The organism is Mycobacterium sp. E1747 (assembly GCF_001667775.1).
In the GTDB taxonomy this organism is placed as follows: domain Bacteria; phylum Actinomycetota; class Actinomycetes; order Mycobacteriales; family Mycobacteriaceae; genus Mycobacterium.
This window is the reverse complement of the sequence record NZ_LZJI01000247.1, coordinates 1-43,883: the sequence shown is the minus strand read 5'-3', so window position 1 is coordinate 43,883 and position 43,883 is coordinate 1. Positions and strand designations below refer to the sequence as shown.

At 69.6% G+C, this 43,883-nt stretch carries 42 protein-coding genes and 1 pseudogene; 24 read left to right on the top strand and 19 right to left on the bottom strand.

Annotation, left to right across the window (positions count from 1 at the left end):
• The coding region (locus A5695_RS26015) for a hypothetical protein (RefSeq protein WP_068089436.1) at positions 1-873 on the top strand (873 nt) is incomplete at its 5' end.
• Positions 874-959: 86 nt separating this feature from the next.
• On the opposite strand, the gene A5695_RS26010 is transcribed toward A5695_RS26015, so the two are convergent.
• Positions 960-2,318, bottom strand: coding sequence for an LLM class flavin-dependent oxidoreductase (locus A5695_RS26010; protein ID WP_068089434.1), 1,359 nt, complete (start codon positions 2,316-2,318; stop codon positions 960-962).
• Entirely contained in the window at positions 2,315-3,556 is a 1,242-nt protein-coding gene (locus A5695_RS26005; protein ID WP_082946313.1) for an MFS transporter, read from the bottom strand. Before A5695_RS26005 ends, A5695_RS26010 begins: the two co-directional genes overlap by 4 nt.
• Positions 3,557-3,742: 186 nt before the next feature.
• Between A5695_RS26005 and A5695_RS26000 the strand changes: the two genes are divergently transcribed.
• On the top strand, positions 3,743-5,089 hold the full coding sequence (locus A5695_RS26000; protein WP_068089428.1) for a flavin monoamine oxidase family protein: 1,347 nt from the start codon (positions 3,743-3,745) through the stop codon (positions 5,087-5,089).
• Here the strand turns inward: A5695_RS26000 and A5695_RS25995 are convergent.
• Positions 5,084-6,040, bottom strand: coding sequence for an alpha/beta fold hydrolase (locus tag A5695_RS25995; RefSeq protein WP_068089425.1), 957 nt, complete (start codon positions 6,038-6,040; stop codon positions 5,084-5,086). The genes A5695_RS26000 and A5695_RS25995 overlap by 6 nt on opposite strands.
• A 134-nt stretch (positions 6,041-6,174) precedes the next feature.
• Between A5695_RS25995 and A5695_RS25990 the strand changes: the two genes are divergently transcribed.
• Positions 6,175-7,533: an NAD(P)/FAD-dependent oxidoreductase gene (locus A5695_RS25990; protein WP_068089453.1), complete on the top strand. Its 1,359-nt coding sequence runs from the start codon at positions 6,175-6,177 to the stop codon at positions 7,531-7,533.
• Here A5695_RS25990 and A5695_RS25985 read toward each other — a convergent pair.
• The 3 genes from A5695_RS25985 to A5695_RS25975 form a co-directional block, all read right to left on the bottom strand.
• A complete protein-coding gene (locus tag A5695_RS25985; RefSeq protein ID WP_197515625.1) occupies positions 7,530-8,045 on the bottom strand; it encodes an STAS domain-containing protein in 516 nt (171 codons plus the stop codon). The genes A5695_RS25990 and A5695_RS25985 overlap by 4 nt on opposite strands.
• Positions 8,046-8,344: 299 nt before the next feature.
• On the bottom strand, positions 8,345-9,421 hold the full coding sequence (locus A5695_RS25980; protein WP_082946312.1) for an AraC family transcriptional regulator: 1,077 nt from the start codon (positions 9,419-9,421) through the stop codon (positions 8,345-8,347).
• Positions 9,422-9,463: 42 nt separating this feature from the next.
• The gene (locus A5695_RS25975) at positions 9,464-10,639 is read right to left on the bottom strand and encodes a glycosyltransferase (RefSeq protein ID WP_068089418.1); all 1,176 of its coding nucleotides are present in this window, start codon (positions 10,637-10,639) and stop codon (positions 9,464-9,466) included.
• 173 nt (positions 10,640-10,812) lie between these two features.
• Here A5695_RS25975 and A5695_RS25970 point away from each other — a divergent pair, with 173 nt between their 5' ends.
• Complete coding sequence (locus A5695_RS25970; protein WP_068089415.1) at positions 10,813-11,682, top strand: chemotaxis protein CheB; 870 nt, start codon at positions 10,813-10,815, stop codon at positions 11,680-11,682.
• A 5-nt stretch (positions 11,683-11,687) separates the two neighbouring features.
• Here A5695_RS25970 and A5695_RS25965 read toward each other — a convergent pair whose 3' ends face one another.
• Genes A5695_RS25965 through A5695_RS25955 form a run of 3 tightly spaced genes read right to left on the bottom strand, consistent with a single transcriptional unit; the run spans position 11,688 to position 15,340 of the window.
• Complete coding sequence (locus A5695_RS25965; protein ID WP_068089412.1) at positions 11,688-13,529, bottom strand: CheR family methyltransferase; 1,842 nt, start codon at positions 13,527-13,529, stop codon at positions 11,688-11,690.
• A gap of 55 nt (positions 13,530-13,584) precedes the next feature.
• A complete protein-coding gene (locus tag A5695_RS25960) occupies positions 13,585-14,349 on the bottom strand; it encodes an STAS domain-containing protein (protein WP_369830239.1) in 765 nt (254 codons plus the stop codon).
• Positions 14,336-15,340, bottom strand: a complete 1,005-nt coding sequence (locus tag A5695_RS25955; protein ID WP_369830238.1) for a chemotaxis protein CheB — start codon at positions 15,338-15,340, stop codon at positions 14,336-14,338. Before A5695_RS25955 ends, A5695_RS25960 begins: the two co-directional genes overlap by 14 nt.
• 134 nt (positions 15,341-15,474) lie before the next feature.
• On the opposite strand from A5695_RS25955, the gene A5695_RS25950 reads away from it, so the two are divergent.
• Positions 15,475-15,732 (top strand): Rho termination factor N-terminal domain-containing protein, encoded by a 258-nt coding sequence (locus A5695_RS25950; protein WP_068089406.1) that lies wholly within the window; start codon positions 15,475-15,477, stop codon positions 15,730-15,732.
• Here the strand turns inward: A5695_RS25950 and A5695_RS25945 are convergent.
• Entirely contained in the window at positions 15,726-16,304 is a 579-nt protein-coding gene (locus A5695_RS25945; protein WP_068089403.1) for a nucleotidyltransferase family protein, read from the bottom strand. The genes A5695_RS25950 and A5695_RS25945 overlap by 7 nt on opposite strands.
• A 298-nt stretch (positions 16,305-16,602) precedes the next feature.
• Between A5695_RS25945 and A5695_RS25940 the strand changes: the two genes are divergently transcribed.
• From A5695_RS25940 to A5695_RS25930, 3 genes are read left to right on the top strand one after another with little or no spacing between them, the layout of a single operon-like run.
• Complete coding sequence (locus A5695_RS25940) at positions 16,603-17,544, top strand: acyl-CoA dehydrogenase (RefSeq protein ID WP_068089400.1); 942 nt, start codon at positions 16,603-16,605, stop codon at positions 17,542-17,544.
• Between the two features lie 7 nt (positions 17,545-17,551).
• Positions 17,552-18,325: a PIG-L deacetylase family protein gene (locus tag A5695_RS25935; RefSeq protein WP_068089397.1), complete on the top strand. Its 774-nt coding sequence runs from the start codon at positions 17,552-17,554 to the stop codon at positions 18,323-18,325.
• 60 nt (positions 18,326-18,385) lie between these two features.
• Complete coding sequence (locus A5695_RS25930) at positions 18,386-19,150, top strand: endonuclease/exonuclease/phosphatase family protein (RefSeq protein WP_068089394.1); 765 nt, start codon at positions 18,386-18,388, stop codon at positions 19,148-19,150.
• 13 nt (positions 19,151-19,163) lie between these two features.
• Here A5695_RS25930 and A5695_RS25925 read toward each other — a convergent pair whose 3' ends face one another.
• Positions 19,164-19,430 carry a DUF3349 domain-containing protein gene (locus A5695_RS25925; protein ID WP_369830237.1) on the bottom strand — a complete coding sequence of 89 codons (267 nt, stop codon included), beginning with the start codon at positions 19,428-19,430 and terminating at the stop codon, positions 19,164-19,166.
• A gap of 143 nt (positions 19,431-19,573) precedes the next feature.
• Positions 19,574-19,810, bottom strand: a complete 237-nt coding sequence (locus A5695_RS25920) for a general stress protein CsbD (RefSeq protein ID WP_068089388.1) — start codon at positions 19,808-19,810, stop codon at positions 19,574-19,576.
• Between the two features lie 173 nt (positions 19,811-19,983).
• Between A5695_RS25920 and A5695_RS25915 the strand changes: the two genes are divergently transcribed.
• From A5695_RS25915 to A5695_RS25895, 5 genes are all read left to right on the top strand, one after another.
• Positions 19,984-20,823: an SDR family oxidoreductase gene (locus tag A5695_RS25915; RefSeq protein WP_068089386.1), complete on the top strand. Its 840-nt coding sequence runs from the start codon at positions 19,984-19,986 to the stop codon at positions 20,821-20,823.
• 313 nt (positions 20,824-21,136) lie between these two features.
• Entirely contained in the window at positions 21,137-21,535 is a 399-nt protein-coding gene (locus A5695_RS25910; protein ID WP_068089382.1) for a heme-binding protein, read from the top strand.
• A 107-nt stretch (positions 21,536-21,642) separates the two neighbouring features.
• Positions 21,643-22,698, top strand: a complete 1,056-nt coding sequence (locus A5695_RS25905; protein ID WP_068089379.1) for a DNA topoisomerase IB — start codon at positions 21,643-21,645, stop codon at positions 22,696-22,698.
• A 225-nt stretch (positions 22,699-22,923) separates the two neighbouring features.
• Positions 22,924-23,892, top strand: a complete 969-nt coding sequence (locus tag A5695_RS25900) for a glycosyltransferase (protein ID WP_068089376.1) — start codon at positions 22,924-22,926, stop codon at positions 23,890-23,892.
• 16 nt (positions 23,893-23,908) lie between these two features.
• Positions 23,909-25,129: a glycosyltransferase gene (locus A5695_RS25895; RefSeq protein ID WP_068089373.1), complete on the top strand. Its 1,221-nt coding sequence runs from the start codon at positions 23,909-23,911 to the stop codon at positions 25,127-25,129.
• A gap of 9 nt (positions 25,130-25,138) precedes the next feature.
• Here A5695_RS25895 and A5695_RS25890 read toward each other — a convergent pair whose 3' ends face one another.
• A complete protein-coding gene (locus A5695_RS25890; protein ID WP_068089368.1) occupies positions 25,139-26,017 on the bottom strand; it encodes a glycosyltransferase family 2 protein in 879 nt (292 codons plus the stop codon).
• On the opposite strand from A5695_RS25890, the gene A5695_RS25885 reads away from it, so the two are divergent.
• The 9 genes from A5695_RS25885 to A5695_RS25845 all read left to right on the top strand — a co-directional run bounded on the left by A5695_RS25885 (position 26,016) and on the right by A5695_RS25845 (position 36,891).
• A complete protein-coding gene (locus A5695_RS25885; RefSeq protein WP_082946311.1) occupies positions 26,016-27,089 on the top strand; it encodes a UDP-glucuronic acid decarboxylase family protein in 1,074 nt (357 codons plus the stop codon). The two genes, A5695_RS25890 and A5695_RS25885, sit on opposite strands and share 2 nt — an antisense overlap.
• 8 nt (positions 27,090-27,097) lie before the next feature.
• Positions 27,098-28,738 (top strand): carbamoyltransferase C-terminal domain-containing protein, encoded by a 1,641-nt coding sequence (locus A5695_RS25880; protein WP_068089362.1) that lies wholly within the window; start codon positions 27,098-27,100, stop codon positions 28,736-28,738.
• Positions 28,735-30,228, top strand: coding sequence for an HAD-IIIA family hydrolase (locus tag A5695_RS25875; protein WP_068089359.1), 1,494 nt, complete (start codon positions 28,735-28,737; stop codon positions 30,226-30,228). The genes A5695_RS25880 and A5695_RS25875 overlap by 4 nt, the downstream gene beginning before the upstream one ends.
• Positions 30,225-31,241 (top strand): glycosyltransferase family 9 protein, encoded by a 1,017-nt coding sequence (locus A5695_RS29280; protein ID WP_197515624.1) that lies wholly within the window; start codon positions 30,225-30,227, stop codon positions 31,239-31,241. Before A5695_RS25875 ends, A5695_RS29280 begins: the two co-directional genes overlap by 4 nt.
• Complete coding sequence (locus tag A5695_RS29275; protein ID WP_068089356.1) at positions 31,238-31,807, top strand: SIS domain-containing protein; 570 nt, start codon at positions 31,238-31,240, stop codon at positions 31,805-31,807. The genes A5695_RS29280 and A5695_RS29275 overlap by 4 nt, the downstream gene beginning before the upstream one ends.
• A complete protein-coding gene (locus tag A5695_RS29270) occupies positions 31,804-33,210 on the top strand; it encodes a PfkB family carbohydrate kinase (protein ID WP_231974982.1) in 1,407 nt (468 codons plus the stop codon). Before A5695_RS29275 ends, A5695_RS29270 begins: the two co-directional genes overlap by 4 nt.
• 1 nt (position 33,211) lies before the next feature.
• Positions 33,212-33,907 carry an SDR family oxidoreductase gene (locus A5695_RS25855; RefSeq protein ID WP_068089353.1) on the top strand — a complete coding sequence of 232 codons (696 nt, stop codon included), beginning with the start codon at positions 33,212-33,214 and terminating at the stop codon, positions 33,905-33,907.
• Positions 33,898-34,857: a glycosyltransferase family 9 protein gene (locus A5695_RS25850; protein ID WP_231974981.1), complete on the top strand. Its 960-nt coding sequence runs from the start codon at positions 33,898-33,900 to the stop codon at positions 34,855-34,857. Before A5695_RS25855 ends, A5695_RS25850 begins: the two co-directional genes overlap by 10 nt.
• A gap of 240 nt (positions 34,858-35,097) precedes the next feature.
• On the top strand, positions 35,098-36,891 hold the full coding sequence (locus tag A5695_RS25845) for a thiamine pyrophosphate-requiring protein (protein WP_068089348.1): 1,794 nt from the start codon (positions 35,098-35,100) through the stop codon (positions 36,889-36,891).
• Positions 36,892-36,949: 58 nt separating this feature from the next.
• Here the strand turns inward: A5695_RS25845 and A5695_RS25840 are convergent, their stop codons facing one another.
• From A5695_RS25840 to A5695_RS25830, 3 genes are all read right to left on the bottom strand, one after another.
• Positions 36,950-37,615 (bottom strand): UdgX family uracil-DNA binding protein, encoded by a 666-nt coding sequence (locus A5695_RS25840; protein WP_068089345.1) that lies wholly within the window; start codon positions 37,613-37,615, stop codon positions 36,950-36,952.
• A 75-nt stretch (positions 37,616-37,690) separates the two neighbouring features.
• The gene (locus A5695_RS25835) at positions 37,691-38,251 is read right to left on the bottom strand and encodes a hemerythrin domain-containing protein (RefSeq protein WP_068089342.1); all 561 of its coding nucleotides are present in this window, start codon (positions 38,249-38,251) and stop codon (positions 37,691-37,693) included.
• 250 nt (positions 38,252-38,501) lie between these two features.
• On the bottom strand, positions 38,502-39,110 hold the full coding sequence (locus tag A5695_RS25830; protein ID WP_231974984.1) for a sensor domain-containing protein: 609 nt from the start codon (positions 39,108-39,110) through the stop codon (positions 38,502-38,504).
• Here A5695_RS25830 and A5695_RS28115 point away from each other — a divergent pair.
• Together A5695_RS28115 and A5695_RS25820 are read left to right on the top strand one after the other, a co-directional pair.
• Complete coding sequence (locus tag A5695_RS28115) at positions 39,070-39,654, top strand: sensor domain-containing protein (protein WP_082946309.1); 585 nt, start codon at positions 39,070-39,072, stop codon at positions 39,652-39,654. The two genes, A5695_RS25830 and A5695_RS28115, sit on opposite strands and share 41 nt — an antisense overlap.
• A 9-nt stretch (positions 39,655-39,663) precedes the next feature.
• Positions 39,664-40,632: an aldo/keto reductase gene (locus tag A5695_RS25820; protein WP_068089334.1), complete on the top strand. Its 969-nt coding sequence runs from the start codon at positions 39,664-39,666 to the stop codon at positions 40,630-40,632.
• A gap of 53 nt (positions 40,633-40,685) precedes the next feature.
• On the opposite strand, the gene A5695_RS25815 is transcribed toward A5695_RS25820, so the two are convergent.
• The 3 genes and pseudogenes from A5695_RS25815 to A5695_RS25805 form a co-directional block, all read right to left on the bottom strand.
• A complete protein-coding gene (locus A5695_RS25815) occupies positions 40,686-41,465 on the bottom strand; it encodes an SDR family oxidoreductase (RefSeq protein ID WP_068089331.1) in 780 nt (259 codons plus the stop codon).
• Between the two features lie 79 nt (positions 41,466-41,544).
• Positions 41,545-43,299 carry a diguanylate cyclase domain-containing protein gene (locus A5695_RS25810; RefSeq protein WP_068089327.1) on the bottom strand — a complete coding sequence of 585 codons (1,755 nt, stop codon included), beginning with the start codon at positions 43,297-43,299 and terminating at the stop codon, positions 41,545-41,547.
• Positions 43,300-43,417: 118 nt separating this feature from the next.
• A pseudogene (locus A5695_RS25805) lies at positions 43,418-43,883 on the bottom strand (glycogen debranching enzyme); the annotation flags it as partial.

Below are 43,883 nucleotides of genomic sequence, written 5' to 3'. Positions count from 1 at the left end.
CGCCTGAACCCGAACGTCAACGGCTACCAAATCGAAGTGATCGAGCCACTGCACAAACTGCGGCTGGTCCTGCACGAAACCGAAGGTGTGGCAGCCGATCTCACCTGGGAAGGCCTGTTCGACGTCGTGCAGGAACAGCCGCACGTGCTGCGGTCCGGCAACCGGGTGACGCTGGACGCCCAGCGGTTCGCCCAGCTGGGCAGCTGGAGCGGTCGCATCGCCATCGACGGCGAGGAGATCGCCGTCGACCCGGCGACCTGGCTCGGCAGCCGCGACCGGTCCTGGGGCATCAGGCCGATCGGCGAACCGGAACCCGCGGGCCGGCCCGCCGACCCGCCGTTCGAGGGAATGTGGTGGCTGTACGTGCCCATGGCGTTCGACGACTTCGCCATCGTGCTGATCATCCAGGAGGAGCCCAACGGCTTCCGCTCGCTCAACGACTGCACCCGGATCTGGCGCGACGGCCGCGTCGAGCAGCTGGGCTGGCCGAGGGTCAAAATCCACTACCGCTCCGGCACCCGCATCCCCACCGGCGCGACGATCGAGGCCACCGCCCCCGACGGCACGCCGGTCCACTTCGACGTGGAGTCCAAGCTGCCAGTGCCCATCCACGTCGGCGGCGGCTACGGCGGCGACTCGGACTGGCTGCACGGCATGTGGAAGGGCGAGAAGTTCGTCGAACGCCTGACCTACGACATGACCGACCCGGGGATCCTCGCGCGGTCGGGTTTCGGTGTCATCGACCACGTCGGCCGGGCGGTGTGCCGCGACGGCGATCGAGAGCCGGTGGAGGGCTGGGGACTTTACGAGCATGGCGCGCTGGGCCGCCACGACCCGTCCGGGTTCGCCGACTGGCTGACGGTCGCCCCATAGGCAGCCCGCGAACGTCGACTTGTTGGAGATTTTCGGGCCATCTCGCGCAACAAGTCGACGTTCGTGGGTGGGGACGGACCGACCGGTCAACGCCGATACGCCGCGCCGGGATGGTCGACGGGCAGCAGCGGTCCGGCCCCGCCAAGCCGCTCGCGCAGGGTGGAGCGGGGCACGGCCTCCGGCACCCGCCCGCGGCGACGCAGTTCGGGCACAACGTATTTCGCGAAGTCGACGAAGGTGCCCGGGGTCGTGACGTAGGCCACGTTGAACCCGTCGACGTCGGCCTCCCGCACCCAGCGTTCGAGCTCGTCGGCCACCTCCCCCGGCGAACCGACGAGCACCGGCCCGCGGCCCCCGAGCCCGATCTCGTCGGCCAGTTGCCGGGGGGTCCAGGTGCGGTCGGGGTCAGCGGTGGTGAGGGACGCCAGCGCGGAGCGATTCGCTTCCATCTCGACGTAGCGCAGCGGGCCGTCGGGATCCGCCTCGGCCAGGTCGACCCCCGTCCAGCCGCCGAACAGCGCCAGCGCGCCGGCCGGGCTGACGAAGCGCCGGTAGTCGGCCAGCTTGGCCTCGGCGGCCGCGCGGGTCTCGGCGACGACCGGGGTGACCATGGTGAACACCTTGATGGACCGCGGATCGCGGCCCAACTCCGCGGCTGCGCCGCGCAGGGCGGCGACCGGGCGCCGCACGATCTGCGGCGTCGGCCCGGACACGAACACCGCCTCGGCGTGGGCCGCGGCGAACCGGACGCCGCGCGGCGACGCGCCGGCCTGGAACAGCACCGGGGTACGTTGCGGCGACGGCTCGCACAGGAAGGGGCCGGGCACCGAGAAGTAGCGGCCCTTGTGCTCGATGTCGTGCACCTTCGCCGGGTCGGTGAACACCCCGCGCCGCGGGTCGCGCACCACGGCGTCGGTCTCCCACGAGGCTTCCCACAGCTGGTAGCAGACCTCGACGTACTCCTCGGCGATCTCGTAGCGCCGGTCGTGCGGGATCTGCGCGTCCAGGCCCAGGTTGCGCGCGGCACTGTCCAGGTAGGAGGTGACGATGTTCCAGGCCACCCGCCCGCCGGTGAGGTGATCGAGGGTGGTCAGCCGGCGGGCCAACGCGTAGGGCTGCTCGTAGGTCAGCGACAGCGTGATGCCGAAGCCGAGGGTGTCGGTGACCGCCGCCATCGCCGACACGGCGGCGGTCGGGTCGTTGACCGGGAACTGCGCGGCGTCGCGCACCGCCGCGTCCCGGGAGCCGCCGTACACGTCGTAGACGCCGAGCACGTCGGCGAGGAACAGCGCGTCGAAGCCGCCGGCCTCCAGGATGCGCGCCAGGCCCGTCCAATACCCGAGCTCCCGATAGCGGTGACCTTGATCGTCGGGATGGCGCCACAGTCCCGCCGACTGATGCCCCACGCAGGCCATGTCGAAGGCGTTGAGGTAGATCCTGTTCACAGGGTCGCCCGGTCCGCGCCGGTTTCGCGCGCCGCGCAGGCCGACGCGAAGGTGAGGGCGGCCAGCACCGCGAAGTAGCCGACGATCAGCCAGGGGCTGCCGCCGCCCGCGGCCAGCAGCGCCGCGGCGATCAGCGGCGCGAAGCCCCCGGACAGCACCGCGCCGATCTGGTAGCCCAGCGACGAGCCGCTGTAGCGCACCCGGGTGTCGAAGAGCTCGGCGAACCACGCGGCCTGTGGCCCGTACATGGCGTCGTGAACGATGTTGACGCCGAAGACAATTGCGGCCACCACGGCGACCGACGAGCCGCTTCGGGCCGCGACGAAGAACAACACGAGCGCCAAGACGCCGGCGAGCGTGCCGAACAGGTAGGGCGGGCGCCGACCCACCCGGTCCGACAGCAGCGCCCAGCCGGGCGTGCTGAGGAACCCCAGCGCCGACGAGATCGACACCGCGATCAGACCGATCGAGCTGCCCTTGCCGAACGAATCCTGAAGGTAGGTAAGCGAATACGTGGTCAGCAGCACGAACAGTGCGATCTGCGACAGGCGCAGGCCCGTCGTGATCAGCACGTTGCGCGGTTGGGTGCGCAGCACCTCGAGCACCGGCAACCGCGCCAGGTCGTCGTCCTCCCTGAGCCGTTCGAAGATCTTGGCGTCGGTGAGCTTCAAGCGCAGAACCAGCCCGAGTGCCACCAGAATCACGCTGAGCAGGAAGGGAATTCGCCACCCGTAGGCCAAGAAGTCGGCTGCGCTGGTCGCACTGCGCGTCACGTAGAACATTGACGTCGCGAGCAGCATGCCGGCCGGGGAGCCGAGCTGGGTGAAGCTGCCGAACAACCCGCGCCGGCCCGGCGGCGCATGTTCCACCGACAACACGGCGGCGCCGCCCCACTCGGCTCCCACGGCAACCCCTTGCAGCGCCCGCAGCGCCGCCAGTAGCACCGGGGCCAGCAGACCCGCCTCGGCATACGTCGGTAGCAGGCCGATCGCCGTCGTGACCAGACCCATCACCAGCAACGCGGCCACCAACACGGCCTTGCGGCCCAGCCGGTCCCCGAAGTGCCCGGAGAAGATCGCGCCGATCGGCCGGGCGCCGAATCCGGCCGCGTAGGTCGCGAAGGTCGCCAAGGTCCCCGCCGTCGCGGACACGTGGGGGAAGAACAGCGGCTTGAAGACGAGAGCGGAGGCGGTGGCGTAGAGATAGAAGTCGTACCACTCGATGGTGGTGCCGACCATGCTGCCTAGGGCTACCGTTCGCAGGCTCTGCGGGGTTTCAAGTGCCGGGGCGGTGGCAATCACGTGGACGCAGCGTAGCCAATGTGCCGACGTCAGCGTATGTTTGCCCTCGCGGTGATGCGAAGGCCGGAATCGGCGGCGGCATTCGTCCTACGAAATCGCAAGAATTGGGGTTGACTGTTCCCCGTGCCAAATCCGCCGTGGATCGTCGACGTTGTCGTGGTCGGCGCGGGGTTTGCCGGGCTTGCCGCGGCGCGCGAGCTGGCCCGCCAGGGTCATGACGTTGTGGTTTTCGAGGGCCGCGACCGCGTCGGCGGTCGGTCCTTCACCGGCAGCGTGGCGGGGCTGCCCGCCGACCTGGGGGGCACGTTCGTCGGACCCACCCAGGACGCGGTCCTGGCGTTGGCGGCCGAGCTCGACGTCCCGACCATTCCGACCCATCACGACGGCAAGAACGTGATCCACTGGCGCGGCTGGACCCATTCCTACCGCGGCACCATTCCCAAGCTTTCGCTGACCGGGCTCCTCGACATCGGCCGGTTGCGTTGGCAATTCGACCGGATCGCCCGCAGCATCCCGGTGGACGCCCCGTGGCACGCGCGCCGGGCGCGCGAGCTCGACAACATCTCGCTCGGCGACTGGTTGCGCTCGGTGCATGCCACCGCGTCGTCGCGTGACCTGCTCGCGATCGTGTCCCGGGTGACCTGGGGTTGCGAACCCGACGACGTGTCGATGCTGCACGCGGCCCGCTACACCCACGCCGCCGGCGGTCTGGACCGGCTGCTCGACGTCGAAAACGGCGCCCAACAGGACCGTTTTCCGGGCGGCACCCAGCAGATCGCCGAGGCTGCCGCGGCCGAGCTGGGCACCCGCGTCGTGCTGGGTGCGCCGGTCCGCCGCATCGACCGGCACGGCGCGGGGGTCACGGTCACCACCGATCTCGGCCAGGCCGAGGCCGGGTTCGTGGTGGTCGCGGTCCCGCCCGCCCACCGCGCATCGATCGAATTCGCTCCCCCGCTGCCCGCCGAGTATCACCAACTCGCGCGGAATTGGCCGCAGGGCCAGCTCAGCAAGGCCTATGCGGCGTACTCCACACCGTTTTGGCGGGCCAACGGCTTCTCCGGGCAGGCGCTGTCGGACACCGGACCGGTGTTCATCACCTTCGACGTCAGTCCGCACGCCGACGGGCCGGGCATCTTGATGGGGTTCGTCGACGCGCGCGAGTTCGACGAGCTCGCCCCCGGGCAACGTCGGCACGCGGCGTTGAACTGCTTTGCCAGGCTGTTCGGCGACGACGCTCTCAAACCGCTCGACTACATCGATCACCGTTGGGGCGCAGAGCGATTCGCGCCCGGCGGGCCCACCGCCGCGGTGCCCCCGGGATCGTGGACGAAGTTCGGGCCGTTCCTGCGCGAGCCCGTCGGCCCGATTCACTGGGCCGGCACCGAGACGGCGGACGAATGGACGGGATTCCTCGACGGCGCCGTGCGGTCCGGCCAGCGGGCGGCCGCCGAGATCACCGCCTTGCTATGAACTGATCCGCAGGTCCTGGGTCACCGATTCGGCGAGCGCCCGCAGGTGCCGATTCACCTCGCGCGGGTGTTCCAGCATCGAACAGTGGCCGCCGGGCAACTCGACCAGGCCGACGACGTTGGGCGCCGTGCCCGCGATCCTGCGGGCCTGGCTGATCGGGGTCAGCCGGTCGCGTTCGCTGCCGATGACCAGCGTCGGAACCGTCAATCCGTCGAGCTCGAGGTACCGCGATCCCAAGGCGGCGACCAACATCCTGGCGCAGCCGGCGCGCCCCGCGGGTGACGTCTGTTCGAAGAATTGGTGGACGATCCTGGCCACGCCCGGGTCGGCTTCCTTGCCCACCGCCAGCATCGCGACCAAATAGCGGCTCGGAATCCGTGCGGCGGCCGGGATCGGAAACCCGCCGAACACGTTGATCAGCGCGCGGCCAGCGGCGACCCGGGCGCGCGAGAGCCCGTGCGGCACCGAGAGCAACTGCACCTTGCGAACCAGATCCCCGGTCGTGGTGTTGATCAGCGCGACGGCGTCGGCGCGACGACGAACCATGTGCCGGTACCGCGCCGACCACGCGGCGATGGTGATGCCCCCCATCGAATGCCCGGCCAGCACGGCACGTTCGTGCGGGGCCAACGTCGCATCAAGCACCGAATTCAGGTCGGAGGCAAGGTGTTTCAGGCTGTACCCGTCACGGCGGGGCATACCGCTGCGCCCATGGCCGCGATGATCGAAGGCGATCACCCGGTAGTCCGTGGACAGGTCCGCGATCTGGTACGCCCACGCTCGGATGGCGCAGGTGATGCCGTGCGTCAGGACGATGGGGTAGCCGTCAGCGGGCCCGAAGACCTCGGCGTGCAGGCGCGTGCCGTCGGCGGCCCGGACGCTCACGATCTGGCTGGGGGGCAACACGTCGGGATAGGGGTCGACCGCGCGAGCAGATCGCCGAGCACTCATCGCCGCTCCCCCATTCAACTCGGCCGCGTCGCCGACAGTTAAGGACTGCCGCAAGTTTATCCCCAACGCCCGTGGGGATTCTGCTAAATCCGGCAAACTGTTTCTCATATGAGACGCTAGCACTCGTGTACCCGATGTCCCGTCGGGAATTCATCGCTGCGACTACCGGCGTGGTGGGCGGCGGGCTGATGGCCGCCTGCGCCCCACGCCGTCCGCCGCCGGTGCGGCCGCCCCCACCGGACACCCGGTCGATCCTCGTCATCGGCGCCGGAATGGCCGGCCTGTCCGCCGCCCGCGTCCTCGCCGACGCGGGATGGCCGGCACGGGTGATCGAGGCCCGAGACCGCATCGGCGGCCGGGTCCTCACCGACCGCGACTGGGGAGCACCGATCGAGATGGGAGCGTCGTGGATCCACGGCACCGCGGACAACCCGTTGCTGGAGCTGGCGCAGCGGGCGCAGGCTCAGCTGGTCACGACCGACTACTACGGCTGGGCCAAACTGGTCGTTGATCCGACACTCCCACCCCTGGACTACGACCCGACGCCGTGGCGCGCGTTCGTTGAGCGGGCGCGATACCAAGTCGACGGCGGCAGTCTGGGCGCCGCCGTCAAGGCCACGGCCGCCGACGAAGGACTCACCGCCGCCGAGCGCGCCCAGTTGGCCTTCTACCTCACCACCGAGATCGAGGACGAATTTGCCGCCAGCGCGGATCAACTGTCCGCCATCACTTTTGACGAGGGCGACTACACCGGCGGCGATCAGGACGTCATCACCAATGGCTATGACGCCCTGCCGAAGCTCCTCGCCGGCGGGCTTCAGATCGACTTGAACACACCGGTGACCGCGATCGCGCTGCGCGACGACTCCGTCACCGTGCGCACAAAGGATCGATCATTCCAGGGCCCCGCCGTGATCGTCACCGTCCCGCTCGGCGTGCTGAAAGCCGGTGCCATTACGTTCGATCCGCCCCTGCCGAACCGCCACAGCCACGCGGTGGACGCCCTGGGCTTCGGGGTGCTGTCCAAGAGCTTCTTCCGCTTCGACCGGCGCGCCTGGACGGCGGACAACGCCTTCTATCAGTACCTCGCCGCCGACAGCGGCACGTGGACACAATGGTTCACCCTGTCCGCGGCGACGGGGCCAATTGTGTTGGCGTTCAACGCCGGTGGGACCGGCCGCGCTGTGGAATCCGCGTCTCCGAAAGCTCTGATCGCCACCGCCCAGCCGATCGCTCGCCGCTTGTTCGGCGACGCCGTGCCCGTGGAGGTCAAGACATCCAATTGGAGCGCCGACCCGTATGCGCGCGGGGCCTACTCCTTTCATGCGCCCGGCTCCGGACTCGACGACCGGCGCCGGCTGCAAGAACCGATCGGCGACCGGCTTTACCTGGCCGGCGAGGCGGTCGGTGTCAACAACCCGGCCACGGTGCACGGCGCCATGGCCAGCGGTCGCTACGCCGCGGACCAGTTGATGCACCGATTGGGCCGTTAGGAAGCGATACCGCGAAGTCGCATTGCGGCGGCGCGCTGCGGCTCGTGCTGCCTTGCGGGGCCGGAAACCAACCGCCGGCGGGCCATGGTCGCGCCTTCGATGTGCGCCACTGCCACGTCGACCGACTCGGCGATGGGCAGGCCATGGTCGGGCAGCACCCGGGTGAGCCGGCGCAGCGCCGCGCCGCTGACAACGCAGCACCGCAGCTGGGCCACCCGATGCTCCTCGTTGAGGGCCAGCAGCGCCCGAAGGCCCGAACCGGCAAGGAAATCCAGGCCGGAGAGGTCGAGGATCAGCGGGGCCCTGAGCCGCGAGAAGCGGCGAATCACGTCGGCGACGAGGTCGGTGTTGGCCGCGTCGACCTCACCGCGGATGCGCAGGACCGTGGCGGCGCTGCGGGCATGAACATGGATTTGCGCTCCGGCGCAATCGATTTGGTAGCGGCTGCGGGGTTCTCCGAGCAGCTCGAGCGTATGTCGATCGGGTGTGCGTAGATCAGGTAAAGCAGTCACGGGATGCGCCCTTCAGACTTGATGAGGCAGGCGAGCGACGACGGTGTCCGTTTGGCGCCCATTGATAACGGCAGCTGGGGACTCAACCTGACCCAAGCCTACCGGCAATGGCGAGCGCCGGGGCGCCAACGCGACCTCACACGGTGCGGCCGGTGGTGAGGATTCACATTCGACCAGGCGTTTCAGATACGACGCGCCGTGGTCGGAAAGACGCTCGGCGTGTCGGCTCTGAGACGTGGCGCACAGCCAATACGCGCAAAATGTGACGAGTTCGACTGCGGCTCAGCGGCGTGTTGCGTTCACAACCCCGCGGCCATGTGCCGGAGGGTGGTGTGCGGGCTCTGGCCGTACGTCTGCCGGTACAGCACCGCGAATCGGCCGGTGTGCGCGAATCCCCAGCGCTGGGCGATCTCGGTGACGGTGGTGTGGGACGGCGTGCCGGCCATCAATTCTTGATGGGCCCGGGTGAGGCGGACACGGCGAATGTATTCCGTTGGGGTGCTGCCGAGTTGGCGGCGGAAAAGGTACTGGACCGCCCTGGGGGTGAGGTGCACCGCGGCCGCGACGTCGTTGATGCTGACGTCTCCGGCGGCGTGCCGATGGATGAAAGACACTGCGTCCTTGAGCGTTTCGGGCAACGTGGGTTCGTTGGCCAGGTCGAGCTCGGTGACGTTGGACGGGTAGCACTCCAGCAGCGCGCCAGCCAGCAGCGGGGCCAACCCCGCCACCACGAGGGGCTGGTGGGCGGTGTCCGGGCCGGCCAGGGCTAACGCAACATAATCCAGCGCGCGGTGCCACGCTCGCACGGCCGCGCGCGAGCGCGGACGCCAGTCCAGGAAGTGAATTTGCCGGGGTAACGGCGCATGCCAATCCGCGGCAACCTTCGGGAGTGCATCCGTGGCGATGCTCACCACGTCGAATCGTGCACCGTTGCACTGCAGCACGCACGGCATGCCCTGGGCGACCAGCACCGGGCAATCGACCGCGGCTGGCGTGCCCCCGGCGACGCTCATCGAACCCCTGCGGGGCTGGATCACCATGATGCTGTCCGATACCGCGATCTCCAACGTGACACGACCCTGGATCATCACGTCGTCGACCGTCAGAGCGCCTGCTTCCCAGCGCCGATGGGAGACGGCCGACCGGCTGGTAAGACCGGCGATGCGCCAGGCGGGGTTGTAGGCGCGGGCAACGAACTGCCGCGCAGCCTGCGCATCGACGGTGCGGAATTGGTCGTGCCGAAGCGCCGAAGCCGGACCCCGGGTGCGCCGCCCCGCATCGCCGAAGATGGGGCTGAGGCCGGCTTGGACCGCAAGGGGCGGTCGGCCCACCGTACCGGGGCCGGTGTTGTCGGTAACGCTCGTCAAGGCGGTCATAGTCGGCGCTCCCACCGGGTATTACGCGCTGACCTCATTGCATCACCGCACGCCCGATGACTGCAAGCGCTGCGGCAACCAAGATGGGGAACCTGCCCGTTGGTAGATGTTGAGACAGTCGAGCGCGATCCGGTCCCACGCATAACGGGAGAGCGCTCGGCTGCGACCCGCCGAACCCATGCTCTCACACTGAAACCTCTGCGCGAGAAGGCTTCTCAACGTGATCGACAACCGGCTGGGGGTTTCCGGAGGCAGCACCAGCCCCGTGACGTTATCCACCACAGCATCGCGAAGCACCCCGCCGCCATACGCCACCACCGCAACGCCGCTGGCCATCGCCTGTAGCACGGCAGTGGCCCGCGGTGGCTCTCGCGGGGTACACACGACCACGTCGGCGGACCGCAACAGCATCGGCAGTTCCTCGCCGCAAACGGTGCCCGCGTACTGGACCCGGTCGGACACCCCCGACCCGGCAGCGAGAAGTTGTAGCCGGGCCCGAGCCTCGTCGTGCTCGCGATTTGAGGCTTCTGTCTCCGCGAGCACCAGCTCCGTGCCCGGGACCCTGGGTAGCGCCCGGATGACGGTGTCGAAGCCGTTGCACGGCATGGGGTTCGGTGCAAGACAAAGGATGCGACGCAGATCGGTGCGGGCCAGCGCCGGGCCGCAGGAGTTGAATCGCTCGACGTCCACCCCGCTGGTCAAAGCGGACACGTGGGCCCGGCTGCGGCGCACCCGGCTGAGCGCATCGACGTCATCGGAACTCTCTCCTGTCACCCAGGTCGCACTGCGCGCCAAGAGCCGTTCGACGCGAAGCCGTTCGCCCTCCTGCGTTGCGTCCCCGCCGGGTCGGGCTCCGCACGTTTCGGCCAGCCCCAGGAAGCTCTGGACAGTTGGTATTTCTCGCCGCCGGGCGGCCAGTTGGGCGGCCAAACCGCCGAGCCACCCATACGCGTGCACGACGTGGGGCGCCTCAGCCGACCACTCTGCTGTGAGCGCCCGCGCCCAGTCGCCAACGTAGGGCAGCACGTCTAGGGCTGACTCTGCCGACCGCGGGCCGACGGACATCGACACCTCGCAGTGGCCGCAAATTCCCGCAGGCCGACGTCGGTTCTGTCGGACGAAACTGGTGACCTCGTGCCCGCGGGCCGCCAGCGCGGCGGCGAGCTCTGCTGGGTCGTCACCGACGATGTCGTCGCCGCTGACGATCGCAATCCTCACCTCAACCCCCTTGCGTCGTCCTTGGCATGGGGCGTACCCGGCCCGATACCGGCGAAACTGTGGCGGCGCGGCGGCTTCGCCTGGTGCGCCGCCGTTTCGCATAACGGATAGCCACGCCAGCCCCGGTCGCTCGCCGGACTGTGGTGCGGTGGTCGATTTGGAAGACTGGAGGGGTGGCAAGTGACCCGCAACGGCCCGCCGTCGAATTGGTAGTCCTGCTGGCTTCGGCGGGTGGCTTGGAAGCGCTGTCAACGGTTCTGGGCGATCTGCCAAGCGATCTCCCGGCCGCCATCGTCGTACAGCAACACCTCGGCGACCATGACAGCGTGCTCCCCGCGATTCTTCGCCGGCAGAGCGCGCAACGGGTCAGTTGGGCGCACGACGGCCAGGCCCTCCGGCCCGGACACACCGTCGTTTGCCCGCCGGGAACGAACCTGGAAGTGACACCGACCGGCCGATGCCTCCTGCGCACGCTGAAGGATCTCGGGGTGCGGCGCTTCGACGCGCTGCTGCGATCGGTCGCGGAATCATATGGTCCGCGCAGCGTGGCGGCCGTGTTGTCCGGCTCCGGGCAGGACGGGGCGGCGGGAACCGCGGCTATGAAGCGGGCCGGCGCGATCGTGATCGCGGAGAGTCCGGAGACCGCCCTGTACGCGTCGATGCCGGTGGCGGCGGCGCGTGCCGGCGCCGACCTCGTGCTGCCGATTCATCAGATCGGCCGAGTGCTGGCCGACGTGGTCGAGGGCGCTCCGCTGCCGGACGAAGGTCGCGGTGCGTGCTGCGCGCCAGCTGCCGAGGACGCCGACGCCGCGACCGCTCCGGCACCGTGGGGGCACGACCCGGACAACACCGCGGCAGGCCAGGCCGAACTGGCGCGCGGGCGCGCCGAAGAACTCAGCCGCAGACGCAAGGATCTCTCCGCCGGTCTCGGTGCCACCGCCCAGACGGTGGCGACGGCGCGGCGCAGGGCCGCAGAATCGCGGCGCCGCGCCCAGTTGGCTCACCAGTCGGCGGAGGAAGCCGCGGCGCGGTGGGGGCGATGATGCGGTTAGCTCACGACCTGCATGAGCAACAGCGCGCCCCCGACCGTTCCCTCACCCGACCGAAACGACGTGCACGTGACGCGCACCCGCGTCGGTCGCCCGCGGCGGTTGATCGCGTCCACTTCCGTCTCACCGGAGCTGTCGGCGTCCACGAACGCGTTGCCGATCAATGGCCGCACGCCGTCCAGGGGTAGGCCAATGTCCAAGGCGGTCAGCCGGTTTCCCACCGTCTCGTCGGACCGGAGGCCCCACAGCTCTTCGCAGCCGCGGTTCCACAGAATCACCTTCATCTCGCGGTCCACCACCACCATGCTCATCTGCACCGAGTCGACAAGCGAATCCAGGAAGACCTTCGCCTCGTCGAGTTCGAGGCTGCGCTCCCGCAACATGTCGTTGATCGTGTGCAGTTCGTCGTTGGTGGAATGCAGCTCCTCGTTCATCGTCTCGAGCTCTTCGTTGGTGGACTGCAGCTCCTCGTTCGTGGTCTCCAATTCCTCCACGGTGGACTGCAGTTCCTCGTTGGTGGTCTCGAGTTCCTCGTTGGTGGACTGCAACTCCTCGTACGCCGCTTCCAGCTGGCGATTGGTCTGGACCACCTTGTCGAGCAGGGCACGCGTCGCGCTGACGTCGAAGAACACGATCGACAGGCCGAGCAGGCCGTTCTCGGCGTCGACGAGCGGATTGACGTAGATTTCGAACCAGACCGTCTCGGCGCCCGGCCGCTGCCATTTGACATCTTGAATCCGGGCCGAGCGCCGTTCCACCTTGGCCTGCTCCAGATAGGCGCGCAGTTCGACCGGACGGTAGGACACTTCGAGGTCGCGCAGCAGGCGGCCGATGTCGCGGGCAGAGAGCCCGAACAGCGCCTCGGCCTGTTGGTTGATCATCGCGACGGTGTCCTCACCGGTGACCACGATTTGGGCCACCGGACTGGCGCGAAAAGCCAAGTCGCGCACCGTCATCAGGCCTGTCAGGTCCGCGTTGTGGTCGTAGAAAGCCCCGGTGGGGTCGAAGCGCTCCACGCCGGTGTAGCTTCCGATCGCCTTGCGGAAGATACGGTGCTTGAGGTTCAGCGGGGTGAACCGGTCCCCGTGGCTGAGCAGCATCTCGGCGTGCCCGAGGAACAGCGTGCCCTGCGGTGCGAGCGCAAAATGCAGGCGGCCCAAGACGTTTCGCTGGGTTTCGGCGTTGAGGTACATCAGGGTGTTGCGACACACCAACAGGTCGACGCGGGAGATCGGCGCATCCTTGACCAGATCGTTGCGACCGAAGATCACCGCGCGGCGCAGATCCTTGTGAAACACGTAGCGGCCGTTGACCTGTTCGAAGTAGCGCGACAGCAGATCTGGCCGCACCGACTCGACGGCCTTGGCGTCATAGGACGCGGCGCGCGCCTCGGTCAGCGCGTCCTCGTCGATGTCGGTGGCATAGATCTTGACCCGTTGCCGGAAACCCTCGGCCCCCAGCGCCTCGGCCAGCAGCATGGCCAGTGTGTAGGCCTCCTCGCCGGAGGCGCATCCCGCGCTCCACACCCGAATCGGATCGTCCGGACCGCGCTGGGCCAGCATGCGGGGAATCACCTCAGACGCGATGTACTCCCAGGCCTCCGCGTCGCGGAAGAACGCGGTGACGTTGATCAGGATGGTGTTGAAGAGCGCCGCGAATTCGTCCGAACTGGCCTGCAGGAAGTCGAGGTATTCCTCGAAGGTGCTGTAGCCCGCCTGATCCATGCGGTGGCGGACGCGGCGCATCAGCGACGTGCGCTTGTACCCGGTGAAGTCGAAGCCGCGAGAATCCCGCATGTAGCGCAGCAGGGCCTCGAAAGCCTCATCGGTCGTGCCATCCATTCAAGTCCCGTCCGCATCGAGCCTGGCCGAAGAAATCGAACACTACTCGCGGTCATCAGAACCGATCTTCGCGACTGACCATTGCCCAGACGGTCTTGCCCGGCGGGGTGGGGGTGGCGCCCCACGCCCGACAGAGCGCCGAAACGATCGCCAGGCCAGACACGATCTCCGCACCCCGCCGGCCATCCTCGTGCCGGACGGGCAACTGGTCGCTGCCATCCTCCACGGCGACGGTGACGGCCCCTCGATAGCTTTCGATGATCAGCACCGGCGTGCTCTCGGTGTGATCGAGCGCGTTTTCGATGAACACGGTGGCCACCGTGGTCGCGACCGGAATCAGCTCGCGCTGGTCCCATTCGGTCAGCCAGTCGGTGACAACGGCGCGGGCCATCCCGAGGGCGCCGTCCGAGCGGGGCAGCTCGATGCGCGCCCGGCGCCGAACGTCCAGAGACCTTCCGCGGACGGCCTCCAGCGCCAACTCGCGGGTCGTGTACACGGGGACGTACCGGTTGATGCCGGCCTTCATGATCGCCCGCCGAACCCGCGATTCCGATGACACCAGCAGGATGGGTACGTCCGGCCAGGCGCTGACGTGCCAGCGGGCGCTGGTGAAGACGGTCCAGGCCGAGTCCGTCGGCACGCAAAGCGCGTCTACGTCGACGATTACCGCGCGCGGCTCATCCAGCGCGGCCTTGATAACGCTGTCGCGCAGGCCGCGGTAGGTGGAGCTGTCCAGCACGCCGTCCACCACCAGGATCGGCACTTCCTGTTGTGGGTCTATGTCGACTCGGATGGCCGGGCTCCGCTCAACCACCGGCATCACTGCCGCTCGACAGCCGGTCGCTGAGCACCTGTAACGCCCGTTCGGTTTCTTCGGCCAGGCCGGTGTAGCGCACGTTGAGCGGACCGGGCCCCGCTTTCTCCGCCATCTGCCGCGCCAATCGGACCTTCTCTTGCAGGCTGCGCAGCGCCACCCACAGCGCGCCCTCGACCTCGTTGTCCCGCGCGGCGAGCAGCGCGTCGGCTGTCCAGGCGTGCCCCACCCGGCAGCGGAAGTTGCCCTCGCTGAGGGACACCAGGGAGCCGTTGCAGTCGGGGCAGGTGTACCCGGACGGGGTGCCCAGTTGTTCGGTGTCGAAGTCGGTCGAAAACCGCGACATCATGGCGATGCGGTTCTCGAGTTCCATGCCGGCTTCGCGTTCCATGGTGGGGTCCTTCATCTTTTGGTGCGACAGCTCCTTGAGGATCGCGCCGATGTCGGCGGCCGCCGCCTCACGATCCAGCACGCCGGCGTCGCGCGCGTTGGCCGGCATCGCGGGGAACAGCGCGTCGTCGGGTGACTGGCCGATGGTGGTGCCGCCGCGCGAACGGATCGCGGCCAGCCCCAGCACGCCGTCGTCGAGCACGCCCGAGAGCAGGACGCCGACCGCCTGTGGCCCGAACGCCAGCGCGACCGAGCGGAATAGCGCGTTGATCGCCGGCCGGTGCCCGTTCTCGGTCGGGCCTTGGGACAGCACCACGCGATGGTCGGCGGCCAGCAGGTGGCGGTCCGGCGGGGCGACGTAGATGCGCGCGGGTTCGAGCTTCGCGCCGTCTTCCGCGGTGACCGCCGGCAGCGGGCCGCTGCGGTCGACAATGCGGCCCAACATACTTGGCGCGCCGGCGGGGATGTGCAGGGTCACTAGGTAGGCGTACGGCACGTCCGGCGACAACCCCGCCGCCAGCCTCGACAGCGCCTCCACTCCCCCCGCGGAGGCGCCGATCGCCACCACGCCACGCAAATCACCGCTTTCGCCAACCGCCCCGATCACCACTTTCGACTACCCGCCTCAATGGGAGGTAACCCATCCCGCCATGGATAGCTGTCAGCGAAGTCGCGGACCTGGGTTTTCACCGGCGAGTTGGCGGGCACCCTGAGTTGTCTGATCGTGGACAGGAGGGTGACATGCCGAACTCGTCGATCAAGAACGAGAAGTTGTACCAGGACCTGCGCAAGCAGGGCGACTCCAAGGAAAAGGCGGCACGTATTTCCAATGCGGCCGCTGCGCGAGGTAAGTCCTCGGTGTCGCGCAAGGGCGGGAAGTCCGGTTCGTATCAGGACTGGACCGTCCCGCAGTTGAAGAAGCGCGCGAAAGAGCTTGGCATATCGGGATATTCGAGCCTGACCAAGGACAAGCTGGTAGCCAAGCTGCGCAATCACTGAACGGTGAGGCCGAGCCGCTCCACCAGCACCAGGAAGGCGACCGCGTAATCGTTGTCGGCGGTGCGCGCCCGGATCCGCTCCCAGTCCAGCTGCTCGCGGACGGCGCGCACGGCCGGCAGCAGCCTGGCGAAGTCGCAGTAGTGCTCGCCCAGGGCACGCAGTTGCTGGATGAGCACCATCGTCGGCGGCAGCACCGGCATCCTGATGGCCAGCACATCGTGCTGTTCGGCGCAGTCAAGCGTCGACGGCTCCACCCGCACGCCGTTCAGGCGATGCAGGACATCCACGACCGTGTCGCCGGTGCGTGCCTTGAACAGCCAGTCCTCCGGCGGACGTTCGACGGCGAAGCCCGCATCGCGCAGCGTGGCCACGGCGTCGTCCACGTCCGACTCGGCCACCACCAGATCGACGTCGTGCGTCGGCTCCGGCGCCCCATAGGCCCACAATGCGTAGCTGCCCGCCAACGCGAAGCGCGGGCCGTTCTCCTTGAGCGCCGACGCCGCACCACGCAGCGCTTCGCGCAGTTGCGCACAGGACGCCGGTGCGTCGACGTGGGTCTCGATCGGTGCCATGGTGCATAGGTCATACCCCGCGCGCGGCCGGTACAACCTGCGTTGATGCGGCCGGAGAATGGTAAGCCCGTTTAACTTGCGGTCGATTGGGCAAGTCTTTTGGGGTGTCAACAGCTTGGCTCAGCGTCTACGAAGCCGCCGTGATCCCCGCCCGCACCGACCGGGCGGGACTGCCGCTGGGCGTTTCTCGCAACACCCACCTTTCCATGATCACGTCGGCACGAACCCGGGCTCGGACGTCATATGAGTTGGACCACCGCCCAAGGCAACTGGGGAGATCGTCGGCGGGTGATTGCGTGTGACGGCGGGATTGGTCAGGCATTGGCTGGAGTCGGGCCGACTCGAGCTACCACTGCCCGCCTCCGGACGCACCGCCGAACGCTGGCAACGCCTTTCGTCCTTGGCGGAAGAGAACATCGTGGCGGCCAGGGTCGCCGAATCGCATCTCGACGCGGTGGCGATACTTCACGAATTGGGCGGCAAACCGCCGGAATCCGGCCAACTGTGGGGTGTTTGGGCCGCCGAGTCCCCGGATGCGGTGCTCACCGCCACCGATACGAATGGCGCCTTCACCCTGACCGGCACCAAGGTATGGTGCTCGGGCGCCGGGTTTTGCACCCACGCCCTGGTCACCGCCCGCCTCGACGACGGGACCCGGGGCCTGTTCGCCGTGCAGGTGACCGACGCGAGCGTCAAACCGCTGCCGAGCACGTGGTGGAACGCCGGCATGGCCGGCAGCGACACCCGGCCGGTCCAGTTCACCAACACTCACGCCGTGGCGGTGGGCGATCCGGGCGACTACGTGAATCGGCCCGGCTTCTGGCACGGCGCGATCGGGGTGGCCGCCTGTTGGCTCGGGGGCGCCCGTCGGGTGGCCGATCCCCTGTACCGTTGCGCCGGAAGCGAATCCGCCGATGCGTATTCGTTGGCGCACCTCGGCGCCGTGGACGCTGCGCTGGCCGCCAGCGACGCGATGTTGGCCGCCGCCGCGGCGCAAGTCGACTCCGACCCGTTCGACCGGACCGGCACGGCCCAACTGCTGGCCCGCCGCGTCCGCACGGTCGTGGAACACGCGGTCGACGAAGCCATCACCCGCACCGGCCGCGCGTTGGGACCGGGGCCGCTCTGCCAGGACGGGCGGCACGCCCAGCGCGTCGCCGACCTGAGCATCTACATCCGGCAGAGCCACGCCGAGCGCGACCTCGCCGAGCTCGGTCGGCTCGCGGGTTGCCGGCGCTGAGGACGCCGTGAGAACCGCGCCGATCAGCAACCGTGCCCGGTTCGCGGCAAAGCCGCTGACTCACGGCGGTACCCCGGCGCCCCTGTGGCTGGCCGCTTTTGAACGCGCTCCCCTGCCGCAACTCGACCTCACTGGCTGCCGCCGTCTGATCGTCGTGGCCACCCACCCGCACGACGAGACGCTGGGCCTGGGTGCGACGATCGCGGCACTGACCGCGTCCGGCGTCGGCGTCCGAGTGGTGTCGGTCAGCGACGGGGGCGCCGCGCAGCCCGGCGCGACGCTATCCGGCCGGATTCGGCTGTCGACGACTCGTCGATACGAACTACGCAGGGCCGCAAGCATGTTAGGGGTTGCCCAGCCGGCGCGGCTGGGATTGCCCGACGGCGAGCTGGCCAACCATGAGGACAGGCTGACCGCAGCCCTGGCCAACGTGTTGCGCTCCGCCGGTCCCGACGCCTGGTGTGCCGCCACCTGGCGGGGCGACGGGCATCCCGACTACGAGGCGGTAGGACGCGCGGCCGCCGCGGCATGCGCGCGCACCGGCGTCGCCCTGCTGGAATATCCGGTCTGGATGTGGCACTGGGCCACCCCCGGCGACCCCGTGGTGCCGTGGGACCGCGCCCGGTCCGTCCCCGCGGCCGGCTTGGCCGTGAACCGCAAACGTCAAGCGGCGCAATGCTATCGGAGCCAGTTGCGGCCCGGTCGCGATGACGCGCCGCCCATCTTGCCGCCGTTCGTCCTGCAGCGGCTGCTGGCCGTCGGAGAAGTCATCTTCCGCTGACCGCGGATACCAGGCCGCCCATGACCGCGCGATCTTCGAAAGTGGGTAGGAGAAAACCCTATGCGTGTGGCGACCTTCAACATCCTGCACGGCCGAACCGTCGGCGACGGGGTAAAGGTGCAGCGGCTGCGGGATTGCGTGCGCCGCCTGGATCCCGACGTGCTCAGCCTGCAAGAGGTCGACTGCGATCAGCCGCGGTCCGAGCGCGCTGACCTCACCGCGGTGGCCGCCGACGCGATGGGTGCCGTGGAGCACCGGTTCGTGGCCGCGATCTCCGGTACCCCCGGGGCGACGTGGATGGCTGCCACGGGGCGCGAACAACCCGGGACCGCGGCCTATGGAATCGCGCTACTGTCCCGGTACCCGGTGGCCAGCTGGCAAGTCGTGCGGCTGCCCCGCATTCCGATGCGCTTTCCCATGTACCTGCCGGGCCCCAACCGGGTGATGGTCGTCGACGAGGAGCCCAGGGCGGCGGTCATCGCGCGGCTGCACACCCCGATGGGCGAACTGACGGTGGCCAACACGCACCTGTCCTTCGTGCCCGGCTGGAATCGGCGCCAGCTGCGCCGACTGGTGCACGACCTGCGCGGCTTTCCCGGCCCGCGGCTGCTGACCGGGGACCTCAACATGACACCCAGGGCCGTGCGGCGCTGGTCGGGCATGAGGGCGCTGGCCGCGGCCGCGACCTTTCCCGCACACGCCCCCGACCGCCAGCTGGATCACATCCTGACCGACGATCGCCGCCTGCGCGCCAAGGCCGTCGCAGCCGAGCCCATGGACATCTCCGACCACCGGCCGCTGGTCGTCGACCTCGAACAGGGGTGAATCGGGCCGCCGGCTATCCCATCGCGCTCAGCCGGCCCTTGACCCGCCCGATCTCGTCCACCGAGGGCAGCGCGTCGGTGACCCGGGTGATTTCCACCCCAACGTCCACATTCGAGATCGAGTTGCAGATCGAACGACGCTTTCCGACCAGCAGTCTCGTCGCGATGGTGGTGACCTCATCGTCGGAAACCCGACGCGGCAGCAGCGCCAACACCGGCGCATAGCCGAGCGCGGGGGCGCCGGCCGGGTAGCCCGCGCGCAGGAACGCGACAATGCTCAAGAGGCGATCGCTCAGGCCCATCTTCCACCTCGCTCGTCCGGTCGTAACCAGGAATAACCGGACCGGGAGGTTTGAAACCCACCACTGTGCGGAAGCAAAAGAGGGGCCCGGCCCCTGATGGGACCGGACCCTTCGCCAACGTGCTACTGGTTTTCCTTCTGACGCTCTTCGGCGGCCTTCGCGCCGGCCCGCGCAGACTCGGCTTCGGCCTCCTTCTTGCCCGCGTCGCGCTGAGCGTCGGCCTTGTCCTGCTGGGCCTGACCCTCTTCGACGATGTCGTTGCGGCCGAGAACCGCCCCGCCGGCCTCCTTGACCTTGCCCTTCAAGCCCTCGACGGCGCCCGTGACGGCTTCCTGCGGTCCACTCTTCTGATCCCCCATGGATCAAACCTCCCTTTGATCGCTGTATATCTCGTCCCTACGGCGTTCCCGGCGGCCGAATCGCCAAACGCGCTAGCCGGTGTGGGTGCGATCACGGGATGATTCCATCGCCGAAATGGGCCGTTTGAAACGCGGTCGGCTGGGTAGTAATCAGCGACCACCAACGAAAGCGGGTGAGGTTGTTGACCACCGTCGCCGTGATCGGAGCGACCGGCACAGCGGGCTCCCGCGTCGTCGCCAGGCTCAGGTCTAGGGGCGTCGCGGTCGTCCCGGTTTCCCGCGCACACGGCGTCGACCTGCTGGACGGGGAGAGTCTGTATCGGGCCCTCAAGGGGGTCGACATCGCGATCGACGTGGCCAATCCCACGGCTCACGACGGCCACCCCACCATCACTAGCGCTTTGACCACCGCCTCCCGCAACGTCATGGGTGTTTGCTCGGCGCGCGGAGTGCAGCGCCTGGTGGTGTCGACGATGGCCGGCATCGACGATCCGGTGTTCGACGGGCTGCCCTACTTCGAAGGCAAGCGGGCAGCGAAAGAGATCCTGCTCGACGGCCCGGTCCCGACCACGGTCGTGAAGTCGACATCGTGGTATGAGTCCGCCTCCGGCCCCGCGGGGCCGGTGCATTGCGCCGGGGACGAGCTGATCGTCGAGGACTGGCTGATTCAGCCCATCGCGGCCGACACCGTCGCCGACGTCCTCGTTGAGACGGCCTTAGGACAGACGCACACACCCCGCACCATCACCGGTCCGGACAGCATCAGGCTACCCGAGCTTGCCTCGAAAGTCTTTGCCAGGCAAGGCGATAGCCGACCCGTGCGGGTGGTACAGCCCGCCGTTCCCGCGCTCGCTGCCGGAGCCCTGCTGGCTCCCGAGCGCGCGGTGGTCGTGGGGCCCGACGTCGAGACCTGGCTCCAGACACTGCCATCGGCGAGCACCGACGGCCACGCGACCAACGGCAACGGAAGCGCCCCGTCGTCCGTGCACAGGCCGGATTTCTCCCGGACCTGAGCGGGCCGCCGCTCCAGCAGATCCACGGCTCCCGTACGCGGTAATGGGCCCGCGGTCGCCAAATTCAGGTCACGATTCCGTCACGATCGTGATCACAAATCCGTAAGAATCGCCGGGTTGCCCTTAGAAATCCACAGCGAATATGATCGTTCGCTTAGTGAACGGACGCGTTCCGTGGCTACATGGGTGGGTTCGCGGCATTCCGCTGGTCTCGGCCGAATACCCCCACTTTTGAATTCCGCTACTTTGGTTTTCGAGGATCGGGAGCCTCTCTGGCAAGAATCAATTCGCAATCTCGAAGGACAAACTGATCATGAAAATCAGCAGTATTGTCGCGCGCCGGCGTCTGGCCGGCATCAGTGCCGGCTGCCTGCTCGGGGCAATCACCATGGGTGTCGTCGGCGCGCCGTCGGCGGCCGCAGCACCCGACTGCAGCCCAGACGGAGTCAACGCCACCGTTTCGTCGGTGCAGGGCTCCGCCGAGCAGTACCTGGCGGCACACCCGGGCGCCAATGGCGTGGTCAGGGCCGCCTACGGCCAGCCGCGTCCGGAGGCCGAATCCAACCTGCGGGGCTACTTCACCGCCCACCCCCAGGAGTACTTCGACCTGCGCGGCATCCTGGCACCGATCGGCGACACGGAACGGCAGTGCAACGTCAAGGCCCTGCCGCCGACGCTGGAGTCGGCCTACCAGGAGTTCATGGCCGGCTGATGCCGGCTCGAAGCGACCCGCCACGACGCTGTGGCGGGTCGTTTCGCTTCACGTGTGAACGTCCCGTATGTCGGGTAATTGTCCAGTCAACGTGACTGGAGGGAAAGATGCGGCTGCGTCGCAGTGTGCCGAACAAGCCGGGTATCGCGCGCAAGCGCAGGGGTAAGGGCTTCGCGTATTACGGACCGGACGGCGAACTGCTGTCCGACGCCGAAACCCTGCAGCGCATCAAGGATCTGGTCATTCCGCCGGCCTGGAAGAACGTGTGGATATCGCCGCATCCCAATGGCCACATCCAGGCCGTCGGCGTGGATGCCGCCGGCCGCCGCCAGTACCTCTACCACACCGCATGGCAGCAAGAACGCGCCGAAGAGAAGTTCGACCGCGTCCTGGAACTGTCCACGCGCCTGCCACACTGGCGCGCCGTCATCGCAAAAGACCTGAGGCGCAGCGGCTTAACCCGTAAGCGGGTGCTCGCGGTGGCGTTGCGGCTGCTCGATCGCGGCTACTTCCGGGCCGGCAGCGAGCAGTACGCGGAGGAGAACGAGTCCTACGGTCTGGCTACCCTGCTGTGTGAGCACGTGCAGGTTCGCCGCGACGCGGTGGCATTCGACTTCCCCGCCAAGAGCGGCGTGCGGCGCACGGTGGAAATCGAGGACCCCGAAGTGGTCCGGGCCGTGCGCGCCCTGATGCGCCGACCCAACCGTACCGAACGACTGCTCGTGTGCCGCACCGCAACCGGGTGGCTCGACGTTCGATCCGACGACCTCAACGCCCGCTTCAAGGAGCTGGTCGGAAACGAATTCACGGTCAAGGATCTGCGCACCTGGCACGGGACGGTGCTGGCGGCCACGGCCTTCGCCGACGCCGATCCGGCCGTCTCGCAGCGGGTGGCCAAGCGCGTCGAGTCCGCTGTCATGAAGGAGGTTGCCGAGGAGTTGGGCAACACCCCCGCGGTGGCCCGCGGCTCGTATGTGGATCCGCGCGTCGTCGCCGGCTACGAGCACGGGCTGACGATAGCCGCGGCGACGCGCCGCGCCGAACGCGCGCGTGATCCCGACACGGCTCAGGAAATCCTGGACAAGGCCACCCGCCTGCTGATCCGTCGGGTGGCCAAGGGCCACAGCGCTTCCACGACCTCCGCGCTGCCCAAGAGCGCCTGATCCACGCCCCGGCAAACCGCTTCTCGCCAGGGGCTTTTCGTCGCACGTCCTTGACACTTCGCTTGGCGGACATCCCGGTGTCTCAAGGCGGGACGCGCCGCTCGGGGTCAATTCGGCTGGACGCCAAGGCCCGATGACCGCGGGGAGCGGGCAGATCCGCGGGGCGAAGTGGTTCTCCCGAAAAACTGCCGTTTAGCGAAGTACCTATAGGGTATTTCGCTCGCCATGGTTGATCCGGGACGAGCAAAGAATGTGCTGGTGTGGCACGTCCATGGCTCCTGGACCGAATCGTTCGTCGGGGGCGGTCACCGTTACTTGGTTCCGGTGGCCGTCGACGGCGGCGAAGGGGGAATCGGGCTCGCGGGCCGATCCTGGCCGAACGCGCGGGAGGTTCGGCTTGAGGAGTTGGGGCGCGAGGACATCGATGTCGTTGTGCTGCAACGCCCGCACGAAGCCGCGCTCGTCGCCCGCTGGGCCGGCCGCCGGCCGGGCTCCGAGCTGCCGGCCGTCTACGTCGAGCACAACGCGCCGCGTCCGAGCCCCGCGCAGAGCCGCCATGTGGTCGCCGACCGCACCGACATCCCACTGGTTCACGTCACCGATTTCAACCGGCTGATGTGGGACAACGGCCGGGCCCCGACCCGGGTAATCGACCACGGCATCGCCGACCCGGGCCCTCGCTACACCGGCGACATCCTCAGAGCGGCCACCATGATCAACGAGCCGCTGCGCCGCAACCGCGTCGTCGGCGCCGACTTGTTGGAACCGTTGTCGGGGTACGCGCAGATCGACGTGTGGGGCATCGGCACTGAGGACCTCCGCGCCAACCGGGGTGGCGTGACCGGGCGCGGCGACGTCGCCGCGCCGGCGCTCTGGGACCAGATCGCCCGCAGGCGCGTCTACCTGCATACCGCCCGCTGGACCTCGCTTGGGCTCTCGCTCATCGAGGCGATGTTTCTCGGGATGCCGGTGGTGGCCGTCGGCACGACGATGGCCCCGCTCGTAATCCCTTGCGAAGCGGGTGTTGTCAGCGCCGACGTCAGCGCCCTGGGGGTTGGCCTGCGCGACTTCATGAACGACCGGGCCACCGCCGCCGCCGCCGGCAAGGCGGCGCGCGAATTCGCCTCGGTCCACTTCGGGCTCGGGCGCTTCCTCGCCGATTGGGACGAAGTGATCGAGGAGCAGTGCAGATGATCGGAAGGGAACCCGCATGAGGATCGCGATGATCTCCGAACACGCCAGCCCGCTGGCACACCTGGGCGGCGTGGACGCGGGCGGCCAGAACGTTCACGTCGCCGAGCTGTCGTCCGCGTTGTCCCGGCGCGGTCACGACGTGGTGGTGTACACCCGCCGCGACGATCCGCGCTCGCCGGAATGCATCGAGACCGGCCAGGGCTACTCCGTCGTGCACGTTCCGGCGGGACCGGCGCGCGTATTGCCCAAAGACGAACTGCTGCAGTACATGTACGGGTTTGCCCGGTTCCTGGATGCGCAGTGGGCGGTCGATCGCCCCGACGTGGCCCACGGCCACTTCTGGATGTCCGGGGTGGCCACCCAGCGCGCCGCCCGGCCGCTCGGGATCCCGACCGTGCAGACGTTCCACGCGCTGGGGAACATCAAGCGGTTGCACCAGGGACTCGACGACACCAGCCCGGACTGCCGCGTCAGCGTGGAGGCCAGGATCGCCCGCGACGCCGACTGGGTGGCGGCAACCAGCACGGATGAAGTATTCGAGCTGGTGCGCATGGGCCGTGCCCGGTCGCGGACCTCCGTGGTGCCCTGCGGGGTGAACACCGACGCGTTCACCCCGGACGGTCCCGTCGCGCCGCGTGGTGACCAACCTCGCATCGTTTCGGTCGGACGGTTGGTGCCGCGCAAGGGTTTTGACACGTTGATCCGCGCCCTACCACGCGTCCCGGGCGCCGAGCTGGTGATCGTGGGTGGCCCGGCGCACGCGGACTTCGCCAAGGACCCCGAGGCGCAGCACCTGCAACGGCAGGCCGAGCAGCTGGGCGTTGCCGACCGGGTCCGGATGCTTGGCGCCGTCACCCGCGACGAAATGCCCGCCTTGCTGCGGTCCGCCGACGTGGTGGCCTGCACGCCTTGGTATGAGCCGTTCGGCATCGTGCCCCTGGAGGCGATGGCCTGCGGTGTCCCGGTTGTCGCCACCGCGGTCGGCGGGATCCGCGACACGGTCGTCGACGACGTCACCGGGCGGCTGGTGCCGCCCAAAGACCCGGCCAGACTCGGCGACGCCATCGCAGCGCTGCTCGACGATCGCGCGCGCCGCCGGGCGCTGGGTGCCGCGGGCCGCGAGCGCGCCCGTGCGCGTTACACCTGGGACCGAGTGGCGGCGGACACCGAACGCCTCTACGAGAAGCTGGCACCGGTGCGGCGCGAAGTGAGCGCCCCGAGCAAGCGCTCCGGGTGATGTTGTGGTTCAGGCGCTTTCCAGCATCCGCAGCGACCGCTCGACGTCATCCGGCAGGCGCCGACGGGCGCGCAATGCGGCCGGCAGCGCGGCCAGCGCCTCGAGCAAGGCCCGCGCATGTGCCGTGTCATGGGCGGCGGCCCAGGCCAAGGTGGCCGTCGCGCTAGCGCACCGACCGGCGGATCGGCGCAGGCACGCGGTGAGCATGGCGTTACGCACCTCGCGGGCGTGCTGGACGCTGCTGGTTGACCGCGTTTCGGACGGTTGGTGGTACGCCACCAGCGCGGGGCAGAAGCACAGATCCCAGCCCGCCGCGGCCAAGTCCCAGGCCAGCAGGCTCTCCTCACCCCGGAAATGCAGGATCGGGCTAAACCCGCCGACCGCTTCGAACGCGGCCTTGCGCACCAGCGCGGAGCATGCCTGGAACCCCAGGATCGACGGGCCGGGCAGGTTTGGGTCCCTGCCCAGCGGACTCTCGGCCAGTTTGGCGACGAAGGGGTCGTCGCGCTGCTGCGGCCACATGACGGTGCGGGCGGCCAAAACCGCTATGGTGCGGAATTTTTCGAAGGTGCCTTCGGCGATCGAAATCGCGTCCGGCGCCCACCAGGAGTCGTCGTCACAAAAGGCGGTATACGGCGTGTCACTTCGTGCCACCCCGATGTTGCGCGCGACCGCGCCCTCGTTGCGGTCCAGCGGTATGACGGTGATCCGGCCCGCCGAACGGGCTGCGATCCGCGTGACGTTGCGCACCGAATCGTCACGAGAAGCGTTGTCCACCACAATGATCGGGCACGCGGTGGTGTCTAGCAGGCGGTCCAGCACGGCGCAGAGTTCGTGCGCGCGGTCCCGCGTCGCGATGACAAAGGAAGTTAGGGGCTTGGTCGCCATGACAGGTGCAGCTACCCGAAAAGCACTCGGTGAAACGCAGTTTCGCCTCTGCGGCAGCGGGTACGAGAGGTCGATGCGTTTGCTTTCCCGAGTGTTGATCACCGGCGGTGCCGGGTTCCTGGGCGCCCAGCTGTGTAACCGGTTGCTCGACGCCGGCGTGGAGGTGGTCAGCGTCGACGACCTGTCCACCAGTTCACCGGACGCGACGGACCGATTGGCTGGGCGCGCCGGATACCGGTTCGTGCGGCACGACGTCTGCGACCGGTCGCTGATCGATAGGGTCGGCACCTCTTTCGACACCGTCTTCCACCTCGCGTCACCGGCCTCGCCGGTCGACTATCAGCGACGACCGATCGAGACCCTACGCGCTGGGTCGGCGGGCACCGCGACGGCGCTGGAGATCGCCGAACGCGGCGGTGCCCGGTTCGTTCTGGCGTCGACCAGCGAGGTGTACGGCGATCCCGAGGTGCATCCGCAGCCCGAAAGTTATTGGGGCAACGTGAATCCGATGGGTCCGCGCAGCGTGTACGATGAGGCGAAGCGGTATGCGGAGGCTCTGACATTCGCCCATCATCGCCTTAACCGGGTTAACGTCGGGGTGGCACGCATCTTCAACACCTACGGCCCGGGCATGCGCGCCGACGACGGCCGCATGGTGCCCACCTTCTGTCATCAGGCGCTGCGCGGCGAACCGCTGACCGTGTCCGGCACCGGGCTGCAGACCCGCTCGCTGTGTTACGTCGACGATACCGTCGAGGGGTTGATCGCCCTGGCGCGCGGGGACTTCAGCGGGCCGGTCAACATCGGCAATCCCACCGAGCTGACGGTCCTGGCGGCCGCCGAACTGCTGCGGGAAATGGTCGGTAGCAGGTCGACCATCCAATTCACCCCGCCGGCCGAGGACGACCCCCAGCGCCGCTGCCCCGACATCACCGTCGCCCGCGACCGGTTGGGCTGGGAGCCGCAAGTGGACTACCGCACCGGGCTCGCCGCCACCGTGGCGTGGTTCCGCGCGCGGGCCGATGACCGGGGCCGAGCCCTCGTCTCGGCCGCCGACCAGTTGGCCAAGTAGGAGGTGCGGTGCGAATTCTCGGTGTCAATGCGGTGTTTCATGACCCCGCCGCGGCGTTGGTGGTCGACGGCCGGGTAGTGGCCGCGGCCGAAGAGGAGCGGTTCTCCCGGCGCAAGCACGGTAAGCAGGCGGTCCCCTTCTCGACCTGGGAGGTGCCCGCCGCGGCCATCCGGTGGTGCCTACAGCACGCCGGCGTCGCCGCCGAAGAGGTCGACGCCGTCGGCTACTCCTACGACCCGGCCCTGATGCACGAAGAGCCGATCGACTCGCGCGGCCTGGACCAAGATTGGGAGTACCTGCGCACCATGTACGCGGAGCGTGCACCGCGGTTTCTGGCTTCCGCCGTGCCGGGCCTCAATCCGGCCGTGGTGCGCCATGTCCGCCACCATGTCGCGCACGCCGCGTCGACCGCGCTCGCCTCCCCGCACCCCGACACCGCGGTGCTGGTGGTCGACGGCCGCGGCGAACGCACCTCCATGCTGGCCGGCGTGTACCGCGACCACAAGCTCGACGTGCTGGCCTCCCAGCAGCTGCCGCACTCGCTGGGATTGCTCTACGAAAGCCTCACCGAGCATTTGGGTTTCGCGCGGTCCAGCGACGAGTACAAGGTGATGGCGATGGCCTCCTACGGCGAGCCGCGCTTCGCCGAGCGACTCCGTGAGCGCGTCTACGCCTGCGGCGACGGCGGGTTTCGCACCGAACCGATCACGTGGGAGGAGCTCGCGCCGCCCCGCCGGCCGCATGACGAGACACTCGACCCGGTGCACGCCGATCTCGCCTGCAGTGTGCAACGGGTGATCGAAGACGTGCTGCTGGACCTGGTCGCCTGGCTGCGGGAGCGGGCCGACGGTGACGCGCTGTGCCTGGCCGGCGGCGTCGCGCTGAATTGTGTTGCCAATACCCGCATCCACGCCGAGAGCGGGTTCGACCGCGTGTGGGTGCAGCCCGCCTCCGGCGACTCGGGCACGGCGCTCGGCGCGGCGCTGAGCCTGGCCGCGTCGTTCGGCGAACCGATCGCGCCGATGCCGTCGGCACGGCTGGGCCGCGGCTGGTCGGACGAACAGATCGAGGCCACGCTGCGGGAAGCGGCCGTCAGCTACGAGCGCCCGCACGATGTGGCCGCCGCGATCGGCAACGCACTGGCCGACAACCAGTTGGTCGGCTGGTTCCAGGGCCGCGCCGAATTCGGGCCCCGGGCCCTGGGCGGGCGGTCCCTGCTCGCCGACCCACGGCACGCCGCCAACCTGGAGCGCCTCAACGCCGTCAAGGGCCGCGAGCAGTTCCGCCCGGTCGCGCCCATGGTGCTGGCCGAGCGCGCCGCCGAAATTTTTTCCCGCGGACCGCTTCCCAGCCCGTACATGCTGTTCGTCCACGATGTCGCCGAGGCCTGGCGCGACCGCATCCCCGCCGTCACCCACGTCGACGGCACCGCCCGGATCCAGACCGTCGACGCGGCCGCCGATCCACGCCTACACGCGACGATCAGCCGGTTCGCCGAGCGCACCGGCGTCCCCGTGGTGGTGAACACCAGCTTCAACACCGCCGGGCGGCCGATGGTGGACAGCCCCCGCGACGCCCTGGAGGTGTTCGGCAGTTCCCCGATCGACGTGCTGGCCCTGGGCCGGTACCTGGTCAGGCGGCACCGATGACGATCGACTACGCGATCGTGATACCGACCGTGGGCCGAGACTCGCTGCGGCGCTTGCTCGTTGCACTGGAGCGTGGATCCGGGCCGGGGCCCACGGAGGTGATGGTGGTTGACGACCGGCCGCGGCCCGCCACCGAGCTTTCGGTGGGGGGCGACCTGCCGGTGCGGGTGCTGCGCAGCGGTGGGCGCGGGCCGGCCGCGGCGCGCAATGTGGGCTGGCGCGCCACCGGCGCGCCGTGGGTCTGCTTTCTGGACGACGACGTGGAGCCCGGCCCGGACTGGAAGTCGGTGTTGGCCATCGACCTCAAGGCCGCGGAGGCCGCCGACGCCGTCGGCTCGCAGGCGGTCATCGAGGTGCCCGCACGACGGTCACGCAGGCCCACCGACGACGAGCGCCGCACCGTGCGGCTGTCGCGGGCGCAATGGATCACCGCCGACATGGCGTACCGCCGCGACACGCTGGTGTCTGTCGGCGGTTTCGACGACCGGTTCCCGCGCGCCTACCGCGAGGATTCCGACCTGGCGGTGCGGATCGTGGCGGCCGGCGGAGCGATAGTGCGCGGTGAGCGTCGCTCGACCCATCCCGTGGCGACGGCGACCTGGTGGTCGAGCGTGCGCGCGCAGGTCGGCAACCGCGACAACGCGCTGATGCGCCGCAAGCACGGCCGTTCGTGGCGGGTCATGATCGGCGAGGGACCGGGCCGGATGCCCGCCCACGCGGGCACCACGCTGGCCGGCGGCGTCGCCGCCTTGGCCGGTCTGCTGGGCCGCGGCCGCGTCGCCCGCGCCGCGGCGTGGGCCTGGTTGCTGCTGACGACGGAGTTCACCGCCCGGCGCTGGCTCGCCGGCCCCCATAATCTCCTTGAGGCCGCATGCCTTTCGGTGACCAGCGCGGCCATCCCGCCGGTCGCGGTCGCGCACCGGCTTGCCGGCGAGTGGGCGTTTCGCAACGCCCGGCGCGATCCGCCGCTCGCCGTGCTCCTCGACCGCGACGACACCCTGATCGTCGACCGGCCCTACCTCAATGATCCCGAGGGCGTCCGGCCCACCCACGGGGCCGAGAGCGCGCTGGACCGGCTGCGCCGGCGCGGCCTGTTGCTGGCCGTCGTGACCAACCAGTCCGGCGTGGCGCGCGGGCTGATCAGCCCCGGGCAACTGGCCGCCGTCAACGCCCGGGTGAATCAGCTTCTCGGTCCGTTCGATTCCTGGCAGGTCTGCGTACACGGCGAAGCGGACGGTTGCCGGTGCCGCAAGCCGCGGCCCGGTCTGGTGCTGGCGGCCGCCGAGGCGCTGGCCGTTCCGCCGCAGCGCTGCGTGTTGATCGGCGACATCGGCGCAGACGTGCAGGCCGCCCTGGCGGCCGGCGCCGAGGCGGTGCTGGTGCCGACCGGCCGCACCCTGCCGGCCGAAGTCGACCACGCGCGGGCCCACGCTCGGGTGGCCGCGACGCTGGACGACGCCGTGTCGATGGTGCTCCGGGAGTGTCGATGAGCACGGCGGTGGTGGCGCGCCTCGACAGCGCCGGTGACGTCCTGATCACCGGCCCCGCGGTGCGTGCGGTGGCCGCCCACCACGACCGCGTCACCATGCTGGTCGGGCCGCGCGGCCGCGCCGCCGCCGAACTGCTGTTCGGGGTCGACGAGATCGTCGAATGGCAAGCGCCCTGGGTGGATTTCGCCGCGCCCGAGCTGACCGCCGCACATGCCGATGCGCTGATCAAGCAGCTGCGCGACATCGCGCCCGCCAAGATGTACATCTTCACGTCGTTCCATCAATCGCCGCTGCCGCTGGCGCTGCTGGCCCGGATGGCGGGCGTGGGATGGGTCGGCGCGATCTGCGCCGACTATCCCGGCACCCTGCTCGACCTGCGCCACCAGGTGCCCGACGGGATTCCCGAACCGGAACGGGCGCTGTCGTTGGCCGAGGCGGCCGGTTGCCGCCTGCCGCCCGGCGATGACGGCGCCCTGCGAATCCGCGCCGTCGCCCCGCTGCCCCCTAACCTGACGGAAAGCATTGGACGACAACCGTTTATCGTCTTCCATCCCGGTGCCGCGGTCCCGGCGCGGCGACCCAGCCCGGATCGCAGCGCCGCGATGGTCGCGGCGCTGGCCGACGCGGGACACCGCGTGCTGGTCACCGGCGGCCCGGACGAGGCGGAGCTGACCGCGGCGGTCGCCGACGGCCGGGCGCTGGACCTGGGGGGCCGGACCAGCTTTGCCGAACTGGCGGCGGTCTTTACGGCGGCCCGGGTGGTCGTCGTTCCGAACACCGGACCGGCCCATCTGGCCGCCGCCGTGGGCACCCCGGTCGTGTCGTTGTTCGCGCCCGTGGTGCCGGTCAGCCAGTGGCGGCCCTACGCCCGCCGGGTGCGCGTTCTCGGTGATCAGTCCGCGCCGTGCCGTGCCAGCCGGGCCCGCGTCTGCCCGGTACCGGGCCACCCCTGTCTGGACCACATCACCGACGCGGAACTGCTCGACGCGGTGCGAGAAGGAGGACAGCCATGATCGAGGCGCACTTCGCCGCGCTGCGTGAGGCGGTGGGCCGCAACAGCGCCGAGGCGACCCGACTGCGCGGCTGGGGGCGGCATCTGGCCGCGGTGCTCTGCGGCGGCGGCCGGCTGCTGGCGTGCGGAAACGGCGGCAGCGCCGCCGAGGCGCAGCACCTCACCTCCGAACTGGTCGGGCGATTTCAGGAGGAACGAAACCCCATGTCGGCGATCGCGTTACACGCCGACACCTCGGCGCTGACGGCCATCGGCAACGACTACGGCCAGGAGGAAGTGTTCGCGCGCGGCGTGCGGGCGCACGGCAGGCCCGGTGACGTCCTGGTGGCCCTGTCGACCAGCGGCACGAGCCGAAACGTCCTAGGGGCGGTCAAGGCGGCGCACGACGCGGGCATGGTGACGTGGGCGCTGACCGGCCGCGGACCCAACGAGCTGGCCGCCATGTGTCACGACGCGATCTGCGTGGACGCCGCGAGTACGGCCACCGTCCAGGAGGTCCACCTGATGCTCGTGCACGGACTGTGCCTGGCGCTCGACGACGTCTTGCTGCGAAGGGAGGCGTCGTGACGCCTAAACCGCTTGTCATCGTGGGTGATTCGATGCTCGACGTCGATATCCTGGGCTCCGCGTCCCGGCTCAGCCCGGAGGCGCCGGTGCCGGTGGTCGACGCCGAACGCCAGGTACAACGTCCGGGCGGCGCGGGCCTGGCGGCCCTGTTGGCGGCCAGGACCGAGACTCCGGTGGTGCTGATCACCGGCATCGCCTCGGACGACGCGGGGCGACGGCTGTGCGACCTGCTGGCCGCCGCCGGGGTCAGCGTCCTGGCGTTGCCGATGAGCGGAACCACCGTGACCAAGACCAGGATTCGGGCGCGCGGTCAGTCGATGCTGCGCGTGGACCGCGGCGACGCCACCCCGGTCAACGGCGCGCTTCCCGTGGAAGCGGCGCAGGCCCTGGCGCGCGCCCGGGCGATTTGCGTGGCCGACTACGGCGCCGGCGTCACCGCACTGCCCGCAATCCGGGCGGCGCTGACCGAGTCGGCGGCCCGGACCCCGGTGGTGTGGGACCCGCACCCGCGGGGCGCCGCGCCGGTACCCGGCTGCGCGCTGGTGACACCCAATCACGAAGAGGCGCACCACTTCTGCGGCACTTCCGGTGACGGCGGAGAGGAGCTGCAGCGCAGATGGCGGGCCGGCGCGGTGTGCATTACCCGCGGCGCCCGGGGCGCCCGCGTGTACGGGCCGGGGGCGACCCCACGGCACGTCGGCATACCGGCGGGATCGGCCGCCGGCGCGGCGGATGTCTGTGGCGCCGGGGACCGATTCGCGGTCGCCGCGGCGGTGGCCCTGGGGGCCGGCGCCGACCCCGTCGCGGCGGTGCAGGCGGCGGTCGCTGACGCGGCCCGGTTCGTCGCCGCCGGTGGCGCCGCTGCGGTATCAACGCCCTTGCCCGCCAACGGTTCCGACGTTCTGGGTGAGGGCACCCGGTCGGAGGATCCCATTGACGCGGTCGCCCTGGCCGCACGGCTGCGGCGCGAGGGACGCGTGGTGGTAGCCACCGGGGGATGCTTCGATCTCCTGCACACCGGCCACATCCGGCTGCTTCGGCAGGCCCGCGAACTCGGCGACGCCCTGATCGTACTGATCAATTCCGACGCGTCCGTGCGCGCTCTGAAGGGGGCCGGACGCCCGGTGATGCGTGACGTCGACCGCGCCCGCGTCCTGGCCGCACTGGCCTGTGTCGACGGGGTGACGATCTTCGACGGGCTCACCCCGGAACGGATGCTGGAAACCCTGCGGCCCGACATCTGGGTCAAGGGCGGCGACTACGTCGCCGCTGAGCTGCCCGAGGCCGACGTGGTGTACCGCCACGGCGGCGAGGTGATCATCCTGCCCACGGTGTCGGGTTACTCGTCCTCTCGTCTGATCGCCGCGGCGTCTTCGCGCGGCCCGACAACCGAAAGGTCTTGATATGACGTCACCTTCGCTCGGCGGTGTACTGATCTCCGGCGGCTCCTCGGGGCTGGGCGCGGCCGCGGTGTCCGCCGTGGCGCGGCGAGGCGGCCTGCCGCTGGTGATCGACAAGAAGCCGCCCGCCACTGATGTACCTTATGCCGCTTGCGATCTGGCCGACACCAGCGCCGTCGCCGCCGCGGTAGACTCGCTGGCCGAGCGGGCCGGTGGCCGGCTCACCGGCGTCTTCACCGCGGCCGGCATCGACTCCTGCGGCACGCTCGAGCAGGTCCCGGCCAAGGAGTGGGAGCAAGTCATCGCCGTGAATCTGGTCGGCACCGCGGCCGTCATCCGGGCGGCCCTCCCGTACCTGCGGGCGACCCAGGGGCGCGTCGTCACGTGCGCTTCGACGCTGGGCATCAAGGCGGTCGGCGACGCCACCGCCTACTGCGCGTCCAAATTCGGGGTCGTCGGCTTCACCCGTGCCCTGGCGGCCGAACTGGCGGGAGAGGTGGGCGTGACGCTGCTCATCCCCGGCGGCATGCACACGCCGTTCTTCGACGCGCGCACCGAGCAATACAAGCCGCCGGCGGACGCCAAGCTCAACCAGCCCGGTGACGTCGCCGAGACGGTGCTGTTCGCCCTTTCCCAGCCCGCCGGGTGCGAGGTGCGCGAGCTCGTGGTGTGCGCCTCCACGGAGTCGTCTTGGCCTTGACGCCGGAGGTCGGCGGGGACGACAGCATCGTCGTGCTGCGCGCCCTGGGGCTCGGTGACCTACTCACGGCGGTGCCCGCGCTGCGGGGGCTGCGCCGGCGATACCCGGGGGCCCGGGTCATGCTCGCCGCACCTGACCGCTACCGCGAACTGGCCATGCTCACCGGCGCGATCGACGAACTCCTGCCCACCACCTGCCTGGGCGACGTGCAGCCGTTGCCGGGCCCCCCGGCGCTGGGCATCAACCTGCACGGGTGTGGACCGGAAAGCATCGACCACCTGCTGGACTGGGCGCCGCAGTCGGTGCTCACCCACCACCACCGACGCCATCCGAGCCTCGAGGGACCCCCATGGCGGCCGGAGGCGCACGAGGTCGACCGCTGGTGCGCGCTGCTCGAGTGGGCCGGAATCCCCTGCGATGCCACCGATGTGCTGATACCGCGGCCCGAAGGGATTCCGTTCGACCAGACCGGTGCCGTCGTGATCCACCCGGGCGCCTCCGCGCCGGCGCGCCAGTGGCCCGTGAACCGCTTCGCCGCGGTCGCCGCGGCGCTCGCCGACGACGGCTACGACGTGATCATCACCGGGTCCGCCGCCGAATTCGATCTCGCGCACCAGGTAGCCCATACGGCCGGCCTGCCCCGCACGGCGGTGGTGTCCGGGCTGCTCGACCTTCCCGCGCTGACCGCCCTGGTGTCGGACAGCCGGCTGGTGATCTGTGGGGACACCGGCCTGGCGCACCTGGCCGCCGCGACGGGCACGGCCTCGGTGGTGTTGTTCGGGCCCACCTCTCCGGCCCGCTGGGGCCCGCGCGGCCCGGCGCCGCACGTCGCGCTGTGGACCGGCGGCGTCGGCGATCCGCACGCCGCCGTGCCGCACGAGGGACTGCTGCTGATCACCGTCGCGCGCGTGCTGTCCGCGAGCCGGCAGATCCTGCGGGGAAGCGCATGAGCGATCCCCGCCGGCATGGTCGGCGCAAGCTATGCCGGGCTTTCTAACCGGCGCATCCCCGTTGGTGGCCGCCATTATCTGGGAATCCGCTGAATGTTTCGGCGGTGGCCATGGCGGGCGAATAACAGCCGGGATTGCGGGTAACCCCAGACGTTGCGGGAAGCGTGAGGCCGCCCATGCCTGGGACCGTCGGAGTGACCCCCGCCAGCATCCGAAGCGTCTGTCTAGGAGGACAATTCAATGTCTAAGCAAGAGGTCTCGGACTACCTGCTGGAGCGGCTGCGCGGGTGGGGCGTCGAACACGTCTTCGCCTTTCCCGGCGACGGGATCAACGGGATCCTCGCCGCCTTCGGTCGCGCGGACAACAAGCCAATGTTCATCCAGTCGCGGCACGAGGAGATGAGCGCGTTCGAGGCGGTGGGCTACGCCAAATTCACCGACCGTGTCGGGGTGTGCATGGCCACCTCGGGCCCGGGCGCGATCCACCTGCTCAACGGCCTGTACGACGCGAAACTCGACCACGTTCCGGTGGTGGCCATCGTCGGGCAGACCAACCGCAGCGCCATGGGCGGTTCCTACCAGCAAGAGGTCGACCTGCTGACGTTGTTCAAAGACGTCGCGAGCGACTACGTCCAAATGGTCACCGTGCCAGAGCAATTGCCCAATGTGCTGGACCGCGCCATCCGGGTGGCGATCGCCCAGCGCGCACCGACGGCGATCATCATCCCATCGGATGTTCAGGAACTTGAGTATTCACCGCCCACCCACGCGTTCAAGATGGTGCCCTCCAGCCTGGGTATCGAGTGGCCGGCGGTCTCCCCCGACGACGCGGCGATCAGGCGCGCGGCCGACATCCTCAACGCGGGCAGCAAGGTCGCCATGCTGGTCGGCAGCGGCGCGAGCGGGGCCCGCGACGAGCTGAGCGAGGTCGCCGACCTGCTCGGCGCCGGCGCGGCCAAGGCCCTGTTGGGCAAGGACGTGCTGAGCGACGAATTACCTTGGGTGACAGGGTCTATCGGGCTGCTGGGCACGCGACCCAGCTACGAACTGATGCGGGACTGCGACACGCTGCTCACGGTGGGATCGAATTTCCCCTACTCGCAATTCCTACCGCAGTTCGATCAGTGCCGCGCGGTGCAAATCGACATCGACGGCCGGTTCATCGGCATGCGTTACCCCTACGAGGTCAACCTGGTTTCCGATGCGAAGTCCGCACTGCGCGCCCTGATACCGCACCTGCGCCGCAAAGAGGATCGCACCTGGCGCGAGACGATCGAATCCAACGTGTCCCGCTGGTGGGAGACGATGGAGAAGGAGGCGAAGGTCAGCGCCGACCCGATCAACCCGATGCGGTTGTTCTCCGAGGCATCCCCGATGCTGCCCGACGACGCCATCGTCACCGCCGATTCCGGCTCGGCGGCCAACTGGTACGCGCGCCAGCTGAAGTTCCGCGGCAACATGCGAGGTTCGCTGTCCGGCACCCTGGCCACGATGGGACCCGCCGTGCCGTACGCCATCGGCGCCAAATTCGCCCACCCGCGCCGGCCCGTCATCGCATTCGTGGGCGACGGCGCCATGCAGATGAATGGCATGGCCGAACTCATCACGATCAAGCGCTACTGGCACGAGTGGGATGACCCGCGGCTGATCGTGGCGATCCTGCACAACAACGACCTCAACCAGGTCACCTGGGAGATGCGCGCGATGGGCGGGGCGCCGAAATTCGCTGAGTCGCAGAACCTTCCGGACGTTGACTTCGCCGCGTTCGCCGCCAGCCTCGGCCTCAACGCAATGGCCATCAAGGACCCGGACGAGCTCGGGGACGCGTGGCGCAACGCCCTCTCGGCGGACCGTCCGACCGTGCTCGACGTTTTCACCGACCCCGACATGCCGCCGATCCCGCCGCACGCCACCTGGGATCAGTTCAAGGCGGCCACCACCGCGGTGCTCTCCGGTGACGAGGACCGGGTCGGCTTCGTCAAGGTCGGCCTCAAGACCAAGGCCCAGGAGTTCATGCCGCACAAGAAGGGCTGACCCCCCATCCTCGAAAACCGCTTCACGGCGCACGGAATCGATGGCCACGCGCTCGCCGTCAGCCGCTAACGGTCACTCCCGAACGCGCGCTGCGCAGGTCGTCGACGAAGAGCCGGTAGGCCTCCTCGCGTCCATCGCTACGGTCGCGTAGCACGGCCGACGGATGCACCGTCGCCACCACGGTCGGCTCGGGCTCGACGTCGACGACGATGGAGGCGGGCAGCCGCAAATTCCGGCCGCGCTGGGTGGACACCCGAAAGTCGGCTCCCAGCAACGATTGTGCCGCGGTCGCGCCAAGGCACACGACGACCTGCGGTCGTACCGCCTCGATCTCGGCGAGGAGCCAGGGCCGGCAGGCGACCACCTCGGTGCGGCCCGGCTTCTGGTGGATCCGGCGCTTGTCGCCCTTGCGGGTGAACTTGAAGTGCTTGACCGCGTTCGTCTCGTACGTCAGCGCGGGATCGATGCCGGCGTCTTCCAGGGCGCGGGCGAGCAACCGCCCGGCCGGACCGACGAACGGCTCACCCGCGCGATCCTCCTTATCACCCGGCTGCTCGCCCACCAGCATCATCGGCGCGCCCGGATGTCCGCGGCCAAAGACGGTCTGGGTGGCGTCGGCGAAAAGCGGACAACCGCGGCAACATTCGGCCGCACCGCGAAGCGCGTCCAGCCCCCGGTCCTCGGGCAGATAACGCGCGGCACCCGGCGCCTTGGTTGCGGTCATGGCGCTCCTTGCCCGCCCCGTCGGGGCTGGGGCGCCCCCGCTCCCATCGAAGCGGGGGCGCCCCATTGAGTCGTGCTAGCCCTTGCCGACGATGGCGTCGCGGGCTCGGTCGAGCATCGCCGCGAACGGTCCCGCGGCCAGGTTGGCCGCCTGCGACTCGACTCCGGCGTGCGGCCGGGTCGGCGCGATCGCCTCGGCGAGCTTGGCCGCGCGACCCATCCGCTCGAGCTCCTGGCCGCTCAATTCCTGGCCCAGCTTGGAGAACTCGTCGTGCTCCTCGTGCTCGGCGTGTTCGACCACCGCGTCGCGCAGCTGGGTCAACAGGCTGGTGAACTCCGCGCTGTCCACGTCGAGCTTCTCCAGCTTCTGCAGCACCGTCTTGGCCTCGTGCTCTTCGTGCAGTCGCTCGTCGACCACCGCTGCGCCGTCGGAAAGTTTCCGCTTGGCGCGCGGGTGCACGATTTCCTCCTCGGCCGTTTCGTGGACGGCCAGCAGTCGCCGCAGTTCGACGAACGCCTTCTCGCGTTCTTTGCCCGTCGCCGCCAGGGTTTCGGCGAACAACGACTTGATCTGCTGGTGCTGACTAACAAGAAAGTCGACCACATCGGTGGGCGACTTGATGGCGCTCTGAGCCATGATGTCCTTCCCATTCCTTCCGCGCGCGGGCTGTTGCGCGCTCCTGTTCGGCTACCCGACGAACTCGGCGACCAAACGGCACGGCCGTCCCCAGTGGGTAGTTCCTCATCCAGTCGCGAACGAGCAGGACGCCGTGGTGAGCGTCGCCAAGCCGCGCCTCTGAGCCCCGGTTTCGGCTACATTTCGGGCAGGTTGGCCGGTAAGGAGGCGCTGTCGTGACCAACCCGCAAGACCCGTATTGGCAACATCCCTACACGTACGACCCGCTCGGTCGGGTTCCGCCGACGCCGCCCCCGGTGGAGCCGCCGCATTGGCGCCATCCCGCCAGCACCGCCGCCAGCTGGGCCCGCGCGGCCGCCGGGTCATGGAAGGCGACAACCGCCTCGATGACCTGGGTGGACTTCAGGAAGCTGCGCGAGTCGCGGAACTCGGTCGCGCGGTATCCGGCGATGCCGCCGCCGGCGTAGGCGTCGGACGTTCCGGGCGCGATGCTGCCCCAGCATTCCGGCCGGTCGATGGCTCCCTGCGCGCCGGGGCGGCCCGGGTTGTCCCAGGTCTGGCCGGCCTCGAGGTTTTGGTCGGACGTGATGGTGCGCAGGGCGTTCGCGCCGGGCAGTAACCCCGCCAGGGCGTCGGGCGCGACCGGACCGGGGGACGCGGGGGGTGCGGCGCTGGTCGTCGTGGCGGGCCCGGCGGTCTGGGTGGACGGGGCCGCGCCGACGGTGACCCACGCGACGACGGCGACCACGGCGAGGGTCATGAACGCGTAGGACAGCGCCGCACCCCCCGCGTCCCCCGGTCCGGTCGCGCCCGACGCCCTGGCGGGGTTACTGCCCGGCGCGAACGCCCTGCGCACCATCACGTCCGACCAAAACCTCGAGGCCGGCCAGACCTGGGACAACCCGGGCCGCCCCGGCGCGCAGGGAGCCATCGACCGGCCGGAATGCTGGGGCAGCATCGCGCCCGGAACGTCCGACGCCTACGCCGGCGGCGGCATCGCCGGATACCGCGCGACCGAGTTCCGCGACTCGCGCAGCTTCCTGAAGTCCACCCAGGTCATCGAGGCGGTTGTCGCCTTCCATGACCCGGCGGCCGCGCGGGCCCAGCTGGCGGCGGTGCTGGCGGGATGGCGCCAATGCGGCGGCTCCACCGTGACGCTGACTCCGCCCAACGGGGAGTCGCTGGCGTTTTCGGTGGGCGCGCCCGCCGATGCGGGCAGCGGGGTCACCACGTTGGATCTGACGCCCAGGGGACTGCAGATCCGCTCGGCCCGCGTGATCGCGGCCAAGGCCAACGTGATCGTCGACCTGATGGTGTCCTGCAGCGGCACGACCGACGGCGCCCAGCCGCGGCTGGGCGGGCTGGGCATCGCCAACTACGTGCTGGGGAAGCTGCCTGGCTAGGGTGGACATATGCGGTATGTCGACGTCGACGGAGTGGGCCGGGTCAGCCGAATCGGCCTGGGCACCTGGCAGTTCGGGTCGCGGGAGTGGGGCTACGGGGAGAGCTACGCCTCGGGCGACGCGGGTGAGATCGTGCGCCGCGCCCTGGCGCTGGGGGTGACGCTGTTCGACACGGCCGAGGTCTACGGGCTGGGCAAGAGCGAGCGGATCCTCGGCGAGGCGCTCGGCGACGAGCGCGCCAACGTCGCGGTGGCCAGCAAGATCATGCCCGTGGCGCCGTTCCCCGCGGTGGTCAAGCAGCGCGAGGGCGCCAGTGCGCGCCGGCTTGGCCTCGACCGCATCCCGCTCTACCAGATTCACCAGTCCAATCCGCTGGTTCCCGACACGGTGATCATGCCGGGCATGCGCGACCTGCTCGACGCCGGCAAGATCGGCGCGGTCGGCGTCTCCAATTACTCCCTGGCCCGGTGGCAGAAGGCCGACGCCGCGCTCGGCCGCCCGGTCGTCAGCAATCAGGTGCACTTTTCGCTGGCCCACGCCGGGCCGCTTCAGGACCTGGTGCCCTTCGCCGAGCGAGAGAACCGCATCGTGATCGCCTACAGTCCGCTCGAGCAGGGCCTGCTGGGCGGCAAATACGGCCCGGATAACCGGCCCGGTGGCATTCGGGCGCTCAATTCGCTGTTCGGCACCGAAAATCTGCGCCGCGTCGAGCCCCTCTTGCAGACGCTGCGCGACGTCGCGACCACCGTCGGCGCCAAGCCGGCCCAGGTCGCGCTGGCCTGGCTGATCAGTCACCCGGGCGTCGTCGCCATCCCCGGCGCGTCCAGCGTCGAGCAGCTCGAGTTCAACGTGGCCGCCGCCGACATCGACCTTTCCCCGGACGCCCGCGAGGCGCTCACCGGGGCGGCCCGCGCCTTCCGGCCGACCTCGGCCGGGCGGTTCCTGACCGACCTGGTCCGCGAGAAGCTGGGGCGCTAGACCGACGGCGGCGACCCGCAGCGCCCGGGCTCCGCCCGCGCTTGCGATCGCCGCTAGGACTGCGCGGAGTCCGCGAAGGCAGCGGGACTGGCCGGCGCGCCCCTGGCCACCACCACCGGCATCGAGGTCGCGGCGTTCGTCCGCAGGATGGTGTGCACCACGTCGATCAGGTCCGCGACCGGCATCAGCTTGCCGGGCATGCAACCGCGCGACGCCCACAGCGGCACCGCTTTCATGGCGAGGTCCATGTCCCAGTCGACGTTCATGCCGGTCTGACCGTCGCCCTCGCCACCCGCGCATTCGCCGACGATCAGGGTGGTGAAGCCGATGTCGGGGTGTTCGGCCCGCCAGGCGTCGACCATTCGTTCCAGGGCCGCCTTGCTGACGCCGTACGCGCCCAGGCCCGGCCACGGCGGCCCGAACGTGCCCGCGTCGGAGGACAGGTAGACCGCCTTGCCCGCGGAAACCGTCAGGTGCGGCACCGCCGCGGCGGTCACCAGCGCCGCGCCGATCACATTGGTGTCGAAGATGCGCCGCCAGGTGGCGGCGTCCGTGTCGACCATGCGGACCAGCGGGCCGACCGCCGGGGTGTAGACGACGTTGTCGATGCCGCCCAGGGCGTCGGCGGCGCCGGCGATCGCCGACCGGCACGACCCCTCATCGGTGACGTCACATTCGATGGCCACCGCACCCGGGCCGGCCTCCTTGGCCGCCGCCACGATGCGCTCGCGGCGCCGGGCCAGCAGGGCGACCTGATCGCCCCGCTCGGCGAGGCCGACACCGATGCAGCGACCCAGCCCACTCGAGGCGCCCACGACGACTGTCCTTGACATATTTGCCCTCTCTTGTAACGAGCTGCCGTGGGCAAAAACCTACCGGAAAGCACCCGGCGCATGTCGAGGGCTGAGCTGTCTAATTCCGGATGACGGTGTTTCGGTCACCCAGCTTGGCGCGGTACATCGCCTCGTCCGCCCGCGCCGTGATCGCGTCAGCCGAGTCTCCCGGAAGGGCGAGGGTGGCACCGATGCTCAGGGTTGCGCAGAGCGTCTGGCCGGAGACCTGGATGGGTTCGGCGGCACGACGACGAATCTTCTCGGCGATCCAGGCGAGTTCGTCGATGCCGCCAAGACCCGGCAACAGCACCAGAATTTCGTCGCCGCCAGTCCGGCCGACGGTGTCGCCACGGCGGACGCTGTCCTGGACTCGCGCCGCCAGGGTCGCGAGCACCAAGTCGCCGACGCCGTGTCCCCACGTGTCGTTGATGTCCTTGAAATGGTCGACGTCGCAGAACAACACTCCCAAGAAGGATCCGGCCGGTGGCGGGCGCTGCAGCGCGGTGGTCAGCCGGGCGAGGGCCTCGGCCCGGTTGACCAGGCCGGTCAGGGTGTCGAACCGGGCCAACCGCTCCAGGCGCTGTTCCGCCTCAACCTGCTCATCGATCATGCGCAGCGCCGCGATCAGGCCGCCGGTGTTGCCCTCGGCGTCGACATACGGTTTCCCGTGACCCTCGACCCAGTGATATTCGCCGTCGGCGCCGCGAACCCGGAACCGCTGCCGGACCGATTCGCCGGCGTCGACCCTGCGCAGTGCCGCGGCGACCGTCTCGCGGTCCCGCGGATAGATGTGGCGGTCGAAGTCTGAGCCCGTCCACGCGTGCGGCGGGCCGCCCAACGCGGCCTCGACAGACGGCGAGACCCACACGATCTCGCCGTCGCGCAGGTGCACGACGATGTCCACCGCGTTGTCGGCCAGGATCCGGTAGCGCGCCTCGGCGTCGGCACGTTCGTTGCTGACCAGCTCCTTCTCCAAAAACAGCTTCTGCTCGCGCTGGGTGAAGAAGAACGTGATGGTCCCCACGATGGCGGTGCCGAGCAGTATCGAGAAGGTCCATTCCGCGTGCTCGCCGAGCCCGAGTCGCAGGAAGAACGGCCGCGCCAGCGCGACCACGATCGGGAAACCGGCGAGGATGGCGACCAACCGAAGCAGCGACTTCCGATCCGGGCGGGCGAGCAGCCAGGCCACCGGGAACACCTCGGGGCGCGCCAGCACCGTCGCGGCGGCCACCGACAACAGGGCGAGGGCGGTTGCCAGCGCCTGCCCGGTCGAAGACGAAGTGCCTACCAGCGCCAAGGCGTCGAATATGTAGGCCCCGACGGTCACGAGTGGGATGGCCCCGCCGGCCGCCACGCACATGGGCCGGAGTGCGCCGACCCCGCGATCCACTCGGATCAGACCGGTGGCTGCCGCCAGGAACAGCGCCGACACACCCGTCTGGATGCTCGGCCGCCCCGGCCAGGTCCATCGTGACACCCGGACCGCGTCACCGAACCACACCTGGTCAAAGCCGGACGATGGTCTACCGGTGGCGTACTCGGCGAGGACGATCACCGCAACAGCACCCACAATCACCGCCAGGCCCCGCCCGCTCCACACTCGCGCGCGGGATGGGCGACCCGACTGGAGCAGAATCGCCGCGCCCAGCGCCACCAGGCACGCCCCGGTCCACGGCATCATCTCCGGCCAGGCCGGATAGAAGCGGGTCAGCCGATCAACGCCCGTCGCCCAGCCCACCCACGTCAGCGTGGCGAGACTGAACACCACCAGCAGGGCGATCCGTCGGCACCAGGCCACGTCGTTCAGGCAGGCGTCGTGGTTCGGCCTCTGCATCGGCTGCCTCTTCCTGCCCCGGACGGCGCAACCGACAGTTTGCGCGGGAAGGCGACCGATGCCCGAGGGCACAAGGTAACCGATCCGTGGGCGAAAGGTCCCCGGCCACTCGGGCGAATCAGCCCCTGTCGGGGGCCTGCAACACCACCGCGGTGTGCGCGTCCACGGTGAGCATGCCTCCGCCGGGCACTTCCTCCGCGGGCGTCTCCTCCTCCGGGCCGGTGAAGACCACGAGTTGCCAGGCGGCGCCGAATTCCTTTGGCGGCAAGGTGAACTCGATCGGCTCGTAGTGGGCGTTGAAGCAGAGCAGGAACGAGTCGTCGAACACCCGCTGCCCCCGCGCGTCGCGGCCCGGGATGCCGTGTCCGTTGAGGAACACCGCGACGGACTTCGCGAATCCGGCGCCCCAGTCCTCCTCGGTCATCTCGGTGCCCTCGGGGGTGAACCACGCGATGTCGGGCAGCCCGTCCTGTCCGCGGCGGCCCAACGGCTTGCCGGAGAAGAACCGGCGCCGGCGGAAGACCGGATGGTTGGCGCGCAGCGCCGACACCAGACGGGTGAACTCCAGCAGGCCGTTGTCCGCC

Coding starts and splice junctions, on each gene's coding strand:
- A5695_RS26005 (WP_082946313.1), bottom strand. CDS start 3,556: ATGGTCGGCACCACCATCGAGTGGTACGACTTCTATCTCTACGCCACC.
- A5695_RS25995 (WP_068089425.1), bottom strand. CDS start 6,040: ATGAGTGCTCGGCGATCTGCTCGCGCGGTCGACCCCTATCCCGACGTG.
- A5695_RS25990 (WP_068089453.1), top strand. CDS start 6,175: ATGTCCCGTCGGGAATTCATCGCTGCGACTACCGGCGTGGTGGGCGGC.
- A5695_RS25980 (WP_082946312.1), bottom strand. CDS start 9,421: ATGACCGCCTTGACGAGCGTTACCGACAACACCGGCCCCGGTACGGTG.
- A5695_RS25965 (WP_068089412.1), bottom strand. CDS start 13,529: ATGGATGGCACGACCGATGAGGCTTTCGAGGCCCTGCTGCGCTACATG.
- A5695_RS25960 (WP_369830239.1), bottom strand. CDS start 14,349: ATGCCGGTGGTTGAGCGGAGCCCGGCCATCCGAGTCGACATAGACCCA.
- A5695_RS25950 (WP_068089406.1), top strand. CDS start 15,475: ATGCCGAACTCGTCGATCAAGAACGAGAAGTTGTACCAGGACCTGCGC.
- A5695_RS25945 (WP_068089403.1), bottom strand. CDS start 16,304: ATGGCACCGATCGAGACCCACGTCGACGCACCGGCGTCCTGTGCGCAA.
- A5695_RS25930 (WP_068089394.1), top strand. CDS start 18,386: ATGCGTGTGGCGACCTTCAACATCCTGCACGGCCGAACCGTCGGCGAC.
- A5695_RS25920 (WP_068089388.1), bottom strand. CDS start 19,810: ATGGGGGATCAGAAGAGTGGACCGCAGGAAGCCGTCACGGGCGCCGTC.
- A5695_RS25910 (WP_068089382.1), top strand. CDS start 21,137: ATGAAAATCAGCAGTATTGTCGCGCGCCGGCGTCTGGCCGGCATCAGT.
- A5695_RS25905 (WP_068089379.1), top strand. CDS start 21,643: ATGCGGCTGCGTCGCAGTGTGCCGAACAAGCCGGGTATCGCGCGCAAG.
- A5695_RS25900 (WP_068089376.1), top strand. CDS start 22,924: ATGGTTGATCCGGGACGAGCAAAGAATGTGCTGGTGTGGCACGTCCAT.
- A5695_RS25895 (WP_068089373.1), top strand. CDS start 23,909: ATGAGGATCGCGATGATCTCCGAACACGCCAGCCCGCTGGCACACCTG.
- A5695_RS25885 (WP_082946311.1), top strand. CDS start 26,016: ATGACAGGTGCAGCTACCCGAAAAGCACTCGGTGAAACGCAGTTTCGC.
- A5695_RS25890 (WP_068089368.1), bottom strand. CDS start 26,017: ATGGCGACCAAGCCCCTAACTTCCTTTGTCATCGCGACGCGGGACCGC.
- A5695_RS25875 (WP_068089359.1), top strand. CDS start 28,735: ATGACGATCGACTACGCGATCGTGATACCGACCGTGGGCCGAGACTCG.
- A5695_RS29280 (WP_197515624.1), top strand. CDS start 30,225: ATGAGCACGGCGGTGGTGGCGCGCCTCGACAGCGCCGGTGACGTCCTG.
- A5695_RS29275 (WP_068089356.1), top strand. CDS start 31,238: ATGATCGAGGCGCACTTCGCCGCGCTGCGTGAGGCGGTGGGCCGCAAC.
- A5695_RS25855 (WP_068089353.1), top strand. CDS start 33,212: ATGACGTCACCTTCGCTCGGCGGTGTACTGATCTCCGGCGGCTCCTCG.
- A5695_RS25845 (WP_068089348.1), top strand. CDS start 35,098: ATGTCTAAGCAAGAGGTCTCGGACTACCTGCTGGAGCGGCTGCGCGGG.
- A5695_RS25840 (WP_068089345.1), bottom strand. CDS start 37,615: ATGACCGCAACCAAGGCGCCGGGTGCCGCGCGTTATCTGCCCGAGGAC.
- A5695_RS25835 (WP_068089342.1), bottom strand. CDS start 38,251: ATGGCTCAGAGCGCCATCAAGTCGCCCACCGATGTGGTCGACTTTCTT.
- A5695_RS25830 (WP_231974984.1), bottom strand. CDS start 39,110: ATGGTGCGCAGGGCGTTCGCGCCGGGCAGTAACCCCGCCAGGGCGTCG.
- A5695_RS25820 (WP_068089334.1), top strand. CDS start 39,664: ATGCGGTATGTCGACGTCGACGGAGTGGGCCGGGTCAGCCGAATCGGC.
- A5695_RS25815 (WP_068089331.1), bottom strand. CDS start 41,465: ATGTCAAGGACAGTCGTCGTGGGCGCCTCGAGTGGGCTGGGTCGCTGC.
- A5695_RS25810 (WP_068089327.1), bottom strand. CDS start 43,299: ATGCAGAGGCCGAACCACGACGCCTGCCTGAACGACGTGGCCTGGTGC.